Here is a 56,977-nt window from a genome sequence, read left to right on the forward strand (position 1 = left end):
GGTCCAGCCGCTCGCGTCGACCGGGTCGGCGGGGTGGTAGGCGATGTCGTCGCCCTTGCCGTCGGTGGGGTCGGCGTCGTGGTACCAGTACATCCCGCCGTTCGTCCGGCCGTAGTAGAGGCCGCCGCCGGGCGAGACCAGGCTGTCGACGGCCGACCAGCCGCTGCTCTTGAGCTGCGAGCTCTCCCAGTCCCCGACGCCGTTGATCTGGTACGAGAGCAGCCTGCCGTCCGCCGTGCTGGCGAGGAGGACGTCGTCGCCGACGGCGGCGAGGGTCTTGAGGACGAAGCCCTCGTCGATGACGACGTGCTTGGCGATGTGGGCGGGCCCGCTGGGCTTGGCCTGGGAGACGTTGTAGCGGTGGAGCTGGCCGGCGACGGTGCCGTAGAGGTGGCCGGCGCCGTCGTAGGTCATCTTGTCGAAGGTCCAGCCGCTGTCCCAGATCTTCGTGACACCGGCCAGGGCGAGGGCGTTGTCGTTGGTCTGGATGTCGACGCGGTACAGCTCGCCGGCCGTCGACGTCACCAGGACGGTGTTGAAGTTGAGGGTGGCCATCGCCTTGGGCGTGAAGCCGAGGTTCGCGCCGATCAGCGTCTTGACGCGGTCTCCGGTGTTGGGGGCTATCGCCGTGTAGGTGAGGCGGCCGTCGGGGAGGGTGCCGTAGACGGACACGTTGCCGCCGCAGATGGCGGCGGCCTGGGCCGGGGCGGAGGTGACGGTGACCAGGCCGAGGGTGGTGGCGCCGACGGCGAGGGTGGCGGCGAGGCGGCGCTTGAGGGACGACGAGAGCATGGGTGTCTCCGGATTCGGGCAGCCCGGACGTACGCGCGTCGAGCTGTGGGAGGGAAGCGGAAGCGGAAGCGGAAGGGTTGCGGCTCAGTACCAGTTGTTGTTCAGGAAGTGGTTCCAGGCCGCGCAGGGCGTGCCGTACCGGCCGTCGATGTAGGACAGGCCCCACTTGATCTGCGTGACGGGGTTGGTGCGCCAGTCGTCGCCGAAGGCGTCCATCTTGGAGCCGGGCAGGGCCTGCGGGATGCCGTAGGCGGTGGAGCTGGGGTTGTCGGCCCAGTAGCGCCAGCCGCTCTCCTTGTCCCAGAGTTGTTCCAGGCAGTTCCACTGGGTGGAGTTGTTCCAGGCGCCGCCGTCGTGCTTGTTCATCAGGTCGCGTCCGGCCGCCTTCACCGCGGGGATGTCCCGGCCGTCGAGCGGGTCGGCGGTGGTGGTGCAGCTGAAGGTGCCCGGCTGCGCGGACAGCAACTGCTGTGTCCAGCCGCCCGTGTTGACGGGGTCGTCGTTGTGGTAGGCGATGTCGGCGCCGGAGCCGTCGGCCGGGTTGGCGTCCTTGTACCAGTACATGGCGCCGGTGGCCGCGATCCGGCCGTAGTAGAGGCCGCCGCCGGGCGAGACGACCTGGTCGAAGGCGGACCAGCCCGAGGCCTTGAGGTCGTCGCGGTCCCAGCCGCCGGCGCTGTCGATCTTGTACGAGTACAGGGCGCCGGCCGTGGTGGTCGCGAGCAGCCGGTCGTCCCCGACGGCGGTGAGGGTCTTCAGGACGAAGCCGCTGCCGATCTCCCTGCGTTGCCCGATGTGGGCGGAGCCGGTCGGCTTCGGCTGCGAGACCAGGTACTGGATCAGCACTCCCCCGGCCGTGCCGTAGAGGTGGCCGTGTCCGTCGTAGGTGAGCTTGTCGTGGGTCCAGCCGCTGTCGAAGAGCTTGACGGGCGGGCGTTCCAGGACGAGCGAGGTGTTGTTGGTGAGCACGTCGACGCGGTAGAGCGCACCGGCCGTCGACGTGACGAGGATGGTGTTGAAGTTCAGGGTGGCCATCGCCTTGGGCTCGAAGCCCAGGTCGGCCCCGACGAGGACCTTCTTCAGCTCGCCGGTGGCGGGTGTGATGGTGCTGAAGGTGAGGCGGCCGTCGGGCAGCACGCCGTAGAGGGAGGCGGTGCCGCTGCACGTGGTCGCGGCCTGCGCGACGGGGGCGGCCGCGACGGTCGCGGCGGTGAGGAGTCCGGCTCCGAGGGCGCCGGACAGGGCGGCGACCGCGGTCTTGCGGGCAGCCCGGCGGAGGGTGGTGGTCACGGTGTTCCTTCGTGAGGGTGTCAGCGACGGGGTTCGGCGGTGCGGTAGCCGTGGGCGCGCAGGGGGGCGCGGGCACCGGAGAGGAGGGCGTTGGCCTGGTCCAGGGCGGCGGCTTCCGAGGCGGCACGCAGGAAGAGGTAGAGGTCGACGCCGTGGTCGGCGGCCTTGGCCCGTACGTGTTCCAGTCCGTGTGCGGCCTCGGCGTGGGCCCAGATCAGGTCGGAGAGGAGCGCGAGCACGCCGTGGCGGTCGGGGTCCTGGCGGGGCCCGGAGAGGGCGGCCCGGACGATGCGCACGTCGGCTAGTCCCAGTTGATGCTGGGGTCGGCGTCCGCCGGGGGCGTGTCCCAGTTGATGCTCGCCGCGCTGATGCGGCTGTCTTCGGCAGGGGCGGGCGCCGAGGTGGTGGTGACGGCGGCGGCGCAGAGGGCGGCGAAGGCGGCGGCGACAGCGGCGAGGCGGGCGGTGCGGGACATGGCTTTCCCCCGAGGTCGAGAGCTGGGTGGCGGTCCGTTCGGTGCGGTGTGCTGCTGCGCGCTGTCCCGGGCCGTCCTTGAGGCTCTGGCCTGAGCCGGGGACTCTCGTCCCCGCCGTCCCGGTGATCACCATGTTGCTGCCCGTGCCACGTGTGCAGAAGGGTTTCTGCCTGGCACCAAGAGGCCTGGCACCTTGGTGCCAGACTTCGCCTACGATCACGGTGGCGGCGGTCCGACAGGGCGGCCGAAGTAGCGCTGGGGGGCGTGGACTTGCTGCAGGCACTGGGGCTCGGGGCCGACGTGGAAGCCGTGTACCGGGGGATGCTCGCCGACCCTTCCGGAGGGGTTGCCGAGCTGGCCGCCCGCCTCGGCCTCACCGAGACGCGGGTCCGCGACGGCCTGGACCGGCTGGTCGACCTGGACCTGCTCAGACCCTCCCGGGACTGCCCGGGCGCCCTGCGGGCGGTCAGACCGGAACTGGGCCTGGAGCTGCTGCTGCGCCGCCAGGAGGAGGAACTGGCCCGGCAGCAGGAGGAGCTGGCACGCAGCAAGGCCGCGGCTGCGCAGGTCGTCTCCGAGTTCGCCGAGCTCCGCCCGAACACCGAGGTCGACGGCGCGGAACGGCTCGTGGGGATGGACGCCATCCAGAGCCGGCTCGAACAGCTCGCCCACGGCCTGGAGTGCGAGTGCCTGGCGATCCTGCCGGGCGGCGCCCTGTCCGAGGCCAGCTTGGAGTCCTCCCGCCCGCTCGACGAGCGGGCACTGGCTCGGGGCATCGAGATGCGCTCCGTTTACCAGGACAGTGCCCGCAACGACCCCACGACGCTGGCCTACGCGCGTTGGCTCACCGAGCAGGGCGGTCAGGTACGCACGAGCCCGCTGCTGCCGCCCCGCCTGTTGGTCTTCGACCGCACGGTGGCGGTCGTCCCGATCGACCCGGCGCACTCCCGTCTGGGCGCGCTGTGCACCAGCGCACCGGGGATCGTGGCCTCCCTGGTCACCCTGTTCGAGCAGACGTGGCAGGCGGCCGTACCGCTGGGCGCGGACCGCGCCCGTACGGACGACACCCGGCCCAGCGCGGCCGAACTGGAACTGCTGAAACTGCTGGCCTCCGGCATGACCGACGAGGCCGCAGGCAAGCGGCTCGGGGTGTCGCTGCGTACCGTCAGGCGGCAGATGTCCGCGCTGATGGAACGCCTCCACGCCACGAGCCGCTTCGAGGCGGGCCTCAAGGCGGCCCAGCAGGGCTGGCTCTGACGGCTTGAGTCGTCAGATGCTGCGGACGAAGGCGGCGAAGGCCTCCGGCCCGACGGTGAAGGTGGGCCCGTCGGGATTCTTGGAGTCCCGCACGGCGACCCGACAGGGCTGAGCGGCCACCTCGACGCAGTCGCCGCCATTGGTGCTGCTGTACGAAGCCTTGCGCCAGGCGGCGCCGCCGAGGGGTGCGCACTCGACGCACTCGCCGCCGGTCCCGCCGCTGTAGCTGGACTTACGCCAGCGCACGCCCGTCAACTTGGTGTGGGTCCCCATACCGTTCCTCCCGTACGCGAGCGATCAGCGCCGCAGATTCCTCAACGGAGAGCGCCGCGGCCTGTAGATGATCGTAGCGATGCGCGCAGTCCCTTGCCGTCTCGGGATTTGCCTTCACGTGGGCCGAACCGTAGCTCTCGGCATAGACGACATCCGGATCACCATCGAACCGTAGGACGGTGAACGCGCCTACAGTGGCAGGGTGTTGTCCCGCGCTGAACGGGAGAATCTGAATCCGCACCTCGCGGCGGTCCTGAAACTCCAGCAACCGGTCCAGCTGCCCGCGCATGATCTCGTGGCTGCCGAAGGGGCGGTGCAGTACCGCCTCATCCAGCACCACCCACACAAATGGTGGGCGTTCCCTGCCCAGGATGCGCTGACGCTCCAGCCTTGCGGCCACCGCCTCATCGAGGTTCTGACCCCACCCCGCATGGAGCACCGCCCTGGCGTATGCCTCTGTCTGCAGGAGCCCGTACACCAGCTGCGGTTGGAACGAGGAGATGTTCGTGGCCCGGACCTCCAGCTCGGCGAACGCCTGGAACCACGTCGGCAGCTGGCTCCGCAGAACGAGCCCCACCAGGCGGGAAAACACCCCGCCCGTCCCGAGGGCGGCGTCCAGCCGCTCCGAGAAGTCCCTGGTCGGGACCCGGCGGCCGTTTTCCACCATGCCGATCAGGGAGCCGGTGCAGAAGATGATCGCGCCCAGTTCCGCCTGTTTGAGGCCCGCCTCTTCCCTCAGCCGGCGCAGCTCGTAGCTGTAGTAGTCCAGCGGCGAGGCGCTGGGATCGATGTCGCGGGCCAGGACCATGAGAACGGCACCCCCAAGCGGGAAAACGGGCTTGTGGCCGAGCGTAGCGACAGCGCTACGTTCCGGTGTCCGGAAACCGGCAACCATGTGACACACCTCCGCCCCGCCCCTGGGAGAGGGGACGGGGCGGAGGCGTCGCTCGGCGCGGGGTGGGGGGAGATCAGCAGGCGCCGAGGTCCTTCCAGACACCCCATTCACCGGTGGTGCCCGGCGTCTCGTTCTGGGTCCACCACTGGGCCTTGTACTTGCGGCCGTTGTGGGAGACCTCGTTGCCCGAGGTGTAGACCGTGCCCGCGACGTAGGCCGGGGTCGAGCCGCAGCCGGTCGGGGGCTGGGTGGTCGGCGGGGTCGTCGTCGGCGGGGTCGTGGTCGGCGGCGTGGTGGGAGGCGTGGTCGGCGGGACCGTGGTGCCGCCCAGGGCGTCGGAGATCTGGCCCAGCAGCGTGGCGTTGTTGTCCAGGCCGAGCAGGGAGTACATCATCGCGCCGGCCAGGCCGCGCTGCTTGCCGTAGTCCACGCGGGCCTGGATGGACTTCTGGTTCAGGCCGGTGAAGAACTCGCCGTCCTTGTAGAAGTACGAGGACTTCGACTGGTCGTCCCAGAAGGTGGTCGACGGGTTGTCGACGATGCCGCCGAGCTCCTTGTAGTGCGCGATGCCCGCCTGCTGGCTGAGCGGTCGCGCGCCGGAGCCGCCGGTCGCGGTCTGGGCGAGACCGTTGGTGGTGCCGGCCGGGACGCCCTTCCAGCCACGGTAGTAGAACTCGTAGCCCAGGGTCAGCTTGCCGGCGGGGAAGCCGCCGGCGATGCCGTAGGCCGGGTTGCCGTCGATCCAGGAGTCGATGGCGTTGTCGATGCTGTACTTCTCGGTGCCCGGCGCGATCGGGTCGGTCGGGTCGGCGGCGGACGGGTACAGCGGGGACTGGTGGTACGTGGGCCCGTCGCCGTCCCAGGCGCCGTGCATGTCGTACGTCATGATGTTGGCGTAGTCCAAGTACTGGCCGATCTTGTCGGTCTCGATGTACTTGATCTTGTCCTGGCCGGCCGGGAGGGCCGCGGTCAGCATGTACTTCTTGCCGCCGTTGGCCGCGCCCTCGGCGTCGAGCTGCTTGCGGAACTCCTGGAGCAGCAGGGTGAAGTTCTGCTTGTCCTCGGGGCCGTAGTGGTTGCCGAGGTGGCCGCCGGCGGAGCCGGGGTACTCCCAGTCGATGTCGATGCCGTCGAAGATGCCGGCCGCGGTGCCGGGGCCGCCGAAGCCGCCCTCCACCGGGAGGTCGCCCTTGATGTACTGCTTGATGCAGGAGGCGACGAACTTCTTGCGGGAGGCGTCGGTCTTGGCCGCGTCGTGGAAGTACTTGGAGTAGGTCCAGCCGCCCAGCGAGATGTTGATCTTCAGGTGTGGGTACTTGGCCTTCAGTTCCTTGAACTGGTTGAAGACGCCCACGATCGGCTGGTTCCACGTGTCGGCGACGCCGTCCACGCTGTCGGCCGCGCCGAAGGTCTTCTGGTAGTCGGCGAAGGAGTCACCCGCGCCGTCACCGGCGTTGGGGTTGTTGTCGTCGCCGGCCGCCTTGTTGGCCTCGAAACAGGTGAGCTCGGTGGGGTGGATGTTGCCGAACGAGTAGTTCAGCACGTCGAGCTTGCCCGCTATGCCCCGCGTGTCGAGGTGCTTGGGGTAGAAGGCGTTCCCGTACACGCTCCACTGGTCGTAGTAGGCGATACGGACGCCGCCCGCCGCCGCTCCGGTCGCGGTGTCGGCGGCCTGGGCCGTGCCGAGGCCGGCGAAGGAGGCGAGCGCTCCGGCTGCCAGCGCGGCGGTCGCCGCGGCCGCGACGAGGGGTTTACGGATGTGCATGAACTGCCTCCGGGGGGCTGGGAGGGGAGAGCGGGAGTTCGGGTGAGAGAAGTGATAGCGATCACCGCCACACGCCGTCAATGGTTCGGACCAAAGAAGGACTAGACCACTCTCGCGCCATTCCCCCTAGTCAGAGACCTGATCAAACATCAGAAACCGCTCGCCACCCCGGGTGACGAGCGGTTTAAGGTTCCCTTGAGACACGCTCTCGCAAGGTTTTGGCAATGAACCAGCCAAACCCCGTTCTCACGGCTTCAGTTGGCCGCGGACACCTCCGCGGGCATGCCGTACGCATCTGCGACGAGTCCGTACGAACGCAGCCGGGCCGCCCCGCTGTGGGCGTTGGCGGTCAGCATCAGCTCGTTCGCGCCGGTGCGCTTGGCGAGGTCGTCGAGCCCGTCGGCGACCGCGTCGGGGGTGCCGTGGACGATGTTGGCGAGCCAGCCGTCCACGAACTCCCGCTCCAGCGCGGTGTACGGATACGCCGCCGCCTCCTCGGGCGTGGGCACCAGCCCCGGACGCCCCGTGCGCAGCCGCAGCATCGACAGCGCCCCCGTGGCCACCTGGGCGCGGGCCTCCTCGTCGGTTTCGGCGGCGAGCGCCGAGACGCCGATGACGGCGTAGGGGGCGTCCAGGACGGCGGAGGGCCGGAAGCTGCGGCGGTAGAGGTCGAGCGCGGGCAGGGTCCCGGCCGCGGAGAAGTGGTGGGCGTAGGCGAAGGGCAGGCCGAGCTCGCCGGCGAGCTGCGCGCTGAAGCCGGAGGAGCCGAGCAGCCACAGCGGCGGCCGCCCGGCCGGGCCCTGCACCGGGCCCGGGACGGCGTGCACGCGGGCGTACGGGTGTCCGTCGGGGAAGTCGTCGTCGAGGAAGCGGGTGAGCTCCGCGAGCCGGCGCGGGAACTCGTCCGCGCCCTCTTCGAGGCGTCCGGGCCCGCGCAGCGCGGCGGCGGTGCGGCCGTCGGTGCCGGGGGCACGGCCGAGCCCGAGGTCGATCCGGCCCGGGGCCAGCGCCTCCAGGGTGCCGAACTGCTCGGCTACGGCGAGCGGGGCGTGGTTGGGCAGCATCACGCCGCCGGAGCCGAGCCGGATGCGGGAGGTGTGTGCGGCGAGGTGGGCCAGGATCACGGCCGGGGACGAGCTGGCGACGCCGGGCATGGAGTGGTGCTCGGCGACCCAGTGGCGGTGGTAGCCGCGGGACTCGGCGAGGCGGGCGATGGCCACGCTGGTGCGCAGGGAGTCGTGCGCGGTGCTGCCGGCGCCGACGGTGACGAGGTCCAGGACGGAGAGCGGTACGGGGGCGCGGCCGAGGGCGGCGCCCCGGATGCCGCTGCGGTTCTCCGGCGCGGGGGCGCTCGGCGCCTCGCGCCGTACCTCGTCCCGTCCCTCGTTCGGTGCACCCGCCGACACGCCGTTCGACACGCCGTTCGTATCCCCGGTGTCACTCATCGTCGCTCCCGTCCCCTTGTCCACGTCCGCACGAGGCCGTGCGACACCGTACGAAGAACTCGAACCGTGAGCGGCCGCCGGGCATTCCCGGCCCGACGATGCAGTGCGCGTGACCATGGCATATGCCAATGGCGTAGATCCAGGCAGACGGATGTGATCGAGCCATCAATCTCCTCAACAGGCGCTCCACATGGGCCTCTTGATGGCTATCGTGGTAGGGCAAGCGGTAACAACCTGCTAGGGGGAAACCGTGGCGCTGAAGCCCGAGCCGACCGCGCCGTTCCACTCGGTGCAGTACGCACTGCGCGTACTCGAAACGATCGCGCGTCACACCGGTGGTGTGACCGACGCGCAGATCGCGCGTGAGACCGGCCTGCCCGCAGTCCATCTCGCCCCGATGCTGCTCATGCTGCGCCGGGAGGGGTACGTCCTGCAGGTGGCGGACGGCGCGTACGCCATAGGGGATTCCCTCGTCCTGCTCGGGTCCGGCACCGACCGCCAGCAAGCTCTGACCGACAAGCTCCAGGAGACCCTCGACAGGCTGCGCGACTCGGTCGGCGCGGCCGTCTACATCAGCCGGTACGTGGACGGCGAGGTCAAGATCACGCAGTTCGCGGACAGCCCGCGCACCCCGAAGGTCCACGAGTGGGTCGACTTCCGGTCGGCCGCGCACGCGAGCGCGGTCGGGAAGTGCCTGCTGACGCAGCTCGACCTGAACGGGCGGCGCGACCACCTGTCCCGGCACAAGATCGCCCGACTGACGTCGAAGACGATCGTGAACGAGCGGATCCTCTTCTCGAAGCTGGACTCCCAGCCGGCCACCGTACCGATGCTGGACCTGCAGGAGTACGCCGTGGGCACGGTCTGCGCGGCCGTCCCGATCACGGCGGGCGCCTCGGTCGGCTGCCTGGCCCTGCCGATGCCGGTCGAGCACGCGCACCGGCTGCGGGCGGCGGCGGACACCCTGAACCGGAAGGCCGCGCCGCTGCTGCTGTCGCTCACGCTCTAGGGTCTGTATCGAGTTGCCCCGTGGAGCAAGGAGCGGCGTTCTGTGCGTGCCCTCGGCGTGCGGGACGAATGTCCTCGTAGCGGAGCTACCAGGGCATTCGGCTCGTGCGCCGAGGGTGCGTGCCGGGCGTCGCGACGCCGCGGGGCAACTCGATACAGGCCCTAGGGGGCGGAGTAGGCGGGCGGGGCTCCAGAGCCCTCAGGCCGGAAAACACTTCGGGCGGTTCCCGGTGAACCGGAAACCGCCCGAAGGACAGGTGCGCCGCCAGGGACTCGAACCCCGGACCCGCTGATTAAGAGTCAGCTGCTCTAACCAACTGAGCTAGCGGCGCCTGCTGACAGAGAAAATACTACCCGGTCCTCGGGGGTGCTCCAAACCATTACCTGCGGGGTGCGTGTGGGCCCTGCGGAGCCCGGTGTTTCCCGGGGCTCCGCCCCGGACCCCGCGCCTCAAACGCCGGCGAGGTTGGATCCGGGCGCCGCAGCCTCACTGGGGCAGGAGGCCGAGGCGGCCATGGGCCTCGTAGCGGGCCAGAAGGGCGGACAGGGCCGGCGGGGTCAGGGGGGCGTAGCCCCCGGCGGGGGATCGGTGCCAGACGGGGTCCGCGCAGCGGAAGGCGGTGCGGCGCAGGGCCACGCGGTGGATCTTGTTCGTCGCGGTGACCGGCATCTCGGGGACGATGCGGACGTAGCGCGGGGGCATCTTCGTGCCCAGGTCCGGCTGGCGGGAGAGGAAGGCCTCGAAGGCCTCCGGGGAGAAGGACGTGCCCTCGCGGAGCGAGAGGGCCGCCATCACCTGGTCTCCGGCCGCTTCGTCCGGGACTCCGTAGACGGCGACCGCGGTCGCGTCCGGCCAGCGGGCGAGGATGTTCTCGATCACCGCCGCGGCGAGGTTCTCGCTGTCGACGCGGAGCCGGTCGTCGGTGCGGCCCGCGAAGTAGAGGAAGCCGGCGGGGTCGCGGTAGAAGAGGTCGCCCGTCCAGTACCAGCCGTCCCGGGTGCGTTCGGCTTCCGCGTCCGGGTTGCGCCAGTAGCCCTCGAAGAGGCTGCGGCCCCGGTTGACGAGCTCGCCGATCGCGGTGGAGCCGTTGAGCAGGCGGCCGCTCCCGTCCAGGACGGCCGGCGGGCATTCTTCGCCCGTCTCCGGATCGATCACCGCCAGGTCGTCGCCAGCGCCCGCCCGGCCCAGGGCGCCCGGCGGGGTGTCCGGGGTGCGCTGGACGGAGGCGCCGCCCTCGGTGGCGCCGTAGCCCTCGATCAGGCGGACGCCGAAGCGTTCGGCGAAGCGGGCGGCGTCCACGGCCCCGGCCTCGGTGCCGAAGCCGAGCCGGAGGCGGTGGTCGCGGTCGTCGGGGCGGGGCTCGGTGGCCAGGAGGTACTGGATCGCCCGGCCGACGTAGGTGAAGTACGTCGCGCCGTAGGCCTGCACGTCGTCCAGGAACGCCGAGGCGGAGAAGCGGCGGCGCAGTGCGACCGCGGCGCCGGCGGCGAGTGCGGGGAGCCAGTCGGCGATGACGGCGTTGCCGTGGAAGAGCGGCATGCAGACGTAGTGGACGTCGTCCGCGCCGACGGAGAACCGGCGCGCCAGTGAGGCGCCGGCGGCCGCGAGCCGGCCCTGGCTGCAGACGGCGGCCTTGGGGGCGCCGGTGGAGCCGGAGGTGAAGTAGAGGAGGAGGCGGGAGCCGGGGATGGGGGTACGCAGGGCGGCCTCGCCGGGTTTGGCGGCGGCGTAGGGCGCGAGGAGGGCCGCGTACTCCTCGGTGCCGGTGACCAGGACGCGTACGCCGGGCAGGTCGAGGCCGCGGAGCAGCGGCAGGTGGGCGGGCTCGGTGATCAGGAGGCGGCAGTCGGTGTGCAGGATGTCGCGGGCCAGTTCGGGGCCGCGCCGGGTGGGGTTGATCCCGGCGACGGCGGCCCCGGCGAGGGCCGCCGCGCCGAGCCAGAACGGGAACTCGGGGGTGTTGTCGAGCAGGACCCCGAGGTGTGGTTCCGCGCCGGCGGGCATGAGGTCGACGAGGAGCGCGGCGCGGGCGGCGGCCTCCTGGGCGGTCCGGTGGTGGGTGAGGGCGCGGCGTTCGCCGTCCTCGTACACCAGCCCGGGCCGGTGGTCGCCCCACTGGCGCACCATGAGCTCCGCGACGGTTTCGGGTGCTGTCGTCGTCGTCCGCATGCCGCCGGAGGGTAGCTGACGACTCGTCAGAACTGAACGTCGGAGCAGGCGTAGAAGGCCATCGGGGTGTCGTTGACGGTCCAGACGGCCAGGATCAGGTGCCGGCCGCTCTTGCCGCTGGGCATGGAGCCCTGGTGGACGGTGGTCATGGCGGGGCGGGCGCCGTTGTAGGCGACGGTGAGGAAGGGCTGGGGTTCGAGGTCGGCGCGGGTGAGGGCTTTGGTGCCGGTCCAGCCGTCCTTGGTGACGTAGTACTTGAAGTCGGTGGTGGAGTGGTTGGCGGTGAACTGCCACCTGAAGCCGTAGCTCTGGCCGCTGGTCACCTTGGTGGTGGGCCAGGCGCCGCCGCGCGGGTTGTCGAGCTCGGCGAACTGCGGGAGTCCGCCGGAACATATCCTGCCGTCGGCGGGGCCGGCGGCCGGGAAGCCCTTGAAGCCCTCGACGCTCTGCGGCTCCCACTGGATCGCGCCGCAGTCGGAGACGGTCCTGTTGGCACAGAGCTTCTGGCGGCTGATGGGGGTGTCGGTGTAGCCGTGGCCGCTGGCGCTGGGAGCGCCGACGAGGGTGATGCCGGCGACGAGTCCGAGGCCGAGCGCGGCGACGCCGGCCCTCCTGGACGCTCCGGATGTCGCGGGGATTCTGGGCATGCGAAGGGGGCGGCGGAGGGGACGCATGATGCTCCTTGAACGTGGGGGGAGTTCGGCGAGCGCGCGCATGGGGATTCTTCAGGTCTAGACCAAGTCCCAGATTATTGACGAGAGTTGGCCATGTCCATACCAATGAGGAAACGGGTGGTCCGGTCACTTCCGGCCACCCGTTCCCTCTGGCTGAGCGATGCGCGCTGTGTGTCTACTCGGTACGCCCGGTGCAGAAGGCGACCGTGAGGTCCTTCACGAGGGCCTTGCGCTCGTAGTCGTCGAGCTCGACGAGCCCGCGCGAGGTCAGCCGGTGGACGGTGTCGTCGACGGCGTCCACCACCGAGGTCAGTACGGCGTCGCGGTGCTTGGCGTCGATCGCGGCGACCCGCCGGCGGCGCATGGCCTCGGCGACCTCGGGCGCGTACTCGATCCGGGTCGGCTGGGCCGAGTACACCTCGATGCCGACCGCCTCGGTCTCGGCCGCCAGCATCCGGGTCAGCGCGTCGCCGACGGCCTCGGCGTCACGCAGGGTCGGGGCGTCGTCGTGGAAGGCGTCCGCCGGGAGCTGGGACAGTACCCGGGCCATGGCCGACTCCACCTGCTCGGCGAGGTACGCGGTGTGGTCCGCGACGGCGAGGGTGGCCCGGGCGGTGTCCTTGACCTGCCAGACGACCTGGACGACGACCTGGAGGGCGAGGCCGTCGGAGTCGACGGCGGGCATCGGGTCGCTGCGCCAGTGGCGCAGGCGTACGTCGACCCGGCGGCGCAGCAGCAGGGGGCTGACCCAGGTCAGGCCGGTACGGCGGACCGTGCCGCGGTAGCGGCCGAAGAGGGTGAGCACCCAGGCGTGGCCGGTACGGGCCCGGCCGAGGCCGCCGAGCGCGACGAGGGCGACGACGCCGAGGAAGGCGAGCGGCGGCCAGTGGACGGCGTGCAGTCCCCGGTAGGCGCGGGGGGCCGCGCCGAAGGCGGCGACGAGGGGGGCGGGGACGATCCCCGCCCGCCAGAGCACGGCCGTGCAGCCGGCGAGGGCCAGGCCGCCGACGGCGACGCCGACCCAGCCGGGCAGCACCGGGCCGCGGTGCTCCCGGAGGCGGTCGTCGCCTTGGGGGACCCGGCGGCCGGGCGCGGGCCGGGCGGGCCTGTACGTGCGGGCGGGCGCCGGGCGGGCCGTGGCGGTGGCGGCGGCCGCCGAGTCGGCCGCGTCGGCACGGAAGGGGAGGTGCACCGGTACCTCGGTGACGGAGGTGCCGCGGTGCGGGGCGGCGGCCTTCGCCAGGTCCGGGGCGCCGGCCTCCTCCATGCCGCGGGCCACCGCCTGGGCGACGATCTCGGCCACACCGGGCCCGGGCACGCCCGAGTTCGCCGCGTCGGCGGGGTTCCGCGGCCGCGGGGTGGCGGGCGGGATGTCGACGGCCTCGGCTCCGGCCTCCGCCTGGGCGTGCACCGGCTCAGGCTCGACCTGCCCCCGCGCGGCGGGCACCACCCCGCCTGCGGCGCGCTCGTGCTCGGGCTCGGGCTCGTCCTCGGTCCCGTTCTGCCCCCGCGCAGCAGTCACGACCTCACCCTCCGCTCCCGCCGACCCCGCATCCACCGACACACCGACCGCCCGGCCCGGAGCACCGACACCGACCGCCGAAGGAAGCCCCAGCCCGACCTCCGTCTCCCCCGCCCGGCCCGAAGCCTGCGCCCCGTGCGGTTCGGATGCGGCCCCCGACCGTTCCCGCTCCACCGGCGCGGAGCGCGGCGCAGCCGCCGTCCGGTCCCGTTCCACCGGCTCGGGATGGTGCGGCGCAGCCGCCGCCGGGCGGCAGCCCGCCCCGGCCTGCCGGTCCGCCGACCGGCGTGGAGCCTGCACACCGTGCAGTTCAGGTGGGTACCCCGACCGGTCCCGCTCCCCCGGCACGGGGTGCGGCACGGCCGCCACGGACCGGCGCGGAGCATCCGTACCGGCCTTCACCGGCCCGTCGGCCGTGCCCGCCGCCGAGCAGGAGCCCGCCGCGACCTGCGGCCGCACCGTCTGCGCACCGCGCGGTTCAGGTGCGTACCCCGACCGGTCCCGCTCCCCCGGCACGGGGTGCGGCGCAGCCACCCCCGGGCGGAAGCCCTCCCCGGCCTGCGGCTTGGCCGCCCGGGACGGAGCGTCGGTACCGGCCGTCACGGGGCCGTCGACCGTGCCCGTCGCCGAACGGCTGGCCGTCGTGGCCAACGGTTGCGCCGCATGCGGCACGGGGTGCGGCGCGGCCGCCGTCGGACGGAGGCCCGCCCCGGCATGCGGCGACGCCGGTCCGGACGAAGCATGGGTACCGAGCGGCGTGGGGGCGGCCCCCGACGCAGAGGGCACCGGCCCTGCGGGCGCGGCGAGCACGGCCGGCACCCCCGGCGAGGCGGCGGCGCCCCCGTCCGTTGCGCGCGGTGCGGTCGGCGGCTGCGCCACGCGAGGCGACAACTCACCGCTCGGTGCCGGGACGGCGTACGCGGTGGAGGCCTGGCCGGACGGCGCCGGGACCCTCGCCGGGGCGGTGGGGCGGGCGGGCCCGGTCGGGGTCTCCGCCGCGCCGGGCGACGGCTTCGGCTGCCGCTTCGGCGGTGCCGAAAGGGGGGCGGCCGTCGCCCAGCCGAAGGTGGTGGGGGCTGTCGCGGCGGCGGCCGGGACGTGGAGGGTGCCCGTCGTCGAGGTGGTGCGCGTGGGGAACATCGTTACCTCCGTCATGCGAACAGCCGGCGCCAGGTTTCCGGGCCCGGGTAGCCGTTGGCCGCGGCGCCGCGCCAGCCCTGCGCGCGCTGGAAGGCCTCGACGTTGCGGCGGTCCGTCTCGCCCCAGCGGGCGCCCGGGCCGGACGTGTAGTACTTGCCGAAGCCCTTCTTCACCAGCTGCCGGCCGAGGGCCTCGACGGCAGGGTGGGACCGGCCCGGGCGGAACACCGCGGCCCCCGGGTAGGCCCGTACGCCGCCCGGTCCGGGCGCTGCGCCCACCGTCGGCGGGATGTTCCTGCCCTGCTTCTCGACGAGCAGGCGCCAGGTGTGCGCGCCCGGGACGCCGTCGGCGTCGGCGCCCGTCCAGCCCTGCGCGCGCTGGAAGGCCTGGGTGGCACGCTGGTCGTGGTCGCTCCACGTCCGGTCGGCCACCCCCTTGGGGTAGAAGCGGTACGCGCCGCGCTCGATCAGCATCCGGCCCAGCTGCGCCACGTGGTCGTTGGTGGCTCCCGCGGCGAACTTGTCCGCTCCGGGGAAGGTCCTGGCCGGGTCGCCCGGCTTCGGTCCGGCCGCCGGCGGTTCGGGGACGGGCGCGGGGGCAGGGACGGCGCCCGGGACCTGCGGGACGATGCCGCCCGTCACGCCGTTGAACCGGTACGGGACGTACTTCGACGCGTTGGCCCAGTACCCGTAGGGCGTGGCCAGCTTCCGCGTCGTGGGCCGCGTCTGCTCGTAGGCGACGTAGTGCGTGCGCGTCTGGTCCACCCAGCCGCCGAAGAGGACCACGTGGGAGCCGTTGTTGGGGTTCGCCGGGTTGTGGAAGAGCAGCATGTCCCCCGGCAGCAGCTCGTCCTTGGTGATCTTGGTGGCGAACTTGTCGAGGCTGCCGGTCCACTCGTTCGAGCCGAGGTTCCAGGCCATGGAGACGTAGCCGGAGCAGTCCTGCCGGTAGCCGTCCGTCCAGTACTCGGACATGCTGTACGGGACCTGCGCGTCCAGCCACAGCTTCGCCCGGTTGATGATCGTCGTACGGTCGATGCGCTTCACGGCGCCCGGCCGGCCCGGGGCTCCGGGGTTCCCCGGCTTGCCCTTCGGGCCGTGCAGGGGGGTGCGGCCGCCCTGCGGGCTGCCGGGGTCGTCGAGGGTCACCGGCCCGGCGGCCGGTGCGCTCAGGGCGACCGCCGTGCCGCCGCCACCGCCGAGGACCACGCCGGCGGCGGTGGCGAGGACCAGCGCCCGCCGTGCCCCGCGCGCGGCGGGATGCCCCCCGTCCCGGAGCGGTATGGCGCGGGCCCGGGCGAGGGCACGGCGGCGCTGGGCGCATCCCCGGCACACGCAGTCGCCCTCGGGCTCGTACTCCTCGAAAGCGGGCATCGGCATCTGCACATGCGTCGGGGGCTGCATCGTCATGCGGTTCCGTCCACTCCCCTGCGGTTCCAGTGGTCGGCCGAGCCCACACCTGATAAGGGATCAGATGCGGTCGGCGCAGACATATCGTGCACGATAAAACCCTCAAACATGGGTTAATCGGACAAGGCGGGCGTGGCTGGTCACGAGCACCCGCAGGGGTGGGGTAGAGTTTTCCCTGTCAGCAAGCGCCGCTAGCTCAGTTGGTTAGAGCAGCTGACTCTTAATCAGCGGGTCCGGGGTTCGAGTCCCTGGCGGCGCACAGACGGAGGAAGCCCCTCACAGCGAAAGCTGTGAGGGGCTTCTTCGTTCAGCTCCCGTACCCGCGACCGGCCCGGTCCTCAGGCCGCCGTCCCCGCGCGGACTCCCACGCCGGTCAGGTAGGCGGAGACCACCACGTTCGCCGTGTACTCCTTGGCCGCCTTGTCGTAGGTGCCGCCGCAGGTCACCAGGCGCAGCTCCGCGCGCCCCGCGACCCTCGGGCCGTATGCCTTGTGCGCGTCGAAGGCCGTGCGTTCGTAGACCCGTACGTCCTCGATCGTGAACTCGGCGACGGAACCGTCCGCCCGCACCACGCGGACCTTGTCACCCGCCTGCGCCGAGCTGAGGCCGTAGAAGACCGCCGGCTTGGACCGTGTGTCCACGTGCCCCACCATCAGCGCCGTCCCCGCCGCCCCCGGCTGCACGCCCTGGCCCCACCAGCCCACCGTGCCCGGGCTGTCGTACGGCGGCGGATCGATCGCGCCGTCCTTGTCCAGGCCCCGGGACACCACCGGGGCCTGGATGCCTATGGACGGCACGTCGACGCGCTGCGGCAGGGACCCGGCGACGGGAGCGTGCGCGGCAGGCAGCCCCGCGCCCACCGCCCCGCCGGCCTGCCCGGAGAGCGGGGCCGGCACCAGGGTGAGCTCACGGCCCCACAGCCACAGGCCCAGCACCAGGACCGACCAGGCCGCGAAGGTCAGCAGCCGGCCCCCGGCGGATCCCCTGGCCTTGGCCTCGTCCGCCCCCGCCCCCGTCCCCGCCCACGCTTCCGCCCCCGTACGCCAGTCGCTCACGTGACGCCCGTACCCCTCACTCGCCGCTGCGACGGCGGCGCAGGGTCAGCGCGCGGCCGGCGACGGCCAGGGTGGCCACAGCGGCGAGCACGGCGCCGATCACCGTGTGCGGCGTTCCCGGGCCGTCGTGCCCCTGTTCCTTCTTCGCCGCGGTGACCAGGCCGGGAGCCTGCGCCGGGCGGTCCGCCATGCCGCCGCCGCCCGCGTGGACCGGCCAGATCGGCGAGGCGTGGTGGGAGGGGTGCCGGTGCGCGGAAACCTGGACCGAGCCGGTGAACTTCTCGTCGCCGTCGCAGTACACCCGTACGGCGTGCCAGCCGGGGGAGGCGTGCGAGCTGATCATCGCGTCGCCGTAGAGCGGGCTGTGGCGCCCGCCGTCCCGGCCGTAGAGGTCGGCGTCGGCCACGAAAACGGCGGACTTGGCCGCTCCGCGGTTGCCGTTGCATCCCTGGACACGCAGCTTGACCTGCGCTCCGGGGTGGGCCGGGCTCGGGTCGACGGCGATGCTGCCGCGGTCTCCGCGGGCTCCGCGGTCCTCCTCGCCCGCGAGGGCGGTGGGTGCGGCCACCGCGGAGAACGCCGCCAGGGCGGCGGCCACGGCGGCGGTGCGGACAGCGATCGGAACACTGCGCATGGTGAACCTCCTCGACAAGGAGATTCACGCGCGCTGTGCCGCTCCGCATCCGGAGCGGCGCCGTACGTGTCAGCCGTACGCCCCAAACGCGCTACGCCCGTACGGCCGTACGGCCCGGGGTGCGAGGGGTGCCGGGGCTGCCGGGTCAGACCAGGTCGACCAGATCGGCGATCGAGGCGACCGTCTTCGTCGGGCGGTAGGGGAACCTCTCGGTGTCCTGCTCGGTGGTCAGGCCCGTCAGGACGAGGAAGGTCTGCATGCCCGCCTCCAGGCCCGCCAGCACGTCGGTGTCCATCCGGTCGCCGATCATCGCACTGGTCTCCGAGTGCGCGCCGATGGCGTTGAGCCCGGTCCGCATCATGAGCGGGTTCGGCTTGCCCGCGAAGTACGGCTGCTTGCCGGTCGCCTTGGTGATCAGCGCGGCGACCGCGCCGGTGGCCGGGAGCGGGCCCTCGGTGGAGGGGCCGGTCTCGTCGGGGTTGGTGCAGATGAAGCGGGCGCCGTCGTTGATCAGGCGGACGGCCTTGGTCATGGCCTCGAAGCTGTACGTGCGGGTCTCGCCGAGCACCACGTAGTCGGGCTCGTGGTCGGTGAGGATGTAGCCGATGTCGTGCAGGGCGGTGGTCAGACCGGCTTCGCCGATGACGTACGCCGTGCCGCCCGGGCGCTGGTCGTCGAGGAACTTCGCCGTGGCCAGGGCGGAGGTCCAGATGTTCTCGACGGGGACGTCCAGGCCCATGCGGGACAGGCGGGCCTGGAGGTCGCGGGGGGTGTAGATGGAGTTGTTGGTCAGCACCAGGAAGGGCTTGCCGGACTCGCGCAGCCGCTTGATGAAGGCGTCGGCGCCGGGGATCGGAGTGCCCTCGTGGATGAGGACCCCGTCCATGTCGGTGAGCCACGATTCGATCGGCTTGCGCTCTGCCACTGGACTGCTCTCCGCTCTCGCTGACCCGCGACCTCGACTGCTGGTCTGTACCACCTGTCCCCCACCCTATCCGGGCGGGGCTCCGGACGGCAGGGCCGTCCACGGCCCGGACTCCGGCCGCTGCTGGGGCGAGGGCGCGGCTGCGCTGGTGTTTCCGGGCCCGCGGTCCGGAACTGGAGCAGCGGGCATCGGCGACGGCGCGACGGCGTCCCGGGAGCAGGCGTCGGGCCCACCCATCGGGTCCAGCCCGCCTATTCGACGGAACCGCCTCCGTACGCACCGGAGTTGCGGAGGGCCGTCCGGCGGGCGGGGCTGCTGAAGCCATCCAGTCCATGCGCACCGGGCAGTCACGGTCGCTGTCGCTGTCGCGGACGGGGACGCGGACGGGGACGGGGTCTGGGCCACGTCGGCCAGTTGACCTCGTCACGGACGGAACCGGCCGGAATCCCCGCACTCTTGAGTGGTCCGGGCCGGAGTCGCGATGGAGGTATGCGGACGGTGGAGCGCCTGGGCGGGGGCCGAGGTCAGCGGCCGCGCGAGGCGGTACGGGTGCCGAGGCGGAGCCGACGGGCACCGAGCAGGAGACCGCCGCCGGCGGCGAGGGCGGCTGCGGCCCCCGCGCCGTACACCCACTCCCGGAAACCGGTGTGGGCAAGGGAGCCGCCCGCGACGGAATCTTCGGACTCCTCGACGGAGAAGCGGTAGCCGCCCGCCTCGCCGATCCAGTCCCCGTCGTCGCCCTTGCGCTGGACCAGCGCGGCGTCCGCGACGACCTCGCCGGTGGGGGCGTCGGGGGCGAAGGCGAGGGAAACCTTGACGGTCCGGGTGCCGCCGGGCCCCACGGTGAAGCCGGGGAATGCGTCGCCGCCGTCGAAGACGGCGATGATCTCGTCGCGGTCGCTGCGCTCCAGCCCCGCGGGCAGGGTGCCGCCGGGTGCCTCGAACTCCATCCGCACATGTGCCGGGCGCAGGGCGCGCGCCTTGTCGGTGAGGACGACGACGGGGTGGATGGCCGTGCACTCGGAGCTGGTGGTGTTGGTCAGGTCCAGGAACCAGGTCTGTGGATCGCCGCCGGTGCGGTACACGGCCGGGCCACCGCGGATGCGCGCCCCGATGGGGAACGCGGACCCCTTGCCGTCCCCGCAGGTGGCCTGGACTCGGGACGGCAGCGCGGGAGCGGGGCGCGCACCGCCGCCGGTGCCGATGTCCGCACCGGCGGGGGACACGGTGGTGGCGGCCAGGGCGGCGGAGAGGAAGGCGGTGAGGGCAAGGGCTTTGCGCAGTCGCATGGAAGACCTTCGCTGCTCGCCGGACAGGACGATCATCGGACGAGGTGACTATCACCCCGGCCTGCCCGCACCCTGTCACCCACGCGCGAGCCCTCACCGCGCACCACGCCTGAGTCATCCCGGTTTACGCCCGATCAGCCCACGCGTCAACCCCACCCCGTCCCCCACAACCACCCCGCGGACCGCCTCGCCACGCATCCAGCACCGCGCACATCCAGCCCCGCCGGCGTTTGAGGCGCGGGGGCCCGGGGGCAGCGCCCCCGCAACGAAGCCGAACACAGCCCCGCCGGCGTTTGAGGCGCGGGGGCCCGGGGGCAGCGCCCCCCAACGTCGCCGCACTCGCACTCGCACCCGCGCACAGCCTCACCCCAGCCCACCGCACAGCGCGGCTCCGCCAGGCATCCGGCCCCGCCCACCACCAGCCCCGCCGGCGTTTGAGGCGCGGGGGCACGGGGGCAGCGCCCCCGCAACGACGCCGCACATCCAGCCCCGCCGGCGTTTGAGGCGCGGGGGCGCACGGGGGCAGCGCCCCCGCAACGACGCCGCACCCGAAGACGGACCCTGGGCCGGCCCGCCGCAGCCCTATCCGCGCCCGAACAGCGGCGCGAGCGCCAGCTCCGCCGCGCCTTCCGCCACCCCGGCCCCCGCCAGGGCGACCACCGGCCGGGCGGGATCCAGCGCGCGGGCCGCGAGAACGGCTCCGACACCGGCCACGAAAACATCCGGCGCAGCCGCCACCACCCGCCCGCCGAGCAGCACACGGTCCACATCCAGCAGCGCGACCAGGTTGGCGGCGGCCTCGCCCACGATCCGCGCCGCCCCGGGAAGGTCGCCTCGGGCCACCGCCTCCAGGCACAGCACTTCCACGCAGCCCCGCGCCCCGCACCGGCACGCCGGCCCGTCCAGCAGAAGCACCTGATGGCCGAACTCCCCCGCCGCCGAGCGTGCACCCCGGTACACCTCGCCACCCAGCCACAGCCCCGCGCCGAGCCCGGTCCCGACGTGCAGGTACACACAGGTACGGGGCCCACCCCCGATCAGGACATCGGCACCCGCATCCGCCCCGACCCCGAACCCGAACCCGGCGTCCAACTCCGCATCCGCATCCGCATCCACGCCCCCATCCAAGCCGCCCCCGGCACCCGCATCCGCACCCGGCCACCTCGCCCGGAGCCACGCCCCGGCCGCCGCGGCCGCACCGGCGTTCGTGTCCTTGTCCAGCAGCACCGGAAGCCCCAGCCGTCCCTCCAGCACCGCCTTCAACGGGAAGCCCTTCCAGCTCGGGAACCCCGTCACCCGCCCCATCACCCCGGCCCGGTGGTCGAGCGGGCCCGGCGCGGCCACGCCGACGCGCACGAGCGGCGTTCCGACCGAGACCCCGACCCGCGCGACCGCTCGTACGACCGCCTCCACCGCCGCCTCCGGTCCGTCCGCGAAGTCGAGCGGGCCACCGCTCTCGGCGACGACGCGGCCCGCCAGGTCCACCCGTACCGCCCTGAGCGCGTCGCGGTCCAGGTGCACGCCGACCGCGTGCCGCGCGTCGGGCAGCAGCCTGATCAGGGTGCGCGGCTTGCCGCCGGTGGACGCGGCGCGGCCCGCCTCCGCCACCAGGCCGTCCGCACCGAGCCGTGCCGTGATCTTGCTGACGGCCTGCCGGGTGAGTCCCGTACGGGCGGCGAGTTCCGTGCGACCCAGGCCGGCCGGTCCGGCACCGCGCAGCAACTCCAGCACCAGCGCGTCGTTGTGGCCTCGCAGCGCGGGCAGGTTCACCCCGCCGCGCCGGCCGTGCGCATCCCTGTGGCCGCGGTGCCCGCCGTGACCGCCATGACCAACGCGACCGTGCCCGCCGTGCCCGCCGTGCCCGCTGCTCCTGCTACCGCTGTCCACCAGCCCATTGTCCACCCTCCTTGCACTTCGACAACGCTGTTGCCAAAGTGGTCCTCATGAGCACCCCCGCCCCCTCCGCCCCCACCTCACCACTTCGCGTCGGCGTCATCGGCTACGGACTCGCCGGTTCCGTGTTCCACGCCCCCCTCGTGGCCGCCACGGACGGACTCGCACTCGACACGGTCGTCACCTCCGACCCGGCACGGCAGGCCCAGGCCCGCGCCGAGTTCCCCGACGTGCACACCGCCGCCACCGCCGAGGAGCTGTGGCAGCGCGACCTCGACCTCGTCGTCGTCGCCTCGCCCAACAAGACGCACGTCCCGCTCGCCACCACCGCCCTCGAAGCGGGCATCCCGGTGGTCGTGGACAAGCCGCTCGCCGCCACCGCGGCCGAGGCCCGGGCGCTCGCCGCACTGGCGGACCAGCGCGGAACCTTCCTCTCCGTCTTCCAGAACCGCCGCTGGGACAACGACTTCCTCACCCTGCGCCGCCTCATCGCCGACGACGAACTCGGCGAGATCCAGCGCTTCGAGTCCCGCTTCGAGCGCTGGCGCCCGCAGCTGAAGGGTGGCTGGCGCGAGTCGGGCGCCCCGGAGGAGATCGGCGGCCTGCTGTACGACCTCGGCAGTCACGTCGTCGACCAGGCGCTCGTACTGTTCGGCCCGGCCGTACGCGTCTACGCCGAGACCGATACGCGCCGCCCCGGCGCCGAGACCGACGACGACACCTTCATCGCGCTCACCCACGCCAACGGCATCCGCTCCCACCTCTACGTCAGCGCGACCAGCGCCCAGCTCGGGCCGCGCTTCCGCGTGCTCGGCTCGCGGGCCGGCTACGTCAAGTACGGCCTGGACCCGCAGGAGGGCGCCCTGCGCGAGGGCCTGCGGCCGGACGGGCGGCTGCCCTGGGGCGAGGAACCCCCGCACCTGTGGGGGCGGGTGGGCTCGGGCGAGTCCCCGCTGACCGGCGGCGGAGCCCCCGTACCGACCGAGCTGGGCGACTACCCGGCGTACTACGCGGCGGTCGCGGCCGCCCTGCGCACGGGCGGGCCGGCCCCGGTCACGGCGCACGAGGCGGCTCGCTGCCTCGACGTACTGGAGGCGGCCCGCATGTCGTCCCAGGAAGGGGTGGCGGTCGAGCTTTCCGTCAGCACGGAGCCCGGGATCGCGTAAAGCCCGGGGCGTACGGGTGGACGGGTGGACGGGCGGGACAGTCGTGACTCGCCACCCCGCTGCCCAACCCGTTCCACGTCCCCGCTCCACGCGGCCTCCGGCTCCGGCTACGCGCCCTTGAACTCCTGGCGCTGCCGGCCCAGCCCGTCGATCTGCAGCTCCACGACGTCACCGGCCCGCAGGTACGGCTTCGGCTCCGGCCGGCCCATCGCCACACCGGCCGGAGTGCCGGTGACGATGACGTCGCCCGGGTACAGGGTCATGAAGCGGCTCAGGTACCGGACGACCTCACCGACCGGGAAGATCTGGTCAGAGGTGTTGCCGTCCTGCTTGAGCTCGCCGTTGACCCACAGCTTCACATCCAGGACCTGCGGGTCCGGGATCTCGTCGGCGGTGACCAGCCACGGGCCGAGCGGGGTGAAGGTCTCGCAGTTCTTGCCCTTGTCCCAGGTGCCGCCGCGCTCGATCTGGAACTCGCGCTCGGAGACGTCGTTGACCAGCAGATAGCCGCCGACGTGGGCCAGGCCCTGCTCCGCGGAGTCCAGGTAGCGGGCGGTGCTGCCGATGACGACGCCGAGTTCGGCCTCCCAGTCGGTCTTCACGCTGCCGCGCGGGATCAGGACGGTGTCGTCTGGGCCGACGGCCGTGTCCGCGGCCTTCAGGAAGAGGATCGGCTCGGCCGGCGGCTCCGCGCCGATCTCCGCGGCGTGCCCGAAGTAGTTCAGGCCGATACCCACGATCTTGCCGATGCGGCCGACCGGCGCGCCGATCCGCAGCCCCTCGGCGTCCAGGACGGGAAGCTCGCCCGACTCGGCCGCGTCCCGCACCCGGGACAGCACGGAAGCGTCGGCGAGCAGCGCGCCGTCCACATCCGTGACCAGGCCGGACAGATCCCGCAGGGTCCCGTCCTGGTCGAGCAGCGCGGGGCGCTCCGACCCGACCGGTCCGACACGCAGCAGCTTCATGGGCATTCTCCCGTGGTCGTGGGTGGTCGGCCCATGGGCATGCCCCGGGCCGGACGATGGGTTGCGGCCATCGGAGGATTGGCTGATCCTCCAAGAAGTCCACCCAATCCGCAAGACCCTGTTCACAGACTGGAACGTACCCCTCCATCGCCCGGCCACCGTCACCACACCCCGCCCTGCGCCCGCCCCGCACGGCGCACGTCGCACGGCGCACGTCGCAGGACGCGGACGCAGGGGCACGGCGCACGCCCTCCTAGGCAGCGCCCTCCGAGGCCCGCTCGACCGCCCGCTCGGCCGCCCGCTCGGCGGCGCGCGTCCTGCGGTGCTCCAGCCAGGCCCGCTCGGCCACCGACCAAGCGGTGGTGGTGAGCAGGTAGAGCCCAGCGGCCAGCGGCACCACGGCGGCGGTGATCAGCGTCCCGAAGGACAGCAGGGGCAGTACCCCGCCCAGCTTGCGCATGGCCTCCTGCTGCTCGGCGCTCAGCTCCGGCACTGCCGCGCCCTCGGCCGCCTGCTTCCTCTTCCGAGCAGAGGCAGCGGAAGCCGCGCCGGCAGCGCCGGTCTGCGCGGCCGCGGCGGCGACCGCGGCCGCGGCCGCCGACCGGCGCCCACGCACCGCACTCCAGGCGGCCACCACCGCGATCGCCCCGAACAGCGCCAGGAACACCAGCCCCTGCGCCCCGAACGGGCCGCCCTCCCCCAGCGCCTCCGTCCACCGGGACCCGAGCGGCGCCGCGAAGAGCCGGTGGCTCAGCAGCTCACCCCCCGATGTGAACGCCTGGTACATGAGGAAGAACACCGGCAGTTGCAGCAGCAGCGGCAGACAGCCGGCCGCCGGCGTCGCCCCACGGAAGGCGGCCCTGCTCAGCGGGTGCAGGGCGAGCCGTACGAACACGGTGAACAGCACGATCGCGGCAGCGGTCGCGGACTCGGCCAGCGCCGGCTCCAAAAGCCGGCCCAGCTCGACAACAAGATGGGTGAAAACGGACACGTGGGCCCTCCGAGGGGTCTCGTCGAACGTCGAAAGAGGTGCATTTCGGCGTGACGACCCGCGAGGGGCGACAACAGTGATCGGTCAGCAGAAGGCAAGAGGTATTGCTGCGCGTTACTGCGCGCCCCTACGCGGCCGTCGGGACGAGACGGCCGGGCGCCCTGGGCCGCGACCGACCCGAGGCATCGGGATCACGCTGCGGCAGGAACGCCGTGCGCTGCTCGCGATCACGGATCGCGGTGCGTATTCGGTGCGGCGGCACGGGCCGTACGAGCCGTGCGGCTGCGGCCAGGGCCTCTGCGCCCACGGAGACGGCGGCGACGCTCGCCGCGAGGGCCACCACCACGGCGCCCAGCCCGCCCTCCCCGGCGAACAGACCGAGGGCTCCCCCGACCAGCACCAGGAGCGGCAGCAGCACAGAGAGAACCCGAGCGGTCCAGACGGGCCATCGCAGCAGCCTGTCCATACGAACCACCCCCTCCCCGCCCCGTGTTCTCGAAACCCTGTTCCCGATCGATGGTAACCGGGCCCACCGACAACGGTCGTGGGATCAGGACCTGAGGGTCCCCCAGACCACCAGGCGGTACTTCGAGCTGTACTCGGGCGTACAGGTCGTCAGCGTGATGTACGCGCCGGGCTCGCTGTACCCGTACCCCGGCTTCACGACACTCCGCGGCACCGGCGCGATCACCCCGGTGTCCCGCTCCGTCGTCTCGCCCAGGGTCCTGCCCACCACGTACGTGTACCTGCGCCCCCGCATGTCGACGATCAGCTCGTCGCCCGCCCGCAACCGGTTGATGTACCGGAAAGGCTCGCCGTGCGTGTTGCGGTGCCCGGCCAGCGCGAAGTTCCCCTCCGCCCCCGGCCCGGCCGTCCCCGGGTACTGCCCCGCGTAACCCTTGTCGAGGACCGTCCGCCTGTCGACGCCCTGCGCGACGGGCACGGCCAGGCCGAGACGCGGAATGCGCAGTACGGCGTACGCCGCCCCCTCCCGTACCGCCGACGACTCGCCGGCGGACCGTGTCGGAGAAGGCTCCGACACGGCCGGAGACGGACGGGACGGAGGAGACAGAGGGGGCGGAAGGGGCGGATCGGGGGGCTGAGGGGGCGGCCCGGAAGGTGGCGGCCCCGAGTCCGGCGGGTGGTCCCCCCAGGCCCGCTCCAGTGCCCGGACCTGATCCTGCGCCGCGGCCGCGGCCTGCCGGTTGGTCCACCACACCTGGTGCACCACCAGCAACAACACCACCACACCCACGGTGACGGTCAGCTCGGCGCCCGCCCACAGGACCCCGACCAGACCGGCCCGCCGCGCCCCCCGGCCACGGCCCTGAACCACCACGCGTATGTGATCCCGCACGGGCCGCACCTTAAGACCTCCCCCGTCAACTGACCAGCGGCAGTACGGTGTGAACCATGCGCCCCGACACGCCTGCCGAGCACATCGCCGAAGCCGAGCGCCTCATCCGCACGGCGACCCGCTACCCCGAGGACCAGGAGCCCTTGCTCCTCCAGGCCGCGGCCCACCTCGAACTGGCCGACGAGCGGGACCGGGCGAGCGCCCTCTACGACCGACTCCTGTCCTCTTCCCCCGCCGACCCCCACCTGATCAAGGCCCTCCAGGCGGCGAACCTCTGGGAGTACGGCCACGAGCCCGAGGCCCGCGCCCTCATCTCCGGCATCCGCGCCGCGTCCCCCGCGGACCCCGCGCCGTGGGAGGTCATCGCGGAAGCGCTTGAGGCGCACGACGAGTTGGAAGACGCGGAGGACTGCTTCACCCAGGCCGCCACTCTCCTGATCGCGGACTCGACCCCGCTCACCCCGGCCACCACCGCCCTCCTGACGGGCCGCCACCGGGTACGCCGCCTCCTCGGGCGCCCCCACGACGACTGGGACATGGTCGCCGACACCCGCCACATCGGCCCCATCCCCCTCGACGAGCTCCACGACCCCAAGCGCATCTGGGCGCTGGGCTCCGACGACCCGGCCGAGCTGCGCGCCGAGATCGCCCGCCTGCGGGCGGAACTGGGCGACCGCCGAGCGGCCCTGTCCCGTCCGTTCCCGGTGGCCATCCTCCACTGGCCGCAGCGCGAACTGTCCGAGCTCCTGACCAGCTACCCGACGCTCGGCTCGGAGTACGCCTCGCACGAGGCCCACCTGCGCGACATCGAAACCTCCCTGCGCGCCCTCGCCGCCTCGGGCACCACCAACCTCGGCATCGTGACGGCGAGCGTCCCCTCGTACGAGGCGTTCGCGGCCTCCGAGAAGACCTCCCCGGCCTCCCCCAGCCTCCTGCCCGAGTACGCCACGACCCTCGCCGCCCGCGGCAAGGCCACCCCCTGGCCCCCCACCCCCACCTCCCCCTGCTGGTGCACCTCGGGCAAGCCGTACGCGGAGTGCCACGGGGGGTAGCGGGCGCTTCGGAGATGCACTCCCGGTCGGACGTACCCGGACCTGCCACAGGGGACAGTCGCGGATTAGGCTCGTCCCCGATTCGACGATCCCTCTAGTACTCCAGCCGTAGATCGTGATCATGGATGCGGAGGCCGCTCGCCGGTAGCCTGCGCAAGTGGCTGAGACCTGGGACGAACAGCAGCTGACCGCGGACGGCTTCGAGCGTGTGTACGCCGAGTTGGAGTGGTACGACGGACCCCGTGCCGGCCTTGCCGACGTCGACGGCACGCCGCACTACTTTCAGGGCTATGACTACGACCACGCCGACGAGGCCGACGCGTATCGCGTGTGGCTCGCGGCCGATACTGCGGTGGCTCTGGAGCGCGAGCAGTGGGCGATCTTTGCCAGGTGGAACCAGCGTCGTGAAGCTGGAGCCGTCGGGCCGGAGAGGCATCCGGGTCACGGCGGGATCGACGCCCGCTACGACGAACTCGCCTCGCTGCTGGCGTCGCACCGTCAGGTGCCGGACGATGCGCGGCAGCTGGTGGGCGAGCTGCGATTCGACGGTGGCGCTCGCTACCGGGTCGGGGGCGTCGACTACTGGTTCCGGTGGCGTCCGAGCAGGTGAGGCCGCCATGGATCATTAGGTGTTGTGTCGACATCCAATGATCAAGCGGCGGCCTCGGACGCCAACTTAGTGCCTGCCCGATGGCAGGAAGCATTCGAGGGTCTGATGAGCCGAATAGCAGGCCGGTTCTCCAGGGTTGAACCCCGCCGCCGGGTGCGCCAGTTGGCCCTCGGGCTGCTGTCGGATCTGCCGCGGAAGAACTGCTGGACCCTGGCCGAGCACGCCGGCGACGCCAGCCCGGACGGCATGCAGCACCTGCTGCACCGCGCGAAGTGGGACGCCGACGCGGTCCGCGACGACGTATGTACTTACGTGGTCGAGCACCTGCGCGACAGCGAGGCGGTGCTCGTGGTCGACGAGACCGGAGACCTGAAGAAGGGCACCGCGACGGTCGGCGTGCAGCGCCAGTACACCGGTACAGCCGGGCGGATCGAGAACGCCCAGGTCGCCGTCTACCTGGTCTACTCCGCAGCGAGCGGGCACGCCGCGATCGACCGGTCCCTGTACGTGCCGCGCTCGTGGACCGATGACCGCGACCGGTGCCGGGCGGTTGGCATCCCCGACGGCCTGGCCTTCGCGACCAAGCCCCAGTTGGCCGCCCAGATGATCCTTCGGGCGCTGGACGCGGGCACGCCCGCCCGCTGGGTCGCGGGCGACGAGGTCTATGGCGACAACCCGCACCTTCGAGCCGCGCTGGAATCCCGCCCGATCGGCTACGTGCTGGCTGTCTCCAGCACCCACCGAGTCGCCACACACGCCGGCAGGTTCCCGGCGAAGGCGCTGGTCGCGCGGATCCCGAAGAGGGCCTGGCAGCGGCTGTCCGCCGGCGCGGGCGCGAAAGGCGAGCGGTACTACGAGTGGGCCCAGCTCGATATCACTGGTCCGGCGGGGCGTCCCGGGCACTGGTGGCTGCTGGTCCGCCGCAACCGGCGAAGCGGCGAACTCGCTTTCTACCGCTGCTTCTCACCCCGCCCGGTGCCGCTGTCCGAGCTGGTCCGCGTGGCCGGGCGGCGCTGGACGGTGGAGGAGACCTTCCAAGCCAGCAAGGGCCTGACCGGCCTGGACGAACACCAGGTCCGCCGCTGGACCTCCTGGCACCGCTGGGTCACCCTCACCATGCTCGCCCACGCCTTCCTCGCCGTCACCGCAGCCGCCGAGCGCCGCGACCATCCAGGCCCCGACGGACTGATCCCCTTGACCGGCAACGAGATCCAACACCTGTTCGCCGCGTTGATCAACCCGGTCCACGCCCTCGCGCACCGGCTCCACTGGTCGCAGTGGCGACGCCGACACCAAGCCCGTGCCCGCACCTCTCACTACCGCCGGCAAGCGACGGCACAGCCATGAAGATCACGATCTACGGCTGCAGTACTAGGCAGGCCATGAGCGACGACTGGCAGTTCGAAGTTCCCACCACTGGCAGCAAGCACCTTCCTCCCGACGCCCGGTACATGGAGGCCCTCAGCAGCCAGGGGTACGGGTTCGAGGTCGCCATCGCCGACCTCGTCGACAACTCCATCGACGCCGGGGCCCGGGACGTGGTGATCCACTTCCTGCGCGACGAGGACCGGCTCGTCAGCCTGCTCGTCATCGACGACGGGAAGGGAATGACCGACGAGGAACTCGATGTCGCCATGACCGTCGGGGGGCGCCGCGACTACGCGTCGGAGGCCCTGGGGATGTTCGGCACCGGGTTGAAGTCCGCGTCACTCAGTCATGCGTCGGCGGTGACCGTCGTGAGCAAGACGCGCAGGACCAGGGCCGTGGGTCGACGCTGGCTGATGGAGCGGGCGGTCAACGGATACCAGTGTGACATCGTGGCTGCCGACTATGCGCAGACCTTGATCGACCGGTATGCCCAGCGGCCGATCACGTGGCAGGGAACGGTCATCCGCTGGGACGGGGTGAAGAATTTCCCCCGGAACGGCGGAGGCGGCCAGACCGACCGCTACCTGCACCGGACCATCAACCGCCTCGGTCTGCAGCTCGGCCTGTATCTGCACAGGTTCCTCGCCAGGGACGACTTCAACATCACGATCGCGGTGGAGGACGTGAACACCGGAACCGAGTACATGAACTTCGGCGTCGAGCCTCTCGACCCGTTCGGATATCCGGTTCCGGGCCACGCCGACTATCCACGGCGTTTCACCGTGGACCTCGCTTCGACCCTCCCCGTGTCTCTCGACGCCCACGTTTGGCCTCCCAAGTCGACCTTGGACGGCTACAAGGCGGTCGGCTCCGTCCTCGACCGCCAGGGCTTCTACTTCTACCGAAACAACCGTCTCGTACAGGCCGGCGGCTGGAACAATTTCCGCCAGCCGGATCAGCACCTCTCGCTTTCCCGCATCGTCATCGACATTCCGCCACATGGCAGCGACGTATTCCGACTGACGGTGAAGAAGGAGGGCGTGGAAGTCTCTCCCGAGTTCGTCTCCGCTCTGGAGGAGGCGCGAGACGCCGAGGGGCGGCGCTTCCTCGACTACGTCGCCGACGCCGAGTCCGTGTACCGCGAGGCACGCAAACGGGCCGGAACGACCAGGAAGGCCGTCATAGGGCCGGGCAAGGGTTTCGACCCCGCGGTGCGAGAGGCGATCGAGGACGAGCTGCCCCTCCTGCCGGGTGAGGAGCCCATTGCCATCCGGTGGCAGTCGTTGGACAACAGCTTGTTCTTCGATGTCGACAGGGACAACCGAACCATCGTCCTGAACCACCATTATCGGTCGGCGATTCTCGGTGGAAGACGTGGTGGCCTCAACGACGCCCCCACGTTGAAGGCCCTCCTGTACCTCCTCCTCCACCAGGTATTCGAGAAGGAGTACAGCGGGAGCCGGGAAAAGGACAACCTGCAGCTGTGGCAGTCGATCCTCGTGGCCGCTGCACGCACGGAACTGGAACGCATGGGCGACGATGACTGACGCAGGCGGCTGCCCGGAACTCCCCTGGTCGACCGTAGAGCACTACCTCGGGGAACGACAGGCAGCCAGCTACCTGCTTTCCGCACCGGCATCCGAACACGCGGTCTGGTACGAGATCGGCGACGGCGGGCAGCACATCTCACTCCAGGTGGAGCTGGCCCGCCACCAGCAGCCACCCCGCTCGTCACTGCCCGCTGTGACCATTGACCAGGTGCATCGTGACGGAAGGCGGATGGCACGCATCCACACCACACAGGTGGCGTTGATGCGTGACTTCCATGACCTGCTCATCGCCGTCGCCGACCGCATCGTCACCGGTGAACGCGACCTCGGGCAGGCTTTCGACGAGACGGTGCACGCCTGGGGCCGGCTGCTCGACCAGCCGCGCGGGCTCGGCGTGGAGCGCCGCATCGGGCTGCATGGTGAACTCGCGGTGTTGCGTGCTGTGGCCCGCTCCCACGGCTGGGCCCAGGCAATCGATGCGTGGACCGGACCCAAGGCGGAACAGCACGACTTCGGGTTGCCCGAGTCCGATCTCGAAGTGAAGACAACTACCGCGGAACGGCGAACCCACACCATTCACGGCATACACCAGCTCACGGAGAGCTCCGGCCGCCCCTTGTGGTTCGCCTCTCTCCAGCTGACGCGAGGCGGCCTCGGCGGCCGGTCACTGCGCGATTCGGTGACATCGGTGGTCCGGGACGCCCACGCTGCGGACCGCATCGCTTCGATGAGGCTGGAGACCGCCCTGGCGTCGAGCGGGTGGAGCGAGAGCGACCCGGACGACGAACGCTGGGCTCTGCGCGCAGACCCCTTGCTCGTTCCGGCCGAACACCTGCCGAGACTGACCGAGTCGATGATTCCGCACTCCGTCAGGGAGCACGTCTCGTCGATCGACTATGGCATGGACGTAACCCATCTGAGCTCGGCACCCGGCTCGCCGGTCGACCTCACCGACTTCCGTCTTCCGTGACCGACGAGGATCTGAATTGACAAGCATCGAAACCCTTCGGATCGCGTTGCACAGTGCCGTGCTTTCCGACCTTGACGGCAGCAAGCCGAAGAGCCTGGCTCGTGCCCTGGCCTACCAGGCCGAGGACATGGCCCCGGAGGCCGCTGCATGTGCCTACGAGTCCGATTTTCAGATGGCGCTGAAGGGCGCCCGCTCGACGCATCAGCTGGTCGAGCTCTGGCGGAAACAGCTCACGCGCTGGGACTACGCCGATCAGCCGGCCTGGACCGGCACTCCTGCGCGCACGAGCGAGCGCAGGGCCGCGATCCACGATCTGTTGAAGCTCGAAGAGGCCACCCGGGCGCTGCTCGACGGGTTGATTCCCGTGTCGAAAGCGGCGTCCTCCGTGGTGATCAGTCCGGAACACAAGCCCTGGTACACGCCTCAGTCCCAGCTCAGCCGCCCGCACTACTGGCCCGCGTATCGCAATCTCCTCACCGCCAAGGGGTGGCCGGCCGACGCCGTGGCCGCGTTGGACGTGGCAACCGACCAGGTGGTCGAGCGGCTGGCCGATCCGACCGATCCTGCGGTGTACCAGTCCAAGGGGCTTGTCGTCGGCTACGTGCAGTCCGGGAAGACCGCGAACTTCACGGGCGTCATGGCCAAGGCCGTGGACGCGGGCTATCGGCTGGTGATCGTTCTCGGGGGAACGCTCAACATGCTGCGAGCCCAGACCCAGCGGCGCCTGGACATGGAGCTCGTCGGGCGGGAGAACATCTTGCGTGGGGCCGACGAGACGGAGTCCGACTACGCCGACGACCCGGCCTGGGCGGCCGGAAAGTTCGTGTCCTTCGGCAGCCTTCCCTCTGCACTGGGGGCGTTCGACATCGTTCGGATGACCACACGGGACGACGACTACAAGAGTCTTCTACAGGGCATCACGGCCCTGGAATTCGAGAAGCGGGAACCGGCCCTTCCGCTGTACGACCTGGAGAACCTGCACCGCTCGTCGGCACGCCTGATGGTGGTGAAGAAGAACAAGACGGTGCTGGCCAAGCTCGTCAAGGACCTGGGGAAGATCAAGACTCCGCTGGCAGAGATCCCCGTACTGATCATCGACGACGAGTCGGACGAGGCCTCGGTCAACACGTCGAAGCCGGACGTCCAGCGCAGTGCGATCAACGAGCAGATCTCGAAGCTCCTGAACATGTTGCCTCGCGCCCAATACGTGGGTTACACGGCGACACCCTTCGCCAACGTCTTCGTCGACCCGAGCGACACGGAGGACATCTTCCCGAAGGACTTCCTCATCTCCCTGCCTCGCCCGGAGGGATACATGGGGGCACGTGACTTCCACGACCTGGACACCGAGGTGGAGGAGCACGAGCGCACCGTCGCCAACTCCAACGAGATGGCTCACGTCCGCGACATCCTCGACGACGCCGAGGACGACACCTGTCTTCGACAGGCCATGGACATGTTCGTGCTGACGGCCGCCATGAAGTTGTACAGGGAAGAGGTGGGTGGCCTCGGTGACGGCTACTTCGAGCACCACACGATGCTCGTCCACGAGTCGGTACGCACCGGAGTCCACCGTGAGCTGCACGACCGCGTTCTGAAGCTGTGGCACGACGCCGGATACACCGGTCCCAGTGGACACGCGAGACTGCGCAGACTCTTCGACAGCGATGTCGCCCCGGTGTCGAAGGTGCGGGCCGAAGGACAGGCCGTTCCCGCCTCCTACGACGAGTTGATGCGCTTCGTCGGACCGGCGAGCGTCCGTATCGGGGGTGACGGGCAACCGATCATCGTCGTGAACGGCGACAGGGACCTGGAAACGGGCGAGGCTGACTTCGACAAGCGCCCGATCTGGAAGATCCTCATCGGCGGCCAGAAGCTGGCCCGAGGCTTCACGGTCGAGGGGCTGACCGTTTCGTTCTTCCGCCGCAGGGCCGGAAACGCATCCACGCTCATGCAGATGGGACGTTGGTTCGGCTTCCGCAAGGGCTACCGGGATCTGGTGCGCCTCTTCCTCGGCCGCAGGGAAACCATCGGGCGCGCCGAGGTTGACCTGTACGACGCATTCCAGGCCATCTGCCTCGACGAGGAGGCATTCCGCTCGGAGCTGCAACGGTATTCCGTGATGGTGGACGGTCGGCCACAGATCACGCCCGCGCAGATCCCCCCGTTGGTCTCGCAACACCTGCCGTGGCTGAAACCGACCAGCCCGAACAAGATGTACAACGCCCGACTGGAACTCGTACGGTCTGCCGGCCGCTGGGAGGAGCCCACCGCCTACCCGCAGAAGAGCGAGCACCTTCGGCGCAACACCGAGCTCTGGCTTCCGTACCTCGACGCCCTCGGATCAGAGGCCCGCACGTACGGATACCACTTCCGGGAGAAGGGCGTCGTCCACCGCTTCAACGCGTTGACGGGCATCTTCCCGGCAGCCACCGTCCTGGACACGCTCTGCGGACTGCGGTGGGAGGTGGCAGAGCAATTCCCTCCCCACCTCCGGTACATCTCGGAGATCACCGAGGCGGGCAAGGTGGACGACTGGGTCGTGCTCGCCCCCCAGCACGCCTCGGTCTCGGCCGGTAAAACCGTCGCCCTCGGCTCGGCGGGGCGCCAGTACTCGTGGTTCTCCCGAGACCGCCGTGCGGACCGAGGGCCCCTCTTCGGTGCCATCAGCGACAAGAAGCACCGCGGGGTTGCCCACCGGATCGCCGGCGCCCTGGAGACCTCGGGGGACGGTCCCACAGAGGAGCTGGTGGCCGAACGCCGTGGGGCGATCGTTCTGTACCCGGTCCTGGAGACGGCGTATCAGGGCTCCATCGACGCGTCCGGCCACATCGATTCGGACAAACTCGTCATGGCGTTCGCCTTCGTGGCACCCGCTTCCGCCCACAGCGCCAACGGTCAGGTCGTCCGATTCACGACGATCTCTTCCAAGCCCAATGCGATCATCGACGTGACGGAGATCGACAGGACGTGATCTCCGACTAGGTCGGCTAGGCGGTGAGACGGGTCCACCCGTGTCACCGCCTCCTCGCACTCAGCGATTTCGGGGGCGGCATGAACACAGGCACGACGGGGCGGCTTCGGTCCCTGGACATCTGCTCGGGCGCCGGCGGACTGGCCCTGGGACTTGAGCAGGCCGGGTTCGACCCTGTCCTCCTGCTCGACAATCGCGACGTCGCATGCCGAACCCTGCGTGCCAACCGACCCGGCTGGAGGGTCCTCGAAAAGAACCTCCTCGATTTCGACCCTTCCGAGCACACCGAGACATACGACGTGGATCTGCTGTCGGCCGGCTTGCCGCGAGTAAAGGCCACCGCCACCGTGGCGCGCCGGGACAGCGAGGCCGAAATCGAACTGCTCCGTGCCACGATGCTGCTTCTTCACGGTGTGCAGCCCAGGGCGCTGCTCGTGGAGAACGTGCCCGACCTGGTGACGAAGCCCGACTACGAGGCGATTCGCTCCTACGTCGCGGACGAACTGGCGCACCTTGGATATCGGCACACCTGGTTCGTCGTGAATGCGGCGGATTTCGGTGTTCCTCAAACGCGCCGCCAGGGGATTCTGGTTGCCTTCAAGGGCGACGGGCTGGAGGCCTTCGTCCAACCGAGTCCCACGACCGATGCACACGTCACCGTAGGCGAGGCGTTGTCGGAATCGATGGCCGCCGGCGGCTGGGCCGGGGCGCACAAGTGGGCGGCGCAGGCCGATCAACCTGCTCCCACGCTCGTCGGCGGTTCATGGGAGCGTGGTGGCGCGGACCTTGGACCGACGGGATCCAAAAAGGCGTGGGCCCGCATGGGAGTGGACGGAGGGACAGTGGCGGACGCCGTTCCGGGCGCCGACTTCCACTGGGATCCGAAACTCGGTCGGGCGGGGATGATGCCCCTGACCGTGCCCCAGGCCGCGTTGCTCCAGGGGTTCCCGCCCTCGTGGCGGATGGAGGGTCGCAAGACGGCGATGTACCGGCAGGTGGGCCATGCCTCACCGCCGCCCGTCGCACGAGCATTGGGCACGGCCATCGCTGCCGCGCTGCGATCCTGAGGGTCGGGGAAGGGCGCCATGGGCCTGCGACGCGGTGACTACACTTGACCCCCATGACCAGAAAGCAGCCTCAGCCGTCTCAACCTGGGCAGATTCGCGTCATGGATCTGTTCGCCGGGGCTGGGGGCTTTTCCTCCGGGTTCAGTCGCTACACCCCTGAGGGGGCGACCAACCCGTTCACCTCGATCGCCGCCGTCGAGTTCGACCGGGCCGCGGCGGCGACGTACGCCGCCAACTTCGGCGGTTCACATGTCTTCGCCGGGGACATCGCGCACTTCGACCCCACTCCCTTCAAGGGACAGGTCGACGTGATCATGGGTGGGCCGCCATGTCAGGGCTTCTCCGGACTCGGCAAGGAGGATCCGACGGACCCGCGCAACGAGCTCTGGCAGGAGTACGTGCGGGTGGTGGCCAAGGTCCACCCCAAGGTGTTCGTCATCGAGAACGTCGACCGTTTCCTGAAATCCGCGCAGTACGCGGAACTCCTCTCGGCTTCCGAGACCCCAGGGCACCCGCTGCACGACTACACGGTGGTGCCGGCCGTGCTGAACGCCGCCGACTACGGAGTACCACAGGCCCGACGGCGTGTGATCGTCATCTGTACCCACAAGGACTTCGCCGAGCCGCTGCGGCACCCGGCACCGACGCATGCCAAGAACGGCTACGAGCAGGACGGCACCCAGGACGTCCTGTTCAACGCGCTTGCCGGCAGTCAGGGTCTGCCGCGCTGGGTTCCGGTTTCCAAGGTCTTCGACATCTCCGCCAAGCGTCCGCTGTCGGAGCGCATGCCCGATCCGCGTGACGACGGGCTTTCGACGTGCTCCGTTCCCGGGCACTACCTCACGACGGATCTCCATTTCGGCCGAAATCCGGAGAACCTTTCCCGCGCTCGGTACATGGCCATTCCCGAGAACGGAAACCGGAAGGACCTTCGCGGGGTCAGCTATCGCCTCGACCGGGCAGGCCGGATTCGCCTCTCCACCGAGAAGGACTACGGCCGGCTGAAGGGGCAGGAGTTCTATCTTTCCACAGCGAGTTGGGACAAGCACGATTCCGGATCCGGCGATGTCATGGGCCGCATGCGGAAAAACGCTCCTTCGGTGACCATTCGGACGGAGTTCTACAAGCCCGAGAAGGGGCGCTACCTGCACCCGACCGAGAACCGGCCGATCACTCACTACGAAGCCGCTCTCATCCAGGGGTTCCCCGAGACGTTCAAGTGGCACGGAACCAAGATCGAGATCGCTCGACAGATCGGCAACGCCGTACCCGTGGGTCTCGGCAGGGCTCTGGCCGAGGCCATCCACACATTTCTTGCGCGCCACAACTGACCCCTGCGTCGGGCCGTCCCGTCAGAGGTGATCCGACGGCTTGAGCAGACTCACGCCCTCCGGCTGCCTCGGCTCGGGGACGCTCTCCCTGCGGGCCGAGCGGTCCCTGATCGGCGCTTCGGCCAACAGCTGCTCGAAGATCGGGATCAGTGCCTCGATCGAGTCGCGGCTCACCTCGCCATCCTGTGGCCCTTCCGGAAGGCGATCCCAAGGTGCCGCGGCCGCGTCCTCCGCATCGTCGATCCAATCCTGCAGCGCATCGGTGTCGGCCGGTCGATCCGGCGCCAGCACGTCGTAGACCAGGGTGCTGCCGGCCGCGTTCACCGCAGCGGAGAGCGCGTTGGCCTGGTCTCCCGCGCGAGGCACGCCGGCCGCGAGTCGCCGTTCGAGAACTTTCAGGATTGCCTGTGCAGTCGGACGGTGATCGATCACGTCCAGTCGCATCGTGGTCTGCAACACGTCCTGCACTCGACAGGCGGTCTCGGTGGGGCGATAGTCGGGTCCGTCACGGAACAACTCGGCAGCCCACCAGAGCCGGGAAAAGGCCTGCGTGTAGTGCGGGCCACAGAAGCGGGCCGCCGTTGCGGCGCCCGGTCCGCTCTCCGTGTCCGAGCCTCGATGCCGCCAGACGACGTAGTCGGGGGCCACCACCATGGCGATGAAGTTCCACAGCCGCCCGTCGGCGGCCTCCGCCCGCGTCATACGCAAGGTGGCGTGCAGCCGAGGTGCGAACCAGCCGTCCGCGGCCGTGCGACGGTCCTCGAAACGACGCATCGCCTCGTCCACCAGAACACGGACAGGCTCGGTCCGCCAACGCTGCGCAGCGCCCAACGTCTCGGCCGCCTTCCGCAGCGCCACCTGCGGCGGCCGCTCCTGCCCGGTCTGAACCGCTCGACCGATGTGCTCGGCCACCGCTGAATCCGTCAACAGGCCCAAAGCCTGGGGTAGTTGCATGCAATCCGTACGGTTCATCGCGTACCACCAGCCCCTTCGAGGTTCTGCAGGGAACGCACCGCGTTGGTCAGGTTCCTCGTCGCGCGGCTTCGTCGCCCGGCTGCGAACTGGACTCCGGTCTGGATCTCCCCCCAGCCGTAACCCTTCGTGCGCCGTTCGACGATCTCGTAGAGCGCGTCGGTCGGTTGGCGACCCGGCAGCACGTCCGGGAGCATCGACCTCAGTACCGACTCGCGCCATCCCTTCGGGAGCATCGGGGTTCCGTCTCCGTCTGTGTCCAGATCGCTGACAGCCGTGTGGAACATCGCGGTCCAGGCGTCCTGCGCAATCTGCGTGGCTGCGAGATCTCGCAACATGCGCTCTGCCGGGCTGCCCCCGGAGCCCCGAAGTGCCGTCATCAGACCTTCGACGGCCCCGGTGTTGAGGTACACGGTCGGAACGTCACCGGTCGTCTCCACGATCCAGGCAGAGTCCTTGTAAGGCCGAAGCCACTCGCACCCTCCCTCCTTGAAGTCCACCTCCACGATCTCGATCTCGCGTTGGCGGGCAGGTGTGGAGGCCTTGAGGTCGACGTACCAGTCCTGTGTGGCGGACCCCACGAGCCGACCGGCCACGCCCTCCACCGTCGCCACCACAGAGACTCCGAGCGTGGCGCGACGCAGGTGCGCCACGCTGTCCAGCTCGATGGTTCCCTGCATCGTCCCGTCGGACGACCGCGACAGAACGGCCGTCGTGCGCGCGTTGGTCGCCTTCTCCGAAAGCACGGCAAGAAACACCACGTCGGACCACGGTCCCGTACGGATCTCCGCCTCCGGGAAGGTGACCGAGAGTCGAAGCCGTGCCCGCTCCCATGCGCCCCGCCCTGCCTGATGCAACGCAACCGCCCGGTCCGTGGCCGAGATCATCGCGTAGGGCAGTTCCCGGTTGTCCACCGAGACGGACACCACCCTCAGCTCCACGTCCCCGAAGATCGTCGGATAGGGAAACACTGCCGTCACACCGAACCTCCGCGCGCCTTCTGAACCTCCACGACGAGTCGCGCGTACCTGCTGCGCACCGGGTGGGTGGCGGGATTCGTGGCGCCGCGGAACACCGCCCTGCGCACTCCGGCATCGACCACGAGGTCACCGTCGTCCACTCGGCAGTTCTCTTCGGGTTCCAGAGCCGCCCATCCGACCACCGGTCGGCCCCCCGACCGAACGTCGAACTTCGCCACAGGTGTCAGTCGCCACGGATCGTCGGCCGCGGGGAGCTTGACCTCCACAGTCACACTCCACGCGCCCGATTCCACCACGTGGGCCGAGACTCCGCGGACGGTCGGGAACGCCTGGGTCCGCCGCGTCGATGCGTTGGGGGCATCCCAGGTCAACAGCTCGCGCAGCGCGGCAGGCCCGCCGGCACGCTTCGCCTCGCGCCGTCCCACCAAGGCACGCACAGCCTTGTCGACGTCGCTGCGGAACTCCTTCAGACGGCTGACGGCACCCCGCTCGTAGAGCGAGGTGAGTTCCTCTGTCCTGTCCCACCGGTCATGTTCGGGCGGTTCCGAGGCACGCAGGAACTCCTCGGCCAACGCCACGTCCTCGCCGTCCCGGTCCGTCGCATAGCCGGCGAGCAGCACGGCCTGGAACGGCATCGTTCCCAAAGGCAGTTCGCGGGGGCGGTGCTCGGTGATGGTCATGCGGTTCCCCCGCATGCACACGACCCGACTGTGTCGCTCGTCCGTGTCCGCAGCCGGGGTGAGCAGGAGGACCGCCAGGTGCTCTCGACCTTTGTCCCGCGCCCTGCCACGCCCCTTCAGGGGTGTCACGATCAGCGGCACCTCGGCACGTGCCACCTGGTCCTCCGAGGTGAGGGTTTCGACCGTGTGGCCGTCGAGGTGGGCTTGTAGTGCGCGGCCAAGGGCGGGATGGCGGGTGTACGGATCGACCCGTTCCTCGGGGACGACCACGTGCCCGTCACGCAGGGTGGAGACGCGCGCCTCCAACAACGGCCCGGCAGCCCGGCCGCCGATCATGGCCGCCCAGAAGCCGTCGGCCAGAGAACGCACCAGTTTGTCGTGGAGGTCACGCAAGTCCTCGGCGTCCCCCGACGCGTCATGGGCGCCGACCACCAGGAAGGACGTGCCCGGCTCGCTCGTGGGCCGATCCAGGTGCAGGCTCCGCACGGCCTTCTCGTCGGCCCACCACGAGCGCGAGACGTCCTTGTGTGCCGGGTCCGTGTCCGGCTCGCCGAACCAGGCCGGCCCCGCGAAGGCCTCACCGTCGACCTCACGCCAGGGCAGGTCGAGTCGACCGATGACGCGTCGTTCGGTCCTGCCTTCATGCGGCTCGGAGAGGGTGGAGTTGATGAGGACGAGACCGAACCGGCTGGCGGCCCACAGGGTCGCCTTGCCCAGGCCGTACGAACCACCCGCACGGCCTGCGGCCTGCTTGTGACTGTCGAGCTGACGCCTGACGACGGCGGCGAATCGACCGTCGTGATACTCGGGCCCGGTCAGCCCGTTGGCGTTGAAGTCGTCCACCCGTAGGAGGAGCAACGAGTTGCTCGACTCCAGTTCGTCCAACGCCGCTCGAAGACTCCTCGACACCTTCTGCTCCGCCGAGGCCGCACGCTCGTAGTGAGGGCGCAACTCGTCCCATTGGAGTGCGGTCAAAAACGAGGACAGGTACTCGCCCGTCAACTCGTGGAGCGTGTAATGCACGCGAACCGGCGCACCGAGATCGCATCGCTCGTCGAGGGCGTTCTGGGTGGCTTCTCTGGCCAGCACGGCCATGTCCGCGTCGAAGGCAAAGGCGGCGGCGTTGCCGTACTCACGTCCACCGTCGGCGTGAGCCGTGCGATGGTGCCACCGCAACGGTCGTCCGGAGGCCACGTCACCGGTGCGACTGTCGACCAAGGCGGGGTGGGTGCCGAACACCTCCGCGATCGCCTTCTTGGTCTCCTCACGCGGCTCCGCCCGTCCGTTGACCCAGGCGGAAACTGCCGCACGGGTCAGTCCGAGTCGGACGGACAGATCGGACTGGGACATGTCCATGCGGTTCAACTGTCGTGTGAGCCAAGGGCCGAAATCCTCACCAGGGTGCTCCATGCATCGCCCTCCGCTGTCCGGCTCGCCACGACTGACGCCGTGATCACCCTAACAGCACTCATTTGACATGGAGGTCGTTGTCAAATATCGGAGACGGAACCCTACGTCCGGACCCTGGGCTGCAGCTCGGCCCGACGGCTCGCGACCACGGCCAGCACTCGCGCCGCCGCCTCGTCGGCCTGTTCGTGCTCCCAGACACGAACGGAGAGCCACCCCGCCTCGGCCAGACGGCCGTCCGTGTCCCGATCCCTACGCTGGTTGCCCTCGATCTTCGCTCGCCAGAACTCGGCATTGTTCTTCGGCCACGTGGCGTGCACCGGGCAGCCATGCCAGAAGCAGCCGTCGACGAACACCGCCACACGCGTGGGCCCGAACACGATGTCGGCCTCACGCCTCACACCCTTCACCGGCCTTCGGTGGACGCGGTATCGAGCCCCTTTGGCGTGCAGCGCCTTGCGCAATGCGATCTCCACGCCCGTGTCGCGCCTCTTCTGGCGACTCATTCGAGCACGCACGGTCGTCGTCGTAGCCAGTTTCTCCACACCACCATTGTGAACCGGCTGGATCGACCCCTCTGAGACGCTGCGCGACGAGGGCGGGGCCGGGCCTAGGGCCTGTCGTCAAAGTGATCCTGCATTGTGGATCATGGTTGGGTGATACGTCGCCATGAACTGTCGGACGCTGAGTGGGAACTCGTGCAGCCGTTGCTGCCTCGGCCCGTGTTGGGGCGGCCGCGGCTGGACGACCGGACGATCCTGAACGGGATCGTGTGGAAGTTCCGGACCGGGGTCGCCTGGCGGGACGTGCCCGACCGGTACGGGTCGTGGGCCAGCCTCCACACCCGTTTCCGCAGGTGGGCGGCGGACGGAACCTTCGAGCGGATGCTCCAGGCCGCGCAGGCGCAAGCGGACGCGGCAGGCGACATCGAGTGGCTGGTGTCGGTGGACTCCACCGTTGTCCGTGCCCACCAGCACGCGGCCGGAGCCCGAAAAGGGGGCTCCGCAGCCCGGCCCTCGGCCGGTCCCGCGGCGGACTGACCAGCAAGATTCACCTGGCCTGCGATGGGGCGGGCCGCCCCCTCGCGTTCGTCCTGACCGGCGGGAACACCAACGACTGCACCCAGTTCACCGCCGTGATGGACGCGATACGGGTGCCCCGGATCGGGCCGGGTCGACCGCGCATCAGGCCCGACCACGTCATCGGCGACAAGGGCTACAGCTCGAAGGCCATCCGTACTTGGCTGCGGCGGCGCGGCGTCACGCACACGATCCCTGAACGGTCCGACCAGGTCCGCAACCGGACCCGGCGAGGCGGCCGGGGAGGCAGGCCGCCGGCCTTCGACAAACAGGTCTACAAGCGCCGCAACGTGGTGGAACGGTGCTTCAACCGGCTCAAGCAGTGGCGCGGCATCGCGACCAGGTACGACAAGACCGCCCAGTCCTACCAAGCAGCCGTCACCCTCGCGTCGCTCCTGATGTGGGCGTGACACTTTGACGACAACTCCTAGCGGTCCGCTGTTGCGTAGGTGGTGGCGGCCATGGCGGCGGCTGAGGTGAAGACCGCCGGCCAGGCGCCGATCTTCTTGGCCAGGGGGTGCGAGCCCGCGAAGGCGGCGATATAGGCCGCGCCCAGCAGGGCCGTCGTCGTCGGCGACGTGCGGCGGTGCCATTCGCGGGCGGCCAGGGTGCCCGCCGCCGCGAGGACCACACCGCCGAGCGGGCGCTTGCCGGTCCAGCGGGCGGCGGCGTAGCCGCCGACCAGGCCGCCTGCGGCTACGAGCGAGGTGGGGAACTGCGCCATGGTGGGGGCCTCCAGCCGTTCGGACGTCACCGCACGAGGCTAACGCGCCCGGCGGGCGAAGCGGCGGGCGGCCGCCACGGCCAGCACGACGGCGGCACCGCCCAGGACGTTGTCCGGGAGCGCGTCCTGAAGGGGCCGCGGGAGCACGGCCATGACCCCCAGGACCACGAAGAACGCCACCGCGCAGGCGGCCAGGCCCATCAGGGCTCTGCTCAGGAGGTTGTTGCGCACGCCCGGCTCAACGCCGGGGCGGGCGGGTCGACACGGGTGGCCCACGACACCGTACGGAAGTCGGATTTGTCGCACACCCTCCGCATCTGCGGACCTCCCCTCCAGAAAACGTCACGGGCGTAGATTCGGTCTCCACAGGGGCGATCCGACCCAAGCCACCCAAGCCGGCCCAAGGAGCTGCAAACGTGATCTGTTACGGACCGGCCGTCCTCGATCTGACGGACGAGCTCGCCGACGCCTATGGCGAGGTCTTCTCGGCCCCGCCGTGGAACGAAGATGCAGAAACCATTCGCCAGTTCGCCGTACGCCTACAGGCCGACAGCCGCCGCGCCGGCTTCCGCACCGCCTTCGCACAGTCGGCCCTCGGCGTCGACGGATTCGCCACCGCCTGGCTGACGCCCCGCGCCTTCCCCACCGACCGCGCCTACCGGCAGGTCGCCGCCCAGCTCGGCCGTCAGCGCGTACGGGAACTCCTCGTCGGCGCCCTGGAGATCGACGAACTCGCCGTACGCCCCCACGCGCGCGGGCACGGCACCGGCCGCGCCCTGCTCGCGGAGATCACCGCCGACGCCCCCGACGCACGCGCCTGGCTGCTGACCGCACGCGTCGCCACCGACACCGTCGCCACCTACCACCGGCTCGGCTGGCACGAGGTGACACCCCTGCCCGGCACGGAGAACGGCGTCGCCGTGTTCCTCGCCCCGAACCACCCCTCGGCCTGAGCGTCGGCCGCCCGCCACCGGGCATACCCGGGGCATGATCACGCGTACCGCACACCGCCAGCTGAACATGGCCACCCACCACCAGCTCCGCCAGGCCGGCATCCCGGCCGCCACCATCAGCGGCCGCAGCCGCCGGGGAGGACCCTGGCAGCGGCTCCTGCCCAGGGTGTACCTCCTGCAGACCGGCCCGCCCGACCCCCGGCAGCAGGCCCTCGCCGCCGTCCTGTACGCCGCCCCCACCTCCGCGGAGCCGCTCTCCGGCACCACCGCCGCACTCACCGGCGGCGCGGCCCTCGCCCTCCTCGGCATCCGCGACGCCCCACCCGAACCACTCGACGTCCTCGTCCGCGCCCCCCGGTCGGTGGCGGCCACCGGCCGCGTCCGACCCCTCACCACCGCCCGATGGCCCGCGACCATCACCATCGCCGGCGTACCCAGCACCCGCCCGGTCCGGGCCGCCACCGACTTCGCGGCCCGCACGGACGACCCGGACCTGGTGCGCTCCGTCCTCGCGAACGTCGTCCAGGGCGGCTGGTGCCACCCGCACGACCTGCACGCCGAACTGCGCGCGGGCCGGATCCGGCACCGCCCCGCCGTCCGGGCGGCGGCCGCCGAGCTGGTCGCCGGAGTACGGTCGATCGCCGAAGGCCGCGCACGCGACGCCCTGTCCGCCACGGACCTGCCCGCACCGCTGTGGAACGCCCGGCTCCACCGACCCGACGGCGCCTTCCTCGCGAGCCCCGACGCGTACTGGCCCGAAGAGGGCGTGGCCCTGGAGATCGACTCCGCGGAGTACCACTACACCCGCGACTCCTGGCAGGCCACACTGCGCCGCAGACTGCGCATGGAGGCGTTGGGCGTCCTGGTGGCCAGCACCACGCCCGGCCTTCTGCGCCACGAACCGGCGGACCTGATCGCCGCGCTCCGCGCGCTCCTCGCCCTGGGCGCCGCCCGCCCCGCCCCACCGCGCGTCACCGCCCGCGGCCACGCCCAGCTGGAACTGCCGCTCCCCAGACCCCCTCAGGCTCCGAAGGCGCGGGACACCGTGTAGATCAGCAGGCCCGCCAGGGCGCCGACCACCGTGCCGTTGATACGGATGAACTGCAGGTCGCGGCCGATGTGGGCCTCGATCTTGCGCGAGGTGTGCTCGGCGTCCCAGCCCGCCACCGTGTCCGTGATCAGCGAGGTGATCTCCCACCGGTAGGTCGTCACGACATAGACGACCGCACCCTCGATCCAGCCCTCCAGCTTCGCCTGCAGGCGGCCGTCCGTGGCCAGGCGCGCGCCCAGCGAGATCAGCGAGGCGCGCACGCGCAGGCGCAGCTCGCTCTGCTCGTCCTCCGCCGCCGAGATGATCATCGAGCGGATCGCGGACCATGCGGAGGCGATGACGTCCTGGACCTCGTCACGGGCCAGGATCTCCGACTTCAGGCGCTCCACCCTCGCGCGCGTCTCCGTGTCCGACTGCAGGTCGGAAGCGAAATCCCGCAGGAAGCGGTCCACCGCCGCGCGCGCCGGATGCTCGGGCATGTCCCGCATCTCCGTGACGAAGCGCAGCAGCTCCTTGTAGACGCGCTCACCCACCTTGCGGTCCACGAACCGCGGGGTCCAGCCGGGCGCGCCGCCCTGGACGGCGTCCGTGATCGAGTCCCCGTGGGTGACCAGCCAGTCGTGGGCCTTGGCGCACACGAGGTCGACGGCACGGCGGTGGCCGCCGTCCGCGACGACCTTCTGCAGCGTCTTGCCCAACCCCGGCGCGATCTCCGCGGACTCGGCGCGCCGGGTGATCGCCTCGCCCACGACGGCCTGCACGTCCGAATCGCGCAGCACGGTCAGCGCACCGCGCAGGGCGGTGGCCAGTTCGGCCGTGACGCGGTCGGCGTGCGCGGGCTCGGCCAGCCAGGCGCCCAGACGGCCGCCGATCCCGAGGGCGTGCAGGCGGGCGCGGACCACGTCGGAGGAGAGGAAGTTCTCCCCGACGAACTCACCGAGCGTGGCGCCGAACTGGTCCTTCTTGGTCGGGATGATCGCCGTGTGCGGGATGGGCAGGCCGAGCGGCCGTTTGAAGAGCGCCGTGACGGCGAACCAGTCCGCGAGCGCGCCGACCATGCCGGCCTCCGCGGCGGCGGCGACGTAGCCGGCCCAGCCGCCGGCGCCGGCGTGCTCGGCGTACGTGGCCAGTACGTACACCAGCGCGACCAGGAGCAGCAGGCCGGTGGCGGTGGCCTTCATGCGGCGGACGCCGCGGCGGCGCTCCTCGTCGGCGGCGTTGAACACGAACGCTCCGCGGGTGGGGGGCGGTGCGTTTGGCGGCGGCTGCGGCGGTGGCGCGGCGGTGCCGCCCGCTGTGGTGCGGTTCTCCATGTGTTCCTGCCTTCCCCCGGGGGCGCCGGTTTTGTCTGCATAGCATCCGACTCCTGGGAGGCGGGGGGAGTTCCCGCCACGCCGTTCCGCTCCCGCGGCGGGTCGCAGTTCGGGGGCGGCCCCGGGCCCGTGTGCTCGGGCTCTGCCCCAGGGCCCGCGCCCTTCCGCTCCCGCGGGGGTAGCGGTTTCGGGGTGGCCCCCGGGTCGGTGTGCGGGGGCTCTGCCCTTCCGCTCCCGCGGGGGTGGCCGTTTCGGGGTGGCCCCCGGGCCGGTGGTGACGGGGCGCTGCCCCAGGCCCCGCGCCTCAAGCGCCGGCGGGGCTGGGATGGTGCGGGCGGTCGCAGGGCCGGGCCCTTCCGCTCCCGCGGGGGTAGCGGTTTGGGGGTGGCCCCCGGGCCGTGTGCTGGGGCTCTGCCCCAGGCCCCGCGCCTCAAGCGCCGGCGGGGCTGGTGTGGTGCGGGCGGTCGCGGGGCCGGGCAGGGGTGTCTCCTCGGCTCGGCGAGCGCAAGCGATCACCACGGTGCCCGGCGGTGACGCCTCGTCCTGCGGGGACACCCCTCCCCGTCCCCGCTCCAACCGCGACGAGAAAGGTGTCCCCAAAGCCCCCTCGGCGGCTGCCGGGTACTGGCGAATGCACTGCTGTGGGGTGGGGACACGGCGGAGTGTCCCCGCAGGACGAGCGCGCACCACCGGCCCGCCTCCGCGATATGCAGTACCGCGCGAGCCGAGGAGACATTCCGGCGGGGCACCACCCCACACCACCCAAGCCCCGCCGGCGATTGAGGCGCGGGGTCTGGGGCAGAGCCCCAGCACCACCGGCCCGGGGGCTACCCCGAAACCGCCACCCCCGCGGGAGCGGAAGGGTCTGGGGCAGCGCCCCGGCACCACCGGCCGGGCCGCAGGGAACCGGCTACTTGTGGAGGGACAGGCCTCCCCCCGGACGCTTCCGCCGCTTGATCTTGACCTCCACGCCGCCCCAGAAGGCGAAGCCCGTCACCACCACCCGCGGAGCGCCCGGTTCCGTCGGGCCCGGGCTGTCCCGCTGGTCGAACGCGCCCATGAAGCCGAAGCCCCGTACGTCCACATCCACCCCCGGCGGCACCGTGATCTCGATGCCGCCCATCACCGCGACGCAGTTGATCACCACCTCGCGCTGCGCGAAGTCCGCCTCGCGCAGGTCCAGCTCACCGCCGCCCCAGAACGCCACCGCGTCGAAGCGGGCCGGAACCGTCCACCGGCCCTTGCGCTGGAAGCCAGACATCACCGCCACGGCCCACGACGACGTCCCCGTCCCGCCGATCCGGGCCGGCCAGTCGGAGCCGCCCGCCGCCACCGCCGGCGGCGGGGCGGCGGCCGGGCCGGTGGGCGCCGGGAGGTCGGCCGTCAGCGGTTCCAGCTCCGCGTACGTGCGGGACTTGTACGCGGCCTCCAGCCGCTCCTCGAACTCGTCCATGTCGAGCCGGCCCTCGGCGACGGCGTCCCGAAGACGCTCCACCACCCGGTCCCGGTCGGCATCCGACGCCCTCAACTCCGGCAACGGCTTCTCCGGCCGCTCGTCACTCATACGCACCAGACTATGCACGCCCGCACGCGAGTTGTATGGCCCGACCCCTGATACCGCCCCCACCGAACCCTGAGACCGCCCCCGAGCCCCGCCGCGGCGCGGCCGTGCTCAGCCCCGGCCCGCGTACATCCGCGCGATGACGTCCTCGATGTCCGGCTCCCGCACCGACAGGTCCACCAGCGGATACCGCGCCGCCACCGCCGACACCAGCGGCGCCGCCGACGACCCCGCCGGGAACGCCAGCCACTGCCTCGGCCCCTCCACCTTCACCACCCGCGCCCCCGGCACACTGATCGGCGCCAGCTCCCGCTCCAGGTCCACCACCAGCGTCCGCTCGCTCTCCCCCGCCGCCCCCGCCGCGTGCAGACCGCCCAGCGCCCCGTCGTACATCAACCGCCCGTGGTCGATCACCATCACCCGCTCGCAGAGCTGCTCGATGTCCTGCAGGTCGTGCGTGGTCAGCAGCACCGTCGTGCCGCGTTCCTCGTTCAACTGCCGCAGGAAGCCGCGCACCTTCGCCTTGCTCACCACGTCCAGCCCGATCGTCGGCTCGTCCAGGTACAGCACGTCCGGATCGTGCAGCAGCGCCGCCGCGATGTCCCCCCGCATCCGCTGCCCGAGCGACAGCTGGCGTACCGGTACGTCGAGCAGCTCCGCCAGGTCGAGGCGGTCCACGCACCGCTCCAGGTTCTCCTCGAACCGCGCCCGCGGCACCCGGTACATCCGCCGCATCAGCCCGTAGGAGTCCTTCAGCGGCAGGTCCCACCACAGTGTGGTGCGCTGCCCGAACACCACCCCGATCCGCTGCGCGAGGCGCACCCGCTCCCGCGACGGGTCGATGCCCGCGACCCGCAGCCGGCCGCCGCTCGGCGTCAGGATGCCGGTCAGCATCTTGATCGTCGTCGACTTGCCCGCCCCGTTGGGGCCGATGTAGCCGACCACCTCACCCCGCGCGACCGTGAAGCTGATCCCGTCCACCGCCCTGACCTGGCGTTTCTCCCGGCGCATCAGACCCACCCGGCGCCGTACGTCAAAGACCTTCTCGACCCCGTCCAGCGAGATCAGCGCATCATCCACCACGACTCAGCTCCCCGTGCTCCGGTACGAACGGACTCCCGCGCGCCAGGCCAGCGACGCGGGCACGAACACCGCGAGGGCCACCAGCGGGCTCAGGAACGCGGCCCACCCCGGCAGACCCAGCGGATCGGGCCGGCCCAGCACGTACAGCGCGGGCAGCCAGTTGACGAAGGCCAGCGGGACGACGAAGGTCACCCCGCGCAGCAGGTCGGTCGCGAAGACCGTCGGCGGGTACTGCAGCATCGTGCAGCCGCCGTAGGTGAAGGAGTTCTGCACCTCCGCCGCGTCCCCGGCGACGAACTGGAACGCCGCCCCGCCCACCATCACCGCCGCGAAGATCGACCCGCCGGCCAGCAGCATCACCGGTACCAGCAGCACCTTCACGGCCGTCCACTCCACGTCCAGCGTCCACAGCGCCCAGCCCAGCACCCCCAGCCCCTGCCCGATCCGGCCCAGCCGGCGCAGCGCGAACCGGTCGGCCGCGACCTGCGCGAGCAGCGGCAGCGGGCGCACCAGCATGGTGTCGAGCGAGCCGTCACGGATCCTGGCGCCGATCCGGTCGGTGTTGCCCAGCAGCAGGTCCGCCAGCCCCAGGGCCGCCGAGCAGGACCCGTACAGCAGCGCGACCTCGGGCAGCGTGAAGCCGCCGAGGACGTCCACGTGCGAGAACATGATGTAGATCGCGACGAAGTCCAGCAGCGTGATCGCCGCGTTCCCCAGCGTCGACAGGACGAAGGACGTCCGGTACGTCATCGTCGACCGGATCCACATCGCCACGATCAGGCCGTAGCCGCGCAGCCCCTCCCGGAACCGGCCGCGCGCCGGCGGCACCTCCAGCCCGGCGAACTCCCGCCGCTCCCGTACCGCGTCGGCCACCCCGGCCGCGCCACCCGCCTCGGCCACCCCAGCCACCTCAGCCACCCTGGACCACCACCTTCCGCGTAGCCGCCGACTGCAACAGCCGTCCCACACCCAGCAGTACGAGGACCCAGCCCGCCTGGAAGCCCAGCGCACGGACCGCGCCCCCGGCCCCCGCGTGCTCGCCCAGCAGCACGTCCAGCGGGACCTGGAGCATCGCCGCCCACGGCAGTACGCGCACGAACTCACCGAAAGCACCGGGGAAGACGGTCAGCGGCAGCAGCATCCCCGAGAAGAAGACCGAGACGACGGTCGCCATCAGGTTGATCCCGGAGCCGTCCAGCAGCCAGAAGGCCAGCAGTCCCAGCAGGTAGCGCACCGCGAAGCTCACCACCAGCCCCAGCGTCACCGACACGAGGAACAGCAGCCAGCGCGACGGGTCCGAAGGCAGCGCCAGCCGGAAGACCAGCGCCCCCGCCGCGAGCGGGACCAGCCCCCGCCCCAGCAGTTGGAAGGCAGCCCGGCCCAGGTCGGCCGCCAGCCACCACACCTGCAGGTCGGCGGGCCGGTACAGGTCGACGGCGATGTCGCCCGTACGCACCCGCTCCTGAAGCTCCTCCTGGAACCCGCCCCCGATCAACGCCCCCGCCGCCAGCAGCGACTGGCTCACCCAGACGAACGTCAGGGCCTGCGCCTGGTCGTACCCGCCCAGCCCCGGCCGCTGCTCCCACAGCGCGATGTAGGTGAAGGCAACGATGAACCCGAACACGGTGTTGGTGAACACCCCCGCCGCGGTCGCCGTCCCGTAGGTGGCGTAGCGCCGGAATCCGCCGGCCGCGACCGCCGCGTAAAGGGCCACTCTCTGGCGCACCGTATCCCCTCCGTTTTCCACGTCGTTCCTACGTCGGCCAAAGCGCGCGAGCTTAGTGCGGAGGGGCGAGCCACGCGACCGATTTACCCCCGTCCGGAGCGGTTGTCACCGGCCATCGGGTAGACACCATGAGGTACAGAAGTGGATATTTCGAACAGCGTCGAGGAGTCCTGGAGATGAGCGACCCGTCACCGCCCGCGGGCTGGACCCCTCGCGACCCGGACGCCCCGGATACCCCGCCCGACAGCGCGCCAGGGCCCCGCCCGGCGAGGGAGACCCGCCGCCGGCGGACCGGCCCGCGCCGCCTCCTCCCCACCTGGCGCACGGTCCTCGGCACCGTACTGCTCCTCGCCCTCCTGATCGGCGGCGGCCTCATGGCCGGCTACCTGCTGGTCGACATCCCGCCGGCCAACGCCGCCGCGACCGCCCAGTCCAACGTCTACCTCTACTCCGACGGCTCCCAGATCGCCCGCGACGGCGAGGTCAACCGCGTCAACGTGCCCCTCTCCCAGATCCCGCGGACCGTCCAGCAGGCCGTACTGGCCGCGGAGGACCGGGACTTCTACTCCGAACGGGCCGTGGACCCCAAGGCCATGGTCCGCGCCGCATGGAACACCGCCACCGGCAAAGGCACCCAGTCCGGCTCGACGATCACCCAGCAGTACGTCAAGAACTACTACCTCGGCCAGGAACAGACCCTGAAACGCAAAGCCAAGGAGTTCTTCATCGCGATCAAACTCGGTCGCGAGAAGTCGAAGGCCTACATCCTTGAGGGATACCTCAACACCAGCTACTTCGGCCGCAACGCCTACGGCATCCAGGCCGCCTCCCAGGCCTACTACGGCAAGGACGTCGGCGACCTCACCACCGCCGAGGGTGCCTACCTCGCCACCCTCCTCAACTCCCCCAGCGCCTTCGACGTCGTCTCCCACCCGCAGAGCCGCCCCCGCGCCCTCGCCCGCTGGAACTACGTCCTCGACGGCATGGTCAAGAAGGGCTGGCTGCCCGCCGTCGAACGCGCGGCCACGCAGTTCCCCGAACCGGGCAAGGTACGGGCCGCCGCCGGCCTGTCCGGCCAGCGCGGCTACCTCGTCGAAGCGATCAAGGAGTTCATCGTGGACCGGGAGATCCTCGACGACAAGACCCTCGCCGAGGGCGGCTACCGCATCCGCACCACCATCGACCGGCGCCGCCAGGCCGACTTCGCCGCGGCCGTCGACGACCAGATGCTCGGCAAACTCGACCCCGGGGCCCGCAAGGCGGACCGGCTGGTGCGGGCGGGCGGAGTCTCCATCGACCCGGCCACCGGCAAGGTCGTCGCCATGTACGGCGGCGTCGACTACACCAGGCAGTACGTCAACAACGCGACCCGGCACGACTACCAGGTCGCCTCCACCTTCAAACCGTTCGTCTTCGCCGCCGCCGTGGAGAACGGCTCCCGCACCCAGGACGGCCGCCGCATCACCCCCCACACGATCTACAACGGCGACAACAAGCGCCCCGTCACCGGCGGCCGGATCCGCTTCGCCCCCGAGAACGAGGGCCAGATCTCGTACGGGAACATCACCGTCAACACCGCCACCGACCTGTCCGTCAACGCCGTCTACGCACAGATGGCCGTCGACGTCGGCACCGCCGAGGTCAAGAAGACCGCCATCGACCTCGGCATCCCCGAGGACACCCCGAACTTCGTCGTCGGCCCGGCCATGGCCCTCGGCACCCTCCAGGCCAGCGTCCTCGACATGACCCAGGCGTACGCCACCCTCGCCGACCACGGCCGCCGCACCCCCTACACCTTCCTGGAGGAGATCGCCAAGGGCGACGACAAGATCCCCCTGCCCGAGCGGACGCCCGTCCAGGCCATCAGCCGCGAAGCCGCGGACACCACCACGTCCATGCTGGTCAGCGTCGTCGACAACGGCACCGGTACGGCAGCCCTCGCCGCAGGCCACCCCGCCGCCGGCAAGACCGGCACCGGCGAACTGGACCGCTCGGCCTGGTTCGCCGCCTACACCCCGAACCTGGTCACGGTCGTCGCCATGATGGGCCAGGACCCCGACACCGGCACCCTGGAGTCGCTGTACGGAGCCCTCGGCGAGCCCCGCATCGGCGGTGGCGGCTACCCGGCCCGGATCTGGGCGGCCTACACGAAGACCGCGCTGGAGGCCACCGACCCCGTCGACTTCGACCTCGACCTCCAGCCGGGCGCCGCGGAGCCCCCGCCGCCGCCCTCCTCGCAGTGGACCCCGCCGCAGGAAACACCGGACGACGACACCGACTCCCCCGCCCCGCGGCCGAGCGGGCCGACCCGCGGCCAGGACAACGGAGGACGGGACGGCGACGGACAGGACAGCAGCGGGCAGGACAACGGGGGCCGCACACAGGGCGGCCGGGACAACGCGGGCCAGGACGGCGGCCGCGACAACGGCGGCCGGACCCAGGGCGGCCGGACCCAGGGCGGCCAGGACAACGGCGGTACCGGCACCGCAAACGGGCAGGGCGACGAGGGCGGCACCACCGCAGGCACCCAGGGCGGCACCGGCGGCACCGGCGGCCCGGGCGGCTCCGACGGCGGCGGCGTCATCGGCGGCCCGCGCCCGCCGTCGGCGTTCCTGGAATAGCCGGGTGCCGGCCGGTGCGGCTGGTGCCGGCCGGTGCCCGGCCGCGGTCAGTGCCCGGAAGTGGCCTTCAGCCCCACCACGGCGACCAGCAGCAGACAGATGAAGAAGATCCGGGCGGCGGTGACGGGCTCACCCAGCACCGCCATACCGAGCACCGCCGCACCGGCGGCACCGATACCCACCCACACCCCGTACGCCGTGCCGATGGGCAGGGTCTTCGCGGCGTAGGACAGCAACACCATGCTGGCCACGATCCCGGCACCCGTGAACACACTGGGCCACAGCCGGGTGAACCCCTCCGTGAACTTCATACCGATCGACCAGCCCACTTCGAGCAGACCGGCGAGAAGAAGCAGAACCCAGGCCATGACGGCACCTCCGAGACATCGGGCGATACGGGGTGCGTCGTCTTGTCGTACCCGGTACGGCGCGTCTCGTCGGGGTCTCCCCACCGTAGCAAAACACAGCACAAAGGGCCGGTGACCTCGGCCACCAGCCCTTCCCGCCCCGCACCGGACCAGTAGCCGGATCAGTGGGGCCGGATCAGAGGTACAGCCCGGTGGAGTCCTCCGACCCCTCCAGCCGCTCCGCGGCCACGGCGTGCAGGTCCCGCTCGCGCATCAGCACGTACGTCGCCCCGCGCACCTCGACCTCGGCACGGTCCTCCGGGTCGTACAGCACCCGGTCACCGGGCTCGACGGTCCGGACGTTCTGCCCGACCGCCACGACCTCGGCCCAGGCCAGCCGCTTGCCCACGGCGGCCGTGGCCGGGATCAGGATGCCGCCGCCCGAGCGCCGCTCGCCCTCGGGCAGGTCGGACTTCACGAGCACGCGGTCGTGCAGCATACGGATGGGCAGCTTGTCGTGGGTGGTGTTCTCGCTCACGCCACGAACCTACCTGTCCGCACGCCTCCCGTACCCCGCAGGGTCACCCGCGCCTACGGCGCGCCGACACCACGAGCAGCCCGACCACACCGACCGCGAGCAGCGCGACGGGCACGACGCGCTCAAGGCGCGGGCTGCCGTCCTCGTGCCGCATACCGTCGCGCACGTCGGTCACGACACGGTTCACCGTGGCGAAGGCCCGGCCCGCGGTCTGGTCGACGGTCGAGGCGACCCGGGCCCGCGCGTCCCCGATGATCGTCTGGGGGTGCATGCGCACGCCGATCTCGTCGAGCGTCTCGGCGAGCTGCTCGCGGCGGCGGACGATGTCCGCCTCGATCTGTGCGGGGGTCCTGGCTTCCGACACCGCGCTGCCTCCGTCGTCGTGGTCGTGATCGTGTGGGGGCGTAGTCCGCCGTGAACAGTCTGTCAGCTTAGTCTCGTGACGTACCGATCCCCTCCCGAGGAGACTGTCAGATGAGCGAGCGACTGCAGCCGGGCGACACCGCCCCCGCCTTCACCCTGCCCGACGCGGACGGCAACGAGGTCTCGCTCGCCGACCACAAGGGCCGCAAGGTCATCGTCTACTTCTACCCCGCCGCCCTGACGCCGGGCTGCACGAAGCAGGCGTGCGACTTCACGGACAACCTGGACACCCTGGCCGCGGCCGGCTACGACGTCATCGGCGTCTCCCCCGACAAGCCGGAGAAACTGGCGAAGTTCCGCGAACAGGAGCACCTGAAGGTGACGCTGGTCGGCGACCCGGAGAAGGAGACGCTGGCGGCGTACGGGGCGTTCGGGGAGAAGAAGCTGTACGGCAAGACGGTCACGGGCGTGATCCGCTCCACGGTGGTCGTCGACGAGGAGGGCAAGGTCGAGCACGCCTTCTACAACGTGAAGGCGACGGGCCACGTAGCCAAGATCATCAAGGACCTGGGCATCTGACCACCCCCGTCCCCCGGAGCGGGCCGCCCCACCCGGGGCGGCCCGCTCCGCTTATCGGACGAAACCCGCCGTATCCGTCCGACTATCGGCTCGTTACTCCGTACGAGGGCCGCACACGCGGCCGTGTGCACGGAGGGGGCGGTCATGGGAGATCCGTACGAGCGAGAGTCGCTGGCCGTGGCGATTGCCGCGTCGACGGGGTGGGCCGACCTGATCAGGAGGCTGGGGCTGCAGGTCAGCGGTGGTCGGCGGCGGGCGCTCCAGCTGGCGGCGGAACGCCATGGAATCGACACCCGCCACTTCGCACGCCACGACTCCCGGCGCACCTATTCCGACGAGGCCATCGCCTCGGCAGCCGCCTCCTCATTCACGGTTCGAGAGGTCGCCCTCGAACTCGGCGCCCGACCATCCACGGGCACGCTGTCGCACCTCGTTCGCCGCATCGCCGCTGCGGGCATCGACATCAGCCACTTCAGAGGCCTACGGCGAGAGCGCGTGGAGTTGCCCTTCACCACACAGGAGCTCACCGTCGCCGCCGCATCCTCCGACAGCATCCGCGCCACGGGGCGCGCTCTCGGCATGCCGGACGACGGCCGGGCCAGGGCCGCACTCGCAAGGGCGCTGAAGGCGCACTCGATCGACACCACCCATTTCCGGAACTCACGCTTGGCCATCGCCGAGGCAGACCTGCGGGCGGTCGTTCCGCATGCCACGAGCCATGCGGACGTCATGCGCGCACTCGGGATCGAGGTCAATGACGTGAACCATCGGCGAGTTCGGCGGAGGATCGCGCAACTCGACGTGGACGTCAGCCACTTCACGCGACGACCATGGAGCAGGACCCCGGCTGCGGCCGTCAAGGACATGGCAGCCGACACTCTCGTCCTGAGCCCCGCCGGGTCCCCCCGGACCAAGCGCTCCCGACTACACCGCGCCTTGCAGGAAATCGGGGTTCCGTACGCATGTACCAGCTGTGGCAACCCCGGCGAATGGCAGGGCCAGCCGATCACGCTTCAGATCGACCACGTGAACGGCGACTGGCTCGACAACCGGTGCGAAAACCTGCGATACCTCTGCCCCAACTGCCACGCCCAGACAGACACGTGGTGCCGGAAGCGCCCTCCCAGGGCTGACTCCCGCTCCGGCCGCCCGTAGACTGAGAGCGATCCAGCAGGACATAATGTCCGAATTGGGCGACATGTCGCGGTTGTGGTGGAATAGGTAGTCACGCTGGGTTTAGGTCCCAGTGGGGTAAAACCCGTGGGGGTTCGAGTCCCCCCAACCGCACACTTCACGCCGAAGGCCTCGTACACCTCACCACCGTGTACGAGGCCTTCGGCGTGTGCGGGCGCGGTCAGCCCAGGAGGGCGCGGATGAAGGGGACCAGGGCGCGGAAGGCCTGGCCGCGGTGTGAGATGGCGTTCTTCTCGGCCGGGGTCAGTTCCGCGCAGGTGCGGGACTGGCCGAGGGGCTGGAGGATCGGGTCGTAGCCGAAGCCGCCCGTGCCGGACGGGGTGTGGCGCAGGGTGCCCAGGAGGCGGCCCTCGACGACCCGTTCGGTGCCGTCGGGGAGGGCGAGGGCCGCCGCGCACGCGAAGTGGGCTCCGCGGTTCTCGTCGGCGATGTCGCCGAGCTGGGCGAGAAGCAGGTCCAGGTTGGCCTTGTCGTCGCCGTGGCGGCCGGCCCAG

The 56,977-nt window shown here is 71.1% G+C and carries 52 protein-coding genes, 3 tRNA genes, 1 pseudogene and 1 riboswitch (2 of these 57 only partly in view); of the genes and pseudogenes, 19 read left to right on the forward strand and 37 right to left on the reverse strand.

Annotated elements, in window-relative coordinates:
- The 4 genes from BSL84_RS12145 to BSL84_RS36040 form a co-directional block, all read right to left on the reverse strand.
- Window positions 1-792 carry the 5' portion of a hypothetical protein gene (locus tag BSL84_RS12145; RefSeq protein ID WP_075970334.1) on the reverse strand. Its footprint begins 519 nt before the window's first position, so 792 of the gene's 1,311 nt are visible here — the first part of the coding sequence; its start codon is at window positions 790-792; the stop codon falls past the left edge of the window.
- An 84-nt stretch (window positions 793-876) separates the two neighbouring features.
- The gene (locus BSL84_RS12150) at window positions 877-2,082 is read right to left on the reverse strand and encodes a peptidase S1 and S6 (protein ID WP_075970335.1); all 1,206 of its coding nucleotides are present in this window, start codon (window positions 2,080-2,082) and stop codon (window positions 877-879) included.
- 20 nt (window positions 2,083-2,102) lie between these two features.
- Window positions 2,103-2,378 carry a hypothetical protein gene (locus BSL84_RS12155; RefSeq protein WP_030027856.1) on the reverse strand — a complete coding sequence of 92 codons (276 nt, stop codon included), beginning with the start codon at window positions 2,376-2,378 and terminating at the stop codon, window positions 2,103-2,105.
- A gap of 5 nt (window positions 2,379-2,383) precedes the next feature.
- A complete protein-coding gene (locus BSL84_RS36040; protein ID WP_158880219.1) occupies window positions 2,384-2,557 on the reverse strand; it encodes a hypothetical protein in 174 nt (57 codons plus the stop codon).
- 270 nt (window positions 2,558-2,827) lie between these two features.
- Between BSL84_RS36040 and BSL84_RS12160 the strand changes: the two genes are divergently transcribed.
- Complete coding sequence (locus tag BSL84_RS12160) at window positions 2,828-3,814, forward strand: LuxR C-terminal-related transcriptional regulator (protein WP_075972058.1); 987 nt, start codon at window positions 2,828-2,830, stop codon at window positions 3,812-3,814.
- A 12-nt stretch (window positions 3,815-3,826) separates the two neighbouring features.
- Here BSL84_RS12160 and BSL84_RS12165 read toward each other — a convergent pair whose 3' ends face one another.
- The 4 genes from BSL84_RS12165 to BSL84_RS12180 all read right to left on the reverse strand — a co-directional run bounded on the left by BSL84_RS12165 (window position 3,827) and on the right by BSL84_RS12180 (window position 8,192).
- Complete coding sequence (locus BSL84_RS12165) at window positions 3,827-4,087, reverse strand: DUF397 domain-containing protein (RefSeq protein WP_075970336.1); 261 nt, start codon at window positions 4,085-4,087, stop codon at window positions 3,827-3,829.
- Window positions 4,047-4,895, reverse strand: a complete 849-nt coding sequence (locus BSL84_RS12170) for a helix-turn-helix domain-containing protein (RefSeq protein WP_075972059.1) — start codon at window positions 4,893-4,895, stop codon at window positions 4,047-4,049. The genes BSL84_RS12165 and BSL84_RS12170 overlap by 41 nt, the downstream gene beginning before the upstream one ends.
- A gap of 160 nt (window positions 4,896-5,055) precedes the next feature.
- A complete protein-coding gene (locus BSL84_RS12175) occupies window positions 5,056-6,747 on the reverse strand; it encodes a glycosyl hydrolase family 18 protein (protein ID WP_030027852.1) in 1,692 nt (563 codons plus the stop codon).
- Between the two features lie 254 nt (window positions 6,748-7,001).
- Window positions 7,002-8,192 carry an LLM class flavin-dependent oxidoreductase gene (locus BSL84_RS12180; RefSeq protein WP_079273171.1) on the reverse strand — a complete coding sequence of 397 codons (1,191 nt, stop codon included), beginning with the start codon at window positions 8,190-8,192 and terminating at the stop codon, window positions 7,002-7,004.
- Window positions 8,193-8,442: 250 nt separating this feature from the next.
- Here BSL84_RS12180 and BSL84_RS12185 point away from each other — a divergent pair, with 250 nt between their 5' ends.
- Window positions 8,443-9,201, forward strand: a complete 759-nt coding sequence (locus tag BSL84_RS12185; protein ID WP_075970337.1) for an IclR family transcriptional regulator — start codon at window positions 8,443-8,445, stop codon at window positions 9,199-9,201.
- A 257-nt stretch (window positions 9,202-9,458) separates the two neighbouring features.
- On the opposite strand, the gene BSL84_RS12190 is transcribed toward BSL84_RS12185, so the two are convergent.
- From BSL84_RS12190 to BSL84_RS12210, 5 genes are all read right to left on the reverse strand, one after another.
- Window positions 9,459-9,532: transfer RNA gene (locus BSL84_RS12190), tRNA-Lys, on the reverse strand.
- 155 nt (window positions 9,533-9,687) lie between these two features.
- Window positions 9,688-11,370 carry an AMP-binding protein gene (locus BSL84_RS12195; RefSeq protein ID WP_075970338.1) on the reverse strand — a complete coding sequence of 561 codons (1,683 nt, stop codon included), beginning with the start codon at window positions 11,368-11,370 and terminating at the stop codon, window positions 9,688-9,690.
- 26 nt (window positions 11,371-11,396) lie between these two features.
- Window positions 11,397-12,017: a lytic polysaccharide monooxygenase auxiliary activity family 9 protein gene (locus tag BSL84_RS12200; RefSeq protein WP_030031302.1), complete on the reverse strand. Its 621-nt coding sequence runs from the start codon at window positions 12,015-12,017 to the stop codon at window positions 11,397-11,399.
- Between the two features lie 202 nt (window positions 12,018-12,219).
- Complete coding sequence (locus tag BSL84_RS35435; protein ID WP_234363449.1) at window positions 12,220-13,566, reverse strand: SPFH domain-containing protein; 1,347 nt, start codon at window positions 13,564-13,566, stop codon at window positions 12,220-12,222.
- A gap of 1,151 nt (window positions 13,567-14,717) precedes the next feature.
- Entirely contained in the window at window positions 14,718-16,085 is a 1,368-nt protein-coding gene (locus BSL84_RS12210; RefSeq protein WP_075972060.1) for a peptidoglycan-binding protein, read from the reverse strand.
- A gap of 215 nt (window positions 16,086-16,300) precedes the next feature.
- Here BSL84_RS12210 and BSL84_RS12215 point away from each other — a divergent pair.
- Window positions 16,301-16,374, forward strand: a tRNA-Lys gene (locus BSL84_RS12215).
- A gap of 79 nt (window positions 16,375-16,453) precedes the next feature.
- On the opposite strand, the gene BSL84_RS12220 is transcribed toward BSL84_RS12215, so the two are convergent.
- The 5 genes from BSL84_RS12220 to BSL84_RS12240 all read right to left on the reverse strand — a co-directional run bounded on the left by BSL84_RS12220 (window position 16,454) and on the right by BSL84_RS12240 (window position 21,788).
- A complete protein-coding gene (locus BSL84_RS12220; protein ID WP_045324188.1) occupies window positions 16,454-17,170 on the reverse strand; it encodes a class F sortase in 717 nt (238 codons plus the stop codon).
- Window positions 17,171-17,186: 16 nt separating this feature from the next.
- Window positions 17,187-17,804, reverse strand: a complete 618-nt coding sequence (locus tag BSL84_RS12225) for a hypothetical protein (RefSeq protein ID WP_075970339.1) — start codon at window positions 17,802-17,804, stop codon at window positions 17,187-17,189.
- A 145-nt stretch (window positions 17,805-17,949) separates the two neighbouring features.
- Window positions 17,950-18,729, reverse strand: coding sequence for an HAD-IIA family hydrolase (locus BSL84_RS12230; protein ID WP_030031404.1), 780 nt, complete (start codon window positions 18,727-18,729; stop codon window positions 17,950-17,952).
- Window positions 18,730-19,253: 524 nt separating this feature from the next.
- The gene (locus tag BSL84_RS12235) at window positions 19,254-20,018 is read right to left on the reverse strand and encodes a hypothetical protein (protein WP_075970340.1); all 765 of its coding nucleotides are present in this window, start codon (window positions 20,016-20,018) and stop codon (window positions 19,254-19,256) included.
- Window positions 20,019-20,600: 582 nt separating this feature from the next.
- Window positions 20,601-21,788: an ROK family transcriptional regulator gene (locus tag BSL84_RS12240; protein WP_045323561.1), complete on the reverse strand. Its 1,188-nt coding sequence runs from the start codon at window positions 21,786-21,788 to the stop codon at window positions 20,601-20,603.
- 173 nt (window positions 21,789-21,961) lie between these two features.
- On the opposite strand from BSL84_RS12240, the gene BSL84_RS12245 reads away from it, so the two are divergent.
- Window positions 21,962-23,077, forward strand: coding sequence for a Gfo/Idh/MocA family oxidoreductase (locus tag BSL84_RS12245; RefSeq protein WP_030031438.1), 1,116 nt, complete (start codon window positions 21,962-21,964; stop codon window positions 23,075-23,077).
- 107 nt (window positions 23,078-23,184) lie between these two features.
- Here BSL84_RS12245 and BSL84_RS12250 read toward each other — a convergent pair whose 3' ends face one another.
- The 4 genes from BSL84_RS12250 to BSL84_RS12265 all read right to left on the reverse strand — a co-directional run bounded on the left by BSL84_RS12250 (window position 23,185) and on the right by BSL84_RS12265 (window position 26,390).
- Window positions 23,185-24,042, reverse strand: coding sequence for a fumarylacetoacetate hydrolase family protein (locus BSL84_RS12250; RefSeq protein WP_075970341.1), 858 nt, complete (start codon window positions 24,040-24,042; stop codon window positions 23,185-23,187).
- Window positions 24,043-24,295: 253 nt separating this feature from the next.
- Window positions 24,296-25,033 carry a YidC/Oxa1 family membrane protein insertase gene (locus BSL84_RS12255; protein ID WP_075970342.1) on the reverse strand — a complete coding sequence of 246 codons (738 nt, stop codon included), beginning with the start codon at window positions 25,031-25,033 and terminating at the stop codon, window positions 24,296-24,298.
- Window positions 25,034-25,160: 127 nt separating this feature from the next.
- Window positions 25,161-25,499: a DUF6412 domain-containing protein gene (locus tag BSL84_RS12260; RefSeq protein ID WP_045323557.1), complete on the reverse strand. Its 339-nt coding sequence runs from the start codon at window positions 25,497-25,499 to the stop codon at window positions 25,161-25,163.
- Between the two features lie 84 nt (window positions 25,500-25,583).
- Complete coding sequence (locus BSL84_RS12265; RefSeq protein ID WP_107484782.1) at window positions 25,584-26,390, reverse strand: class E sortase; 807 nt, start codon at window positions 26,388-26,390, stop codon at window positions 25,584-25,586.
- A 56-nt stretch (window positions 26,391-26,446) separates the two neighbouring features.
- Here BSL84_RS12265 and BSL84_RS12270 point away from each other — a divergent pair, with 56 nt between their 5' ends.
- From BSL84_RS12270 to BSL84_RS12305, 8 genes are all read left to right on the forward strand, one after another.
- Window positions 26,447-27,442 (forward strand): SEC-C domain-containing protein, encoded by a 996-nt coding sequence (locus BSL84_RS12270; protein WP_075970343.1) that lies wholly within the window; start codon window positions 26,447-26,449, stop codon window positions 27,440-27,442.
- Between the two features lie 157 nt (window positions 27,443-27,599).
- Window positions 27,600-28,052, forward strand: a complete 453-nt coding sequence (locus BSL84_RS12275; RefSeq protein WP_075970344.1) for a hypothetical protein — start codon at window positions 27,600-27,602, stop codon at window positions 28,050-28,052.
- 105 nt (window positions 28,053-28,157) lie between these two features.
- Window positions 28,158-29,399 (forward strand): IS701 family transposase, encoded by a 1,242-nt coding sequence (locus BSL84_RS12280; protein WP_075970345.1) that lies wholly within the window; start codon window positions 28,158-28,160, stop codon window positions 29,397-29,399.
- Window positions 29,396-30,967, forward strand: a complete 1,572-nt coding sequence (locus BSL84_RS12285; protein WP_234363450.1) for an ATP-binding protein — start codon at window positions 29,396-29,398, stop codon at window positions 30,965-30,967. Before BSL84_RS12280 ends, BSL84_RS12285 begins: the two co-directional genes overlap by 4 nt.
- Window positions 30,960-31,940: a PD-(D/E)XK motif protein gene (locus tag BSL84_RS12290; RefSeq protein WP_045323554.1), complete on the forward strand. Its 981-nt coding sequence runs from the start codon at window positions 30,960-30,962 to the stop codon at window positions 31,938-31,940. The genes BSL84_RS12285 and BSL84_RS12290 overlap by 8 nt, the downstream gene beginning before the upstream one ends.
- A 16-nt stretch (window positions 31,941-31,956) precedes the next feature.
- Window positions 31,957-34,914, forward strand: coding sequence for a Z1 domain-containing protein (locus tag BSL84_RS12295; protein WP_075970346.1), 2,958 nt, complete (start codon window positions 31,957-31,959; stop codon window positions 34,912-34,914).
- Window positions 34,915-34,994: 80 nt separating this feature from the next.
- A complete protein-coding gene (locus BSL84_RS12300; RefSeq protein WP_075972063.1) occupies window positions 34,995-35,981 on the forward strand; it encodes a DNA cytosine methyltransferase in 987 nt (328 codons plus the stop codon).
- Window positions 35,982-36,082: 101 nt separating this feature from the next.
- Window positions 36,083-37,312: a DNA cytosine methyltransferase gene (locus tag BSL84_RS12305; protein WP_045323552.1), complete on the forward strand. Its 1,230-nt coding sequence runs from the start codon at window positions 36,083-36,085 to the stop codon at window positions 37,310-37,312.
- A 21-nt stretch (window positions 37,313-37,333) separates the two neighbouring features.
- On the opposite strand, the gene BSL84_RS12310 is transcribed toward BSL84_RS12305, so the two are convergent.
- The 4 genes from BSL84_RS12310 to BSL84_RS12325 form a co-directional block, all read right to left on the reverse strand.
- Window positions 37,334-38,224, reverse strand: coding sequence for a DUF6339 family protein (locus tag BSL84_RS12310; RefSeq protein ID WP_234363452.1), 891 nt, complete (start codon window positions 38,222-38,224; stop codon window positions 37,334-37,336).
- A gap of 56 nt (window positions 38,225-38,280) precedes the next feature.
- A complete protein-coding gene (locus tag BSL84_RS12315) occupies window positions 38,281-39,264 on the reverse strand; it encodes a hypothetical protein (RefSeq protein ID WP_075970348.1) in 984 nt (327 codons plus the stop codon).
- Window positions 39,261-41,300, reverse strand: coding sequence for a helix-turn-helix domain-containing protein (locus tag BSL84_RS12320; protein WP_234308548.1), 2,040 nt, complete (start codon window positions 41,298-41,300; stop codon window positions 39,261-39,263). The genes BSL84_RS12315 and BSL84_RS12320 overlap by 4 nt, the downstream gene beginning before the upstream one ends.
- Window positions 41,301-41,455: 155 nt before the next feature.
- A complete protein-coding gene (locus BSL84_RS12325) occupies window positions 41,456-41,896 on the reverse strand; it encodes a very short patch repair endonuclease (protein WP_267894039.1) in 441 nt (146 codons plus the stop codon).
- Window positions 41,897-42,010: 114 nt separating this feature from the next.
- Between BSL84_RS12325 and BSL84_RS34720 the strand changes: the two are divergent.
- Window positions 42,011-42,840 (forward strand): annotated as a pseudogene (locus BSL84_RS34720) (IS5 family transposase).
- Between the two features lie 17 nt (window positions 42,841-42,857).
- On the opposite strand, the gene BSL84_RS12340 reads toward BSL84_RS34720, so the two are convergent.
- Window positions 42,858-43,154, reverse strand: coding sequence for a hypothetical protein (locus BSL84_RS12340; protein ID WP_030028276.1), 297 nt, complete (start codon window positions 43,152-43,154; stop codon window positions 42,858-42,860).
- 39 nt (window positions 43,155-43,193) lie between these two features.
- Window positions 43,194-43,385 carry a hypothetical protein gene (locus BSL84_RS12345; RefSeq protein WP_045323547.1) on the reverse strand — a complete coding sequence of 64 codons (192 nt, stop codon included), beginning with the start codon at window positions 43,383-43,385 and terminating at the stop codon, window positions 43,194-43,196.
- Window positions 43,386-43,570: 185 nt separating this feature from the next.
- Between BSL84_RS12345 and BSL84_RS12350 the strand changes: the two genes are divergently transcribed.
- Window positions 43,571-44,107 carry a GNAT family N-acetyltransferase gene (locus BSL84_RS12350; RefSeq protein WP_045323546.1) on the forward strand — a complete coding sequence of 179 codons (537 nt, stop codon included), beginning with the start codon at window positions 43,571-43,573 and terminating at the stop codon, window positions 44,105-44,107.
- 34 nt (window positions 44,108-44,141) lie between these two features.
- Complete coding sequence (locus tag BSL84_RS12355) at window positions 44,142-45,158, forward strand: hypothetical protein (RefSeq protein WP_075970349.1); 1,017 nt, start codon at window positions 44,142-44,144, stop codon at window positions 45,156-45,158.
- Here the strand turns inward: BSL84_RS12355 and BSL84_RS12360 are convergent.
- From BSL84_RS12360 to BSL84_RS12380, 5 genes are all read right to left on the reverse strand, one after another.
- Complete coding sequence (locus BSL84_RS12360) at window positions 45,128-46,471, reverse strand: DUF445 domain-containing protein (RefSeq protein ID WP_030028272.1); 1,344 nt, start codon at window positions 46,469-46,471, stop codon at window positions 45,128-45,130. The genes BSL84_RS12355 and BSL84_RS12360 overlap by 31 nt on opposite strands.
- A gap of 910 nt (window positions 46,472-47,381) precedes the next feature.
- Window positions 47,382-48,035 carry a DUF1707 SHOCT-like domain-containing protein gene (locus BSL84_RS12365; protein WP_075970350.1) on the reverse strand — a complete coding sequence of 218 codons (654 nt, stop codon included), beginning with the start codon at window positions 48,033-48,035 and terminating at the stop codon, window positions 47,382-47,384.
- Window positions 48,036-48,143: 108 nt separating this feature from the next.
- A complete protein-coding gene (locus BSL84_RS12370) occupies window positions 48,144-49,115 on the reverse strand; it encodes an ABC transporter ATP-binding protein (RefSeq protein ID WP_030029800.1) in 972 nt (323 codons plus the stop codon).
- A gap of 3 nt (window positions 49,116-49,118) precedes the next feature.
- Window positions 49,119-49,988: an ABC transporter permease gene (locus BSL84_RS12375; RefSeq protein WP_051873254.1), complete on the reverse strand. Its 870-nt coding sequence runs from the start codon at window positions 49,986-49,988 to the stop codon at window positions 49,119-49,121.
- A 37-nt stretch (window positions 49,989-50,025) separates the two neighbouring features.
- On the reverse strand, window positions 50,026-50,841 hold the full coding sequence (locus tag BSL84_RS12380; RefSeq protein ID WP_078849251.1) for an ABC transporter permease: 816 nt from the start codon (window positions 50,839-50,841) through the stop codon (window positions 50,026-50,028).
- A gap of 176 nt (window positions 50,842-51,017) precedes the next feature.
- Here BSL84_RS12380 and BSL84_RS12385 point away from each other — a divergent pair, with 176 nt between their 5' ends.
- Window positions 51,018-53,462, forward strand: a complete 2,445-nt coding sequence (locus BSL84_RS12385; protein ID WP_075970351.1) for a transglycosylase domain-containing protein — start codon at window positions 51,018-51,020, stop codon at window positions 53,460-53,462.
- 47 nt (window positions 53,463-53,509) lie between these two features.
- Here the strand turns inward: BSL84_RS12385 and BSL84_RS12390 are convergent, their stop codons facing one another.
- The 3 genes from BSL84_RS12390 to BSL84_RS12400 form a co-directional block, all read right to left on the reverse strand.
- Entirely contained in the window at window positions 53,510-53,830 is a 321-nt protein-coding gene (locus BSL84_RS12390) for a DMT family transporter (protein WP_030026576.1), read from the reverse strand.
- A gap of 31 nt (window positions 53,831-53,861) precedes the next feature.
- Window positions 53,862-53,925: riboswitch (guanidine-III (ykkC-III) riboswitch) on the reverse strand.
- An 80-nt stretch (window positions 53,926-54,005) separates the two neighbouring features.
- Window positions 54,006-54,347 carry a GroES family chaperonin gene (locus BSL84_RS12395; protein WP_030009035.1) on the reverse strand — a complete coding sequence of 114 codons (342 nt, stop codon included), beginning with the start codon at window positions 54,345-54,347 and terminating at the stop codon, window positions 54,006-54,008.
- A gap of 43 nt (window positions 54,348-54,390) precedes the next feature.
- On the reverse strand, window positions 54,391-54,711 hold the full coding sequence (locus BSL84_RS12400) for a DUF3618 domain-containing protein (protein WP_030026574.1): 321 nt from the start codon (window positions 54,709-54,711) through the stop codon (window positions 54,391-54,393).
- Between the two features lie 110 nt (window positions 54,712-54,821).
- Between BSL84_RS12400 and bcp the strand changes: the two genes are divergently transcribed.
- The 3 genes from bcp (at window position 54,822) to BSL84_RS12415 (ending at window position 56,576) form a co-directional block, all read left to right on the forward strand.
- On the forward strand, window positions 54,822-55,289 hold the full coding sequence (bcp, locus tag BSL84_RS12405) for a thioredoxin-dependent thiol peroxidase (protein ID WP_075970352.1): 468 nt from the start codon (window positions 54,822-54,824) through the stop codon (window positions 55,287-55,289).
- Window positions 55,290-55,433: 144 nt separating this feature from the next.
- Window positions 55,434-56,444, forward strand: coding sequence for an HNH endonuclease (locus BSL84_RS12410; protein WP_075970353.1), 1,011 nt, complete (start codon window positions 55,434-55,436; stop codon window positions 56,442-56,444).
- Between the two features lie 48 nt (window positions 56,445-56,492).
- Window positions 56,493-56,576, forward strand: a tRNA-Leu gene (locus BSL84_RS12415).
- A gap of 67 nt (window positions 56,577-56,643) precedes the next feature.
- Here the strand turns inward: BSL84_RS12415 and rdgB are convergent.
- Window positions 56,644-56,977 carry the 3' portion of an RdgB/HAM1 family non-canonical purine NTP pyrophosphatase gene (gene rdgB, locus BSL84_RS12420; protein WP_030026571.1) on the reverse strand. The gene runs 281 nt beyond the window's last position, so 334 of the gene's 615 nt are visible here — the last part of the coding sequence; its start codon lies off the right edge, out of view; its stop codon occupies window positions 56,644-56,646.

It is taken from the genome of Streptomyces sp. TN58 (assembly GCF_001941845.1).
Taxonomy (GTDB): domain Bacteria; phylum Actinomycetota; class Actinomycetes; order Streptomycetales; family Streptomycetaceae; genus Streptomyces.

Excerpts from the sequence above, each read along its gene's own strand:
- BSL84_RS36040 (WP_158880219.1), bottom strand. The coding sequence starts at position 2,557 with ATGTCCCGCACCGCCCGCCTCGCCGCTGTCGCCGCCGCCTTCGCCGCC.
- BSL84_RS12165 (WP_075970336.1), bottom strand. The coding sequence starts at position 4,087 with ATGGGGACCCACACCAAGTTGACGGGCGTGCGCTGGCGTAAGTCCAGC.
- BSL84_RS12170 (WP_075972059.1), bottom strand. The coding sequence starts at position 4,895 with ATGGTCCTGGCCCGCGACATCGATCCCAGCGCCTCGCCGCTGGACTAC.
- BSL84_RS12175 (WP_030027852.1), bottom strand. The coding sequence starts at position 6,747 with ATGCACATCCGTAAACCCCTCGTCGCGGCCGCGGCGACCGCCGCGCTG.
- BSL84_RS12180 (WP_079273171.1), bottom strand. The coding sequence starts at position 8,192 with ATGAGTGACACCGGGGATACGAACGGCGTGTCGAACGGCGTGTCGGCG.
- BSL84_RS12195 (WP_075970338.1), bottom strand. The coding sequence starts at position 11,370 with ATGCGGACGACGACGACAGCACCCGAAACCGTCGCGGAGCTCATGGTG.
- BSL84_RS12200 (WP_030031302.1), bottom strand. The coding sequence starts at position 12,017 with ATGCCCAGAATCCCCGCGACATCCGGAGCGTCCAGGAGGGCCGGCGTC.
- BSL84_RS12210 (WP_075972060.1), bottom strand. The coding sequence starts at position 16,085 with ATGCCGATGCCCGCTTTCGAGGAGTACGAGCCCGAGGGCGACTGCGTG.
- BSL84_RS12225 (WP_075970339.1), bottom strand. The coding sequence starts at position 17,804 with ATGCGCAGTGTTCCGATCGCTGTCCGCACCGCCGCCGTGGCCGCCGCC.
- BSL84_RS12235 (WP_075970340.1), bottom strand. The coding sequence starts at position 20,018 with ATGCGACTGCGCAAAGCCCTTGCCCTCACCGCCTTCCTCTCCGCCGCC.
- BSL84_RS12245 (WP_030031438.1), top strand. The coding sequence starts at position 21,962 with ATGAGCACCCCCGCCCCCTCCGCCCCCACCTCACCACTTCGCGTCGGC.
- BSL84_RS12250 (WP_075970341.1), bottom strand. The coding sequence starts at position 24,042 with ATGAAGCTGCTGCGTGTCGGACCGGTCGGGTCGGAGCGCCCCGCGCTG.
- BSL84_RS12260 (WP_045323557.1), bottom strand. The coding sequence starts at position 25,499 with ATGGACAGGCTGCTGCGATGGCCCGTCTGGACCGCTCGGGTTCTCTCT.
- BSL84_RS12270 (WP_075970343.1), top strand. The coding sequence starts at position 26,447 with ATGCGCCCCGACACGCCTGCCGAGCACATCGCCGAAGCCGAGCGCCTC.
- BSL84_RS12280 (WP_075970345.1), top strand. The coding sequence starts at position 28,158 with ATGAGCCGAATAGCAGGCCGGTTCTCCAGGGTTGAACCCCGCCGCCGG.
- BSL84_RS12285 (WP_234363450.1), top strand. The coding sequence starts at position 29,396 with ATGAAGATCACGATCTACGGCTGCAGTACTAGGCAGGCCATGAGCGAC.
- BSL84_RS12290 (WP_045323554.1), top strand. The coding sequence starts at position 30,960 with ATGACTGACGCAGGCGGCTGCCCGGAACTCCCCTGGTCGACCGTAGAG.
- BSL84_RS12300 (WP_075972063.1), top strand. The coding sequence starts at position 34,995 with ATGAACACAGGCACGACGGGGCGGCTTCGGTCCCTGGACATCTGCTCG.
- BSL84_RS12305 (WP_045323552.1), top strand. The coding sequence starts at position 36,083 with ATGGATCTGTTCGCCGGGGCTGGGGGCTTTTCCTCCGGGTTCAGTCGC.
- BSL84_RS12320 (WP_234308548.1), bottom strand. The coding sequence starts at position 41,300 with ATGGACATGTCCCAGTCCGATCTGTCCGTCCGACTCGGACTGACCCGT.
- BSL84_RS12340 (WP_030028276.1), bottom strand. The coding sequence starts at position 43,154 with ATGGCGCAGTTCCCCACCTCGCTCGTAGCCGCAGGCGGCCTGGTCGGC.
- BSL84_RS12355 (WP_075970349.1), top strand. The coding sequence starts at position 44,142 with ATGATCACGCGTACCGCACACCGCCAGCTGAACATGGCCACCCACCAC.
- BSL84_RS12360 (WP_030028272.1), bottom strand. The coding sequence starts at position 46,471 with ATGGAGAACCGCACCACAGCGGGCGGCACCGCCGCGCCACCGCCGCAG.
- BSL84_RS12365 (WP_075970350.1), bottom strand. The coding sequence starts at position 48,035 with ATGAGTGACGAGCGGCCGGAGAAGCCGTTGCCGGAGTTGAGGGCGTCG.
- BSL84_RS12385 (WP_075970351.1), top strand. The coding sequence starts at position 51,018 with ATGAGCGACCCGTCACCGCCCGCGGGCTGGACCCCTCGCGACCCGGAC.
- BSL84_RS12390 (WP_030026576.1), bottom strand. The coding sequence starts at position 53,830 with ATGGCCTGGGTTCTGCTTCTTCTCGCCGGTCTGCTCGAAGTGGGCTGG.
- bcp (WP_075970352.1), top strand. The coding sequence starts at position 54,822 with ATGAGCGAGCGACTGCAGCCGGGCGACACCGCCCCCGCCTTCACCCTG.
- BSL84_RS12410 (WP_075970353.1), top strand. The coding sequence starts at position 55,434 with ATGGGAGATCCGTACGAGCGAGAGTCGCTGGCCGTGGCGATTGCCGCG.